The sequence below is a fragment of the Pseudomonas parakoreensis genome (genome assembly GCF_021602155.1).
Lineage (GTDB): Bacteria > Pseudomonadota > Gammaproteobacteria > Pseudomonadales > Pseudomonadaceae > Aquipseudomonas > Aquipseudomonas parakoreensis.
On record NZ_BQHY01000014.1, the window covers coordinates 1 to 56752 of the forward strand.

Annotated in this window: 55 protein-coding genes and 3 tRNA genes (1 of these 58 cut by a window edge); 37 read left to right on the forward strand and 21 right to left on the reverse strand. The window is 60.1% G+C overall.

Annotation, left to right across the window (positions count from 1 at the left end):
* Positions 1–1020 (forward strand): hypothetical protein (locus tag L6D63_RS20920; protein WP_236170382.1); only part of this gene is annotated, 1020 nt, incomplete at its 5' end.
* Between the two features lie 86 nt (positions 1021–1106).
* Here the strand turns inward: L6D63_RS20920 and L6D63_RS20925 are convergent.
* On the reverse strand, positions 1107–2432 hold the full coding sequence (locus L6D63_RS20925; RefSeq protein ID WP_121185728.1) for a sigma-54 dependent transcriptional regulator: 1326 nt from the start codon (positions 2430–2432) through the stop codon (positions 1107–1109).
* A gap of 345 nt (positions 2433–2777) precedes the next feature.
* On the opposite strand from L6D63_RS20925, the gene L6D63_RS20930 reads away from it, so the two are divergent.
* The 3 genes from L6D63_RS20930 to nhaB all read left to right on the forward strand — a co-directional run bounded on the left by L6D63_RS20930 (position 2778) and on the right by nhaB (position 6183).
* The gene (locus L6D63_RS20930) at positions 2778–3044 is read left to right on the forward strand and encodes a hypothetical protein (RefSeq protein ID WP_041064446.1); all 267 of its coding nucleotides are present in this window, start codon (positions 2778–2780) and stop codon (positions 3042–3044) included.
* Between the two features lie 278 nt (positions 3045–3322).
* Positions 3323–4612 carry an NHL repeat-containing protein gene (locus L6D63_RS20935; RefSeq protein ID WP_131671769.1) on the forward strand — a complete coding sequence of 430 codons (1290 nt, stop codon included), beginning with the start codon at positions 3323–3325 and terminating at the stop codon, positions 4610–4612.
* Between the two features lie 68 nt (positions 4613–4680).
* Positions 4681–6183 carry a sodium/proton antiporter NhaB gene (gene nhaB, locus L6D63_RS20940; RefSeq protein WP_131671768.1) on the forward strand — a complete coding sequence of 501 codons (1503 nt, stop codon included), beginning with the start codon at positions 4681–4683 and terminating at the stop codon, positions 6181–6183.
* 101 nt (positions 6184–6284) lie between these two features.
* Here the strand turns inward: nhaB and L6D63_RS20945 are convergent, their stop codons facing one another.
* From L6D63_RS20945 to gnd, 3 genes are read right to left on the reverse strand one after another with little or no spacing between them, the layout of a single operon-like run.
* Complete coding sequence (locus L6D63_RS20945) at positions 6285–7091, reverse strand: HAD family hydrolase (RefSeq protein WP_095669071.1); 807 nt, start codon at positions 7089–7091, stop codon at positions 6285–6287.
* Complete coding sequence (gene zwf / locus L6D63_RS20950) at positions 7088–8611, reverse strand: glucose-6-phosphate dehydrogenase (protein ID WP_041064450.1); 1524 nt, start codon at positions 8609–8611, stop codon at positions 7088–7090. Before zwf ends, L6D63_RS20945 begins: the two co-directional genes overlap by 4 nt.
* Positions 8608–9612, reverse strand: a complete 1005-nt coding sequence (gene gnd, locus L6D63_RS20955) for a phosphogluconate dehydrogenase (NAD(+)-dependent, decarboxylating) (protein WP_309295586.1) — start codon at positions 9610–9612, stop codon at positions 8608–8610. The genes zwf and gnd overlap by 4 nt, the downstream gene beginning before the upstream one ends.
* Before the next feature lie 249 nt (positions 9613–9861).
* Between gnd and L6D63_RS20960 the strand changes: the two genes are divergently transcribed.
* On the forward strand, positions 9862–10044 hold the full coding sequence (locus L6D63_RS20960; protein ID WP_041064455.1) for a DUF6026 family protein: 183 nt from the start codon (positions 9862–9864) through the stop codon (positions 10042–10044).
* Positions 10045–10243: 199 nt separating this feature from the next.
* Positions 10244–11992 carry a phosphoethanolamine transferase CptA gene (locus L6D63_RS20965; protein ID WP_131671765.1) on the forward strand — a complete coding sequence of 583 codons (1749 nt, stop codon included), beginning with the start codon at positions 10244–10246 and terminating at the stop codon, positions 11990–11992.
* A gap of 340 nt (positions 11993–12332) precedes the next feature.
* Here L6D63_RS20965 and galU read toward each other — a convergent pair whose 3' ends face one another.
* Complete coding sequence (gene galU, locus L6D63_RS20970) at positions 12333–13172, reverse strand: UTP--glucose-1-phosphate uridylyltransferase GalU (protein ID WP_007912230.1); 840 nt, start codon at positions 13170–13172, stop codon at positions 12333–12335.
* A 258-nt stretch (positions 13173–13430) separates the two neighbouring features.
* Between galU and L6D63_RS20975 the strand changes: the two genes are divergently transcribed.
* Both L6D63_RS20975 and L6D63_RS20980 read left to right on the forward strand, forming a co-directional pair.
* Positions 13431–13616, forward strand: coding sequence for a hypothetical protein (locus L6D63_RS20975; RefSeq protein ID WP_007964653.1), 186 nt, complete (start codon positions 13431–13433; stop codon positions 13614–13616).
* A 152-nt stretch (positions 13617–13768) separates the two neighbouring features.
* Positions 13769–14056 (forward strand): hypothetical protein, encoded by a 288-nt coding sequence (locus L6D63_RS20980; RefSeq protein WP_131671764.1) that lies wholly within the window; start codon positions 13769–13771, stop codon positions 14054–14056.
* Between the two features lie 3 nt (positions 14057–14059).
* On the opposite strand, the gene L6D63_RS20985 is transcribed toward L6D63_RS20980, so the two are convergent.
* Both L6D63_RS20985 and L6D63_RS20990 read right to left on the reverse strand, forming a co-directional pair.
* The gene (locus tag L6D63_RS20985) at positions 14060–14290 is read right to left on the reverse strand and encodes a hypothetical protein (protein WP_027612691.1); all 231 of its coding nucleotides are present in this window, start codon (positions 14288–14290) and stop codon (positions 14060–14062) included.
* A 72-nt stretch (positions 14291–14362) separates the two neighbouring features.
* Positions 14363–14719 (reverse strand): hypothetical protein, encoded by a 357-nt coding sequence (locus tag L6D63_RS20990; protein WP_003225393.1) that lies wholly within the window; start codon positions 14717–14719, stop codon positions 14363–14365.
* Positions 14720–14931: 212 nt separating this feature from the next.
* On the opposite strand from L6D63_RS20990, the gene L6D63_RS20995 reads away from it, so the two are divergent.
* The 5 genes from L6D63_RS20995 to ada all read left to right on the forward strand — a co-directional run bounded on the left by L6D63_RS20995 (position 14932) and on the right by ada (position 18063).
* On the forward strand, positions 14932–15234 hold the full coding sequence (locus L6D63_RS20995) for a DUF1883 domain-containing protein (protein WP_131671762.1): 303 nt from the start codon (positions 14932–14934) through the stop codon (positions 15232–15234).
* A 22-nt stretch (positions 15235–15256) separates the two neighbouring features.
* The gene (locus tag L6D63_RS21000; protein ID WP_155416817.1) at positions 15257–15433 is read left to right on the forward strand and encodes a hypothetical protein; all 177 of its coding nucleotides are present in this window, start codon (positions 15257–15259) and stop codon (positions 15431–15433) included.
* A 94-nt stretch (positions 15434–15527) separates the two neighbouring features.
* Complete coding sequence (locus L6D63_RS21005) at positions 15528–16238, forward strand: 2OG-Fe(II) oxygenase (protein ID WP_131671761.1); 711 nt, start codon at positions 15528–15530, stop codon at positions 16236–16238.
* 5 nt (positions 16239–16243) lie between these two features.
* Positions 16244–16909 (forward strand): DNA oxidative demethylase AlkB, encoded by a 666-nt coding sequence (alkB, locus tag L6D63_RS21010; RefSeq protein ID WP_131671781.1) that lies wholly within the window; start codon positions 16244–16246, stop codon positions 16907–16909.
* 86 nt (positions 16910–16995) lie between these two features.
* Entirely contained in the window at positions 16996–18063 is a 1068-nt protein-coding gene (ada, locus tag L6D63_RS21015) for a bifunctional DNA-binding transcriptional regulator/O6-methylguanine-DNA methyltransferase Ada (protein WP_131671759.1), read from the forward strand.
* Here ada and L6D63_RS21020 read toward each other — a convergent pair.
* A complete protein-coding gene (locus L6D63_RS21020; protein ID WP_131671757.1) occupies positions 18060–18518 on the reverse strand; it encodes a GyrI-like domain-containing protein in 459 nt (152 codons plus the stop codon). The genes ada and L6D63_RS21020 overlap by 4 nt on opposite strands.
* Positions 18519–18580: 62 nt before the next feature.
* The gene (acuI, locus tag L6D63_RS21025) at positions 18581–19564 is read right to left on the reverse strand and encodes an acrylyl-CoA reductase (NADPH) (RefSeq protein ID WP_095669066.1); all 984 of its coding nucleotides are present in this window, start codon (positions 19562–19564) and stop codon (positions 18581–18583) included.
* Between the two features lie 190 nt (positions 19565–19754).
* Here acuI and L6D63_RS21030 point away from each other — a divergent pair, with 190 nt between their 5' ends.
* The 11 genes from L6D63_RS21030 to L6D63_RS21080 all read left to right on the forward strand — a co-directional run bounded on the left by L6D63_RS21030 (position 19755) and on the right by L6D63_RS21080 (position 29432).
* A complete protein-coding gene (locus tag L6D63_RS21030) occupies positions 19755–22214 on the forward strand; it encodes an autotransporter (RefSeq protein ID WP_131671756.1) in 2460 nt (819 codons plus the stop codon).
* Between the two features lie 114 nt (positions 22215–22328).
* Entirely contained in the window at positions 22329–23393 is a 1065-nt protein-coding gene (locus tag L6D63_RS21035; RefSeq protein ID WP_047294757.1) for an NAD(P)H-dependent flavin oxidoreductase, read from the forward strand.
* A 166-nt stretch (positions 23394–23559) separates the two neighbouring features.
* Entirely contained in the window at positions 23560–24327 is a 768-nt protein-coding gene (modA, locus tag L6D63_RS21040) for a molybdate ABC transporter substrate-binding protein (RefSeq protein WP_131671755.1), read from the forward strand.
* Complete coding sequence (modB, locus tag L6D63_RS21045) at positions 24328–25008, forward strand: molybdate ABC transporter permease subunit (RefSeq protein WP_041064496.1); 681 nt, start codon at positions 24328–24330, stop codon at positions 25006–25008.
* Between the two features lie 3 nt (positions 25009–25011).
* Positions 25012–26091, forward strand: a complete 1080-nt coding sequence (modC, locus tag L6D63_RS21050; RefSeq protein WP_121185750.1) for a molybdenum ABC transporter ATP-binding protein — start codon at positions 25012–25014, stop codon at positions 26089–26091.
* Positions 26092–26160: 69 nt separating this feature from the next.
* Positions 26161–27189, forward strand: a complete 1029-nt coding sequence (locus L6D63_RS21055; RefSeq protein ID WP_047294763.1) for a DNA topoisomerase IB — start codon at positions 26161–26163, stop codon at positions 27187–27189.
* Between the two features lie 189 nt (positions 27190–27378).
* Entirely contained in the window at positions 27379–27609 is a 231-nt protein-coding gene (locus L6D63_RS21060; RefSeq protein ID WP_041064505.1) for a hypothetical protein, read from the forward strand.
* Between the two features lie 122 nt (positions 27610–27731).
* Positions 27732–27962, forward strand: coding sequence for a hypothetical protein (locus tag L6D63_RS21065; RefSeq protein ID WP_007964939.1), 231 nt, complete (start codon positions 27732–27734; stop codon positions 27960–27962).
* Between the two features lie 106 nt (positions 27963–28068).
* Positions 28069–28353 (forward strand): hypothetical protein, encoded by a 285-nt coding sequence (locus tag L6D63_RS21070; RefSeq protein WP_047294765.1) that lies wholly within the window; start codon positions 28069–28071, stop codon positions 28351–28353.
* A gap of 210 nt (positions 28354–28563) precedes the next feature.
* Positions 28564–29070: a peptide-methionine (S)-S-oxide reductase MsrA gene (msrA, locus tag L6D63_RS21075; protein WP_041064515.1), complete on the forward strand. Its 507-nt coding sequence runs from the start codon at positions 28564–28566 to the stop codon at positions 29068–29070.
* A gap of 200 nt (positions 29071–29270) precedes the next feature.
* The gene (locus tag L6D63_RS21080; RefSeq protein WP_182401375.1) at positions 29271–29432 is read left to right on the forward strand and encodes a hypothetical protein; all 162 of its coding nucleotides are present in this window, start codon (positions 29271–29273) and stop codon (positions 29430–29432) included.
* A 152-nt stretch (positions 29433–29584) separates the two neighbouring features.
* Here the strand turns inward: L6D63_RS21080 and L6D63_RS21085 are convergent, their stop codons facing one another.
* The 9 genes from L6D63_RS21085 to L6D63_RS21125 all read right to left on the reverse strand — a co-directional run bounded on the left by L6D63_RS21085 (position 29585) and on the right by L6D63_RS21125 (position 35293).
* A complete protein-coding gene (locus tag L6D63_RS21085) occupies positions 29585–30025 on the reverse strand; it encodes a hypothetical protein (protein ID WP_131671754.1) in 441 nt (146 codons plus the stop codon).
* Between the two features lie 341 nt (positions 30026–30366).
* Positions 30367–30453, reverse strand: a tRNA-Leu gene (locus tag L6D63_RS21090).
* A gap of 194 nt (positions 30454–30647) precedes the next feature.
* Positions 30648–30721 (reverse strand) — tRNA-Cys (locus L6D63_RS21095).
* 46 nt (positions 30722–30767) lie between these two features.
* Positions 30768–30843 (reverse strand) — tRNA-Gly (locus L6D63_RS21100).
* A 60-nt stretch (positions 30844–30903) separates the two neighbouring features.
* Positions 30904–31464 (reverse strand): CDP-diacylglycerol--glycerol-3-phosphate 3-phosphatidyltransferase, encoded by a 561-nt coding sequence (gene pgsA / locus L6D63_RS21105; RefSeq protein WP_003225417.1) that lies wholly within the window; start codon positions 31462–31464, stop codon positions 30904–30906.
* A gap of 32 nt (positions 31465–31496) precedes the next feature.
* Positions 31497–33320 carry an excinuclease ABC subunit UvrC gene (gene uvrC / locus L6D63_RS21110; RefSeq protein ID WP_041064521.1) on the reverse strand — a complete coding sequence of 608 codons (1824 nt, stop codon included), beginning with the start codon at positions 33318–33320 and terminating at the stop codon, positions 31497–31499.
* Positions 33321–33322: 2 nt separating this feature from the next.
* A complete protein-coding gene (gacA, locus tag L6D63_RS21115; RefSeq protein WP_024012761.1) occupies positions 33323–33964 on the reverse strand; it encodes a response regulator transcription factor GacA in 642 nt (213 codons plus the stop codon).
* A 127-nt stretch (positions 33965–34091) separates the two neighbouring features.
* Positions 34092–34535 carry a GNAT family N-acetyltransferase gene (locus L6D63_RS21120; RefSeq protein WP_131671752.1) on the reverse strand — a complete coding sequence of 148 codons (444 nt, stop codon included), beginning with the start codon at positions 34533–34535 and terminating at the stop codon, positions 34092–34094.
* Positions 34532–35293, reverse strand: coding sequence for a carbon-nitrogen hydrolase family protein (locus L6D63_RS21125; protein WP_131671750.1), 762 nt, complete (start codon positions 35291–35293; stop codon positions 34532–34534). Before L6D63_RS21125 ends, L6D63_RS21120 begins: the two co-directional genes overlap by 4 nt.
* 616 nt (positions 35294–35909) lie before the next feature.
* Here L6D63_RS21125 and L6D63_RS21130 point away from each other — a divergent pair.
* Positions 35910–36977 (forward strand): 3-deoxy-7-phosphoheptulonate synthase, encoded by a 1068-nt coding sequence (locus L6D63_RS21130; RefSeq protein ID WP_236170383.1) that lies wholly within the window; start codon positions 35910–35912, stop codon positions 36975–36977.
* A gap of 69 nt (positions 36978–37046) precedes the next feature.
* Here the strand turns inward: L6D63_RS21130 and L6D63_RS21135 are convergent, their stop codons facing one another.
* Positions 37047–38225, reverse strand: a complete 1179-nt coding sequence (locus tag L6D63_RS21135; RefSeq protein ID WP_131671748.1) for a hypothetical protein — start codon at positions 38223–38225, stop codon at positions 37047–37049.
* A 338-nt stretch (positions 38226–38563) separates the two neighbouring features.
* Between L6D63_RS21135 and L6D63_RS21140 the strand changes: the two genes are divergently transcribed.
* The 10 genes from L6D63_RS21140 (at position 38564) to L6D63_RS21185 (ending at position 51646) form a co-directional block, all read left to right on the forward strand.
* Positions 38564–39433, forward strand: a complete 870-nt coding sequence (locus L6D63_RS21140; RefSeq protein WP_047294775.1) for an esterase/lipase family protein — start codon at positions 38564–38566, stop codon at positions 39431–39433.
* 96 nt (positions 39434–39529) lie between these two features.
* Entirely contained in the window at positions 39530–39811 is a 282-nt protein-coding gene (locus L6D63_RS21145) for a peptidylprolyl isomerase (RefSeq protein WP_007912303.1), read from the forward strand.
* A 135-nt stretch (positions 39812–39946) separates the two neighbouring features.
* Complete coding sequence (locus tag L6D63_RS21150) at positions 39947–41815, forward strand: extracellular solute-binding protein (protein WP_131671747.1); 1869 nt, start codon at positions 39947–39949, stop codon at positions 41813–41815.
* Positions 41815–42876, forward strand: coding sequence for a microcin C ABC transporter permease YejB (locus L6D63_RS21155; protein WP_131671746.1), 1062 nt, complete (start codon positions 41815–41817; stop codon positions 42874–42876). The genes L6D63_RS21150 and L6D63_RS21155 overlap by 1 nt, the downstream gene beginning before the upstream one ends.
* The gene (locus L6D63_RS21160) at positions 42876–43898 is read left to right on the forward strand and encodes an ABC transporter permease (RefSeq protein ID WP_041064553.1); all 1023 of its coding nucleotides are present in this window, start codon (positions 42876–42878) and stop codon (positions 43896–43898) included. Before L6D63_RS21155 ends, L6D63_RS21160 begins: the two co-directional genes overlap by 1 nt.
* 9 nt (positions 43899–43907) lie before the next feature.
* Positions 43908–45482 (forward strand): ABC transporter ATP-binding protein, encoded by a 1575-nt coding sequence (locus tag L6D63_RS21165; RefSeq protein WP_131671745.1) that lies wholly within the window; start codon positions 43908–43910, stop codon positions 45480–45482.
* A 169-nt stretch (positions 45483–45651) separates the two neighbouring features.
* Positions 45652–47067, forward strand: coding sequence for a sigma-54 interaction domain-containing protein (locus tag L6D63_RS21170; protein WP_131671744.1), 1416 nt, complete (start codon positions 45652–45654; stop codon positions 47065–47067).
* A 283-nt stretch (positions 47068–47350) separates the two neighbouring features.
* The gene (locus L6D63_RS21175; RefSeq protein WP_095669055.1) at positions 47351–48742 is read left to right on the forward strand and encodes a GntP family permease; all 1392 of its coding nucleotides are present in this window, start codon (positions 47351–47353) and stop codon (positions 48740–48742) included.
* A 7-nt stretch (positions 48743–48749) separates the two neighbouring features.
* Positions 48750–49523 carry a 3-hydroxybutyrate dehydrogenase gene (gene hbdH / locus L6D63_RS21180; RefSeq protein WP_095669054.1) on the forward strand — a complete coding sequence of 258 codons (774 nt, stop codon included), beginning with the start codon at positions 48750–48752 and terminating at the stop codon, positions 49521–49523.
* A 167-nt stretch (positions 49524–49690) separates the two neighbouring features.
* Entirely contained in the window at positions 49691–51646 is a 1956-nt protein-coding gene (locus L6D63_RS21185; protein WP_131671743.1) for an acetoacetate--CoA ligase, read from the forward strand.
* 110 nt (positions 51647–51756) lie between these two features.
* Here the strand turns inward: L6D63_RS21185 and L6D63_RS21190 are convergent, their stop codons facing one another.
* Positions 51757–52869 (reverse strand): PilT/PilU family type 4a pilus ATPase, encoded by a 1113-nt coding sequence (locus L6D63_RS21190; RefSeq protein WP_131671780.1) that lies wholly within the window; start codon positions 52867–52869, stop codon positions 51757–51759.
* A 133-nt stretch (positions 52870–53002) separates the two neighbouring features.
* Between L6D63_RS21190 and L6D63_RS21195 the strand changes: the two genes are divergently transcribed.
* Entirely contained in the window at positions 53003–55552 is a 2550-nt protein-coding gene (locus L6D63_RS21195; protein ID WP_131671742.1) for a PAS domain-containing hybrid sensor histidine kinase/response regulator, read from the forward strand.
* Between the two features lie 39 nt (positions 55553–55591).
* Positions 55592–55867 carry a peptidylprolyl isomerase gene (locus L6D63_RS21200; protein ID WP_003225447.1) on the forward strand — a complete coding sequence of 92 codons (276 nt, stop codon included), beginning with the start codon at positions 55592–55594 and terminating at the stop codon, positions 55865–55867.
* Between the two features lie 115 nt (positions 55868–55982).
* Here L6D63_RS21200 and L6D63_RS21205 read toward each other — a convergent pair whose 3' ends face one another.
* Positions 55983–56752, reverse strand: the 3' portion of a protein-coding gene (locus tag L6D63_RS21205) for a sugar kinase (RefSeq protein WP_047294795.1). It continues 163 nt past the right edge of the window; the window shows 770 of its 933 coding nt (coding positions 164–933); the start codon falls outside the window, past its right edge; the stop codon is at positions 55983–55985.

Sequence of the window (56752 nt, forward strand, 5' to 3'; positions counted from 1 at the left end):
GGGGGCGCAGCGGGGGGCAGCGGGGCTTCTTATGGCCAGTCGCTGGCCGACGATTCGCAACCGGCACAGAGTGTGTCCAACCTCTACGACGAGGCCAGCGGCTTCTTCGGCGGCGGCAAATTCAGCTTTGAAACCGGTGTGACCTACTCGCGTTACGACACCCGGCAGCTGATCCTCAACGGCTTCCTCGCACTGGACTCGATCTTTCTCGGCAACATCAACCTCGACCGGATCAAGGCTGACACCTGGACGCTGGACCTGACCGGCCGCTACAACTTCGACAACCGCTGGCAGTTCGACGTCAACGTACCGGTGGTCTACCGCGAGTCGACCTACCAGTCCGGCGGCGGCAACGGTGGTGCATCGAACGTCACGACGGAACAGGATGTTTCGCGTGATCCAACCATCGGCGACGTCAACTTCGGTATCGCCTACAAGTTCCTCGACGAGTCGGTCAACACCCCGGACGCCGTGGTCACCCTGCGAGTCAAGGCGCCAACGGGCAAGGATCCGTTCGGGATCAAATTGCGCCAGACCGATGCCAACTCCAACCTGTTCGTGCCTGATACCTTGCCCACCGGTAACGGCGTCTGGTCGATCACTCCCGGGGTTTCGCTGGTCAAGACGTTCGACCCGGCGGTGTTGTTCGGCAGCCTGTCCTACACCCACAACCTGGAGGAGTCGTTTGACGACATCAGTGCCACCGTCAATCAGAAAACGCCAGGCAAGGTCAGCATTGGCGACAGCTTCCAGATCGGCGCCGGTATCGCGTTTGCACTCAACGAAAAGATGAGTATGTCGTTTTCGATGTCTGATCTGGTGCAACGCCGCAGCAAACTCAAACCCGATGGCGGGGATTGGCAATCGGTGGTGTCCAGTGACGCCAACGCGGGTTACTTCAACGTCGGCATGACCATTGCCGCCACGGATAACCTCACCATCGTACCCAACCTGTCGATCGGCATGACCCCGGATGCCCCGGACTTCTCCTTCAGCCTGAAATTCCCGTACTACTTCTAAAGCGAAAGATCGCAGCCTGCGGCAGCTCCTACAGGGATTACAACTGTAGGAGTCGTCGCAGGCTGCGATCTTTTGAGCTTTGGTTTCTAGCGAATCTGATGTTTGTGCAGCAGGCGATAAAACGTTGGCCGGGAGACCCCAAGCACTTTCGCTGCGACGCTGAGGTTGTCGCTGTGCCGGTTCAATACATCGCACAAGGCTTGGCGTTCGGCCCGGGTCTTGTAGTCTTCAAGCGTGCCCATCGGCGTGGAGACTGAGTGCTGACTGATCAACCCCAGATCCCGGGCTTCAATTTGCCGCCCCTCCGCCAGCACCAGCCCCCGTCGCACGCGGTTGGCCAACTCGCGCACATTACCCGGCCAGTCGTGCTTGCCCATGGCGATCAACGCATCCTCGCTGAAGCTGCGTGGACGGCGGCCGGTTTCATGGCTGTAGAAATGAGAAAAGTGGTTGGCCAGCATCGACAGATCACCGTGTCGCTCGCGTAATGGCGCGGTTACCACTTGCAGCACATTGAGGCGGTAATACAGGTCTTCGCGAAAGCGTTTTTTCTCGATGGCGGCTTCCAGGTCGACGTGGGTGGCCGCGAGGACGCGCACATCCACCGGAATCGGCTGGCTGCCACCGACACGCTCAATGTGTTTCTCCTGCAGGAAACGCAGCAGATTGGCCTGCAATTCCAGCGGCAAATCGCCGATTTCATCGAGAAACAGCGTGCCACCGTTGGCCGCTTCGATGCGCCCGACCTTGCGCTGATGGGCACCGGTAAAGGCACCTTTTTCGTGGCCAAACAGTTCGGACTGAATCAAGTGTTCGGGAATCGCCCCGCAATTGATCGCCACAAACGGCTTGCTGTGGCGCTGGGACTGGCGGTGCAGCGTGCGCGCGACCAGTTCTTTGCCGGTACCGCTTTCACCGCGGATCAATACCGGGGACTCGGTCGGCGCCAGTTTGCTCAACAGTTTTCGCAGCTCGCGGATCGGCTTGCTGTCGCCGAGCAACTCGTGTTCCGGCTGATCGACGTGAATCGTGCCTTGTCCACGCAAACGCGCCATGCCGAACGCACGCCCAAGGGTCACCTGGACCCGCGAGACATCGAACGGCAATGTATGGAAATCGAAAAACCATTCGCAGACGAAGTCGCCAACGTTCTGCAACCGCAGGACCTCCTGATTCAGCACCGCGATCCACTCGGTGCCGCTGCGGCTGATCAGTTCCTTGACGGCTTCCGGGCGCTCGAGGTGAAAGGGTTGCAATCTGAGCAGGCCGACGTCGCATGGCCGATCGGCGGCATTTTCCAGGGTACAGCTGTCGACATCCCAGCCCACCGCGCGCAATCCGGGTAACAGGCGGTGACAATCGTCACAGGGGTCGACTACCAATAAACGTCGTAACGCTGGCGCTTCGATCATGACTGTTCCTTGGCGCCAAATTTGAGGAAATTATTGTAAAAACAGTCATTTGGCAGACCCGACTGTAACATTAGCAAGAAATTGACAGGGGCTTGTATCGATTGCTTATAGGCGTACAAGCTAAAGAGTTATAAGAAGCCGGGTTATTAGTTAGCTATCGAGTTGCGCTCTTTCGCCAGGCTTTCAAAAACTGTCGAAATCCTGAGCATAAGCAATAAAGTTGAAATTTCTCCGTTTCGTGTGTGACCTGCTTCGGGGTTGCGTGCATCAGTACAAGTAACCAGCCGAACGGTAAGCCCAACCGACGGCACATCACTTGATTGGGCACGACAGAGAGAAGACCCCATGACCGCCCCGCTCCGTATCAACGAAGCTCTTTTGATTGCCAACCATGCATTTAAACCTTTCCAGTGCGTGGCCTGGGCCCCACAAGACGGCAACGGCGAACTGAACCTGACCGTCATCGACCGTACCAACTCGCATATCGGCCGCAAGCAGATTCCAAGCAGCGCTTACTCCGACCCGGCGCAACTGGAACAACTGCTGCAGCAGGCACGCGCCGAACTGAGCGAAGAAGGTTACCTGTTGCAATCGTGGTCGATGCCGCACTGATCAGAAGGTAATGCGGACGACTTCCAGTCGTCCGCCCTGCTCTTTTTATTTATCTGTTGCTGTTTATCTCCAGTACGTTTGTATAACTTTCTTTAAAGCGTCAGGCGACACTGCTTGGCAGGCTTTCATTTGGTTCAAAAAGACACTGTTCTGGCACAGTGCGACCCTCCACCTGTTAGTTATGTCAGTTGTACTTCGGCGTATTCAGGGATTGAATGTTTCGCTCATGCAGTTACCCGCCCGATCCGGGCCTGGTCAACTTGCAAGGAGAAGCATGCATGTCCCCCGAGAACGCCGTTGCGCTCCCGCCGTCAAAGACTCACGCCGGGCAACTCGACAGAGATTTTGCCCACTCCGGCATTGCCCAAGTGTATTTCGCCGGCAGCGTGTCGAGCATGACTCAAGGCCTGGCCCTTGATCCACAAGGCCGGGTGTTGGTGGCTGCCAAGATTGGCACTGCCGCAGGCAGCCGTTTCGGGTTGGCGCGAATGCTTCCCGACGGTTCTGCCGATCTCGGCTTCGGCGCTCAAGGCAGCGTGATCGGCGAATTCGCCCCCGGATTCGAAGCCATGGGTGCCAAGGTGCAAGTGTTGCCAGACGGACGCATTCTGCTGGCCGGCCTGCATTATGAGAACGCTCACCGTACCCTGCCCGCCTGCGCCCGATTCACGGCTGACGGCTTGCCTGACCCATCGTTTGGTGACAATGGTCGACAAGTCGTGCGCCTGCCGGGTGACCTGTCCGTCGGCTCTCGGGATAGCTGGCTTCCGCCCGGTGTGCCGGGGGCCGAAGCATGCGACTTCGCGGTGCAGGACGACGGGCACATTCTGCTGATTGCCAATCACCACTTCGAATTGGCCGACCATGCCGGCATGCTGATTCGTCTGACTCCAGACGGCACCCTCGATCCCGGCTTCAATGGCCGTGGTTTCGTGATGATCCGTCACCTGCTGCTCAACACCTGGCTCAACTGCCTGCTGCTGCAAGAGGATGGGCGCATCATCGTTGCCGGCGCCATCGACTTTCCTCAGGAAGGTCTGGTGGCACGTTATCTGCCCGACGGACGTCTGGATGAGCGCTTTGCGGTGGACGGTTTCCTCGCCTTCAAGGCCCACGGACAAAGCGCGATGGTCAGTCAGGTGCTGCATTCGATGGAGCATCTGCATTGCTTTGGCAGCAGCCGCGACCCGATCCGCTGCATGGCGCTGAGCCTGCACCCCAACGGTCGCCCGGAGTTGCGCAACCATGCCGGCCACCCGCATCTGCTGGAGATCGGCCCCAGTGGCTGCCAGTGGAGCGCGGCGCAGTGCATGACCGATGGCCGCATCATTGCGGTGGGCGCGACGATTGGCGGTATCGAGGCCGATTTCATCGTCGCGCGCTACCTGCCCGACGGCCAAATAGACCGCGAGTTCGGTAACGGCCACGGCTGGTTGCGCACGCGACTGGGACGCAGCCTGGATATCGCCAACTCACTGGCGGTGCAGGCCGATGGACACATTCTGGTCGGCGGCTATTCTCTGGACGGCAACTACCGGGCCATGATTGCCCGCTATCTGAATCAATAATCCCCCGAGACTTGAACTTGCCAGTCACTTGCGGCACTTTGCGCGCTTCTTAATACAAGGAGCAACCGATGTCCGGTTCACTGGCCCAGGCCTTCGCGCATAATTTCCTCGGGCACTCGCCCCGCTGGTACAAGGCGAGCATCGTCGGCTTCCTGATCCTCAATGCCGTGGTGCTATTTACCGTCGGCCCGGTCGCCGCTGGCTGGCTGCTGGTGATCGAATTCATTTTCACACTGGCCATGGCCCTCAAGTGCTATCCGTTGATGCCCGGCGGCTTGTTGTTGATTGAAGCCCTGCTGCTGAAGATGACCACGCCGCAGGCGCTATACGATGAGTTGGTGCACAACTTCCCGGTGATCCTGCTGCTGATGTTCATGGTCGCCGGCATTTACTTCATGAAGGATCTGCTGCTGTTTCTGTTCTCGCGGCTGCTGCTGGGCGTACGCTCCAAGGCGATTCTGGCGCTGATGTTCTGCTTCCTCTCGGCGTTTCTGTCGGCGTTTCTCGATGCCCTGAGCGTGACGGCGGTGATCATCAGCGCCGCCGTCGGCTTCTATTCGGTTTACCACCGTGTGGCCTCGGGCAACGATCCGCGTCAGGAAAGCGAGTTCAGCGACGACCGACACTTGCCGGTGCTGCACCATGACGACCTGGAACAGTTTCGGGCGTTTCTGCGCAGCCTGCTGATGCATGGCGCTGTGGGCACCGCACTCGGCGGCGTCTGCACCTTGGTGGGCGAACCGCAGAACCTGTTGATCGGCCATGAGATGGGTTGGCACTTCGCGGCGTTTTTCCAGAAAGTCGCGCCGGTCTCAATGCCGGTGCTGGTGGCTGGGCTGGCGACCTGCGTACTGCTGGAAAAACTGCGCTGGTTTGGCTATGGCACCCTGCTGCCGGACAACGTCCGCGCCGTGCTGGCCAATTACGCCGCCGAAGATGACGCCGACCGCACTCCACGTCAGCGTGCCGCGCTGCTGGTGCAAGGCACTGCTGCGTTGATTCTGATTGGCTGCCTGGCGTTTCACGTTGCCGAGGTTGGCTTGATCGGCCTGATGGTGATCGTGTTGATCACCGCGTTTACCGGCATCACCGACGAACACCGTCTGGGCAACGCATTCAAGGACGCCATGCCGTTCACCGCGTTGCTGGTGGTGTTTTTTGCCGTGGTGGCAGTGATTCATGATCAACAGCTGTTTGCCCCGTTGATCCAATGGGTGCTGGCACTGCCGGCGGAGCAACAGCCGGGCATGCTGTTCATTGCCAACGGTCTGCTCTCGGCGATCAGCGATAACGTGTTCGTCGCCACGATCTACATCACCGAAGTGAAACAGGCTTTCCTGTCCGGGCACATGAGCCGCGAGCATTTCGAGACGCTGGCCATCGCGATCAACACCGGCACCAACCTGCCGAGCGTGGCGACGCCAAACGGTCAGGCTGCGTTCCTGTTCCTGCTGACCTCGGCGATTGCCCCGCTGGTACGCCTGTCGTACGGGCGGATGGTGTGGATGGCATTGCCATACACCGTGGTGATGGGCTTGCTGGGCTGGTACGCCGTCAGCTACTGGCTCTGACAACTACCTCATGCAGGAGCTGCCGAAGGCTGCGATCTGTCGATCTTGCTGCATAAAAAACAAGATCAAAAGATCGCAGCCTGCGGCAGCTCCTACAAATGTTACTTGAGGATGTACTTCTCGATCGCCAGGGCTACGCCATCTTGGGTGTTTGGCGCAGTCACCACATCAGCCTGACGCTTCACTGCCTCTTCCGCCTGCCCCATGGCTATCGACAATCCCGCGCAATGGAACATCGCCGGGTCGTTACCGCCATCGCCAATCGCCGCCGTCTGCTCCAGCGCGATGCCCAGATGCTCAGCAATCGTCGACAACGCGGTGCCCTTGTTGGCCTCCAGCGCCGTCACATCCAGATAAACCGGTTGTGAACGCGAGACCTGAGCCATGCCGTTGACCTTGGGCAGCAGGCGCGCCTCAAGTTCAATCAGCAAATCCGTGTTGTTGCTGGTCGCGACGATCTTGTCGATGCGCTCCAGATACGGCTCGAAACTCTCGACCACCACCGGCGGATAACCGAGGCCGTGCTGTTCGCGCGGCACCATCGGCCCGTGTGGATCCTTGAGCAGCCAGTCGCCACCGCTGAACACCCAGATTTCCACTTCCGGCTGGTCGGCGAACAACGCCAAAGCAATCAACGCCGTCGGCACCGGCAAGTAATGCGCCACCAGCACGCTGCCGTCCGGATTGACGATGGTGCCGCCATTGAAGGCGGCGGTCGGCAGGTCGACCCCCAAGGCTTCGATCTGCTGCAACATGGCCTTGGGTGGGCGTCCGGTGGCCAGGCTGAACAACACACCCGCCTCGCGCAGCGAGCGCACTGCATCAATGGTGCGCTGACTCAGGCTGTGATCGGGCAGCAACAGCGTGCCGTCCATGTCACTCAATAAAAAACGGATCGACTCCCTCATCCCAGGCCATGCCAGACGCGACCATCGCGAGTCAGCAGATCGTTGGCAGCTTGTGGACCGTCTTCCCCGGCGGCGTATGTCTGCACGCTCGCGTCCTGCTGCCAGGCATCAAGGAACGGTTGCACTGCGCGCCAGCCGTTCTCGATGTTGTCGGCGCGCTGGAACAGCGTCTGGTCGCCGGTCAGGCAGTCGTAGATCAGCGTTTCGTAACCGGTGGATGGCTGCATTTCGAAGAAATCCTTGTACGCGAACCCCAGCTCGATGTTGGCCATGTTCAACGCCGGCCCCGGCCGTTTGGCCAGCAGGTCGAACCACATGCCTTCGTTGGGCTGGATCTGGATACGCAGATAAGTCGGCTGCAGTTCATCGACTTCGGTGTCGCGGAACTGCGCATACGGCGCCGGTTTGAAGCAGATGACGATTTCGGTGTCGCGCACGCTCATGCGTTTGCCGGTGCGCAGGTAGAACGGCACGCCAACCCAGCGCCAGTTGTCGATCATGACTTTCAACGCGACATAGGTTTCGGTGTTGCTGTCAGGCGACACGTTGGCTTCCTGGCGATAGCCATTCAACGCTTTGCCATCGACTTCGCCGGCGCTGTACTGACCGCGTACCGAATTGGCCCGCGCCTCTTCGACGCTCCACGGGCGGATCGCGCCGACCACTTTGGCCTTTTCACCGCGCACGGCGTCAGCGCCAAACGCAGCCGGCGGCTCCATGGCGACCATCGCCAGCAACTGGAACAGATGATTGGGCACCATGTCGCGCAGCGCACCGGTGTGTTCGTAAAAACTGCCACGGGTTTCAACGCCGACGGTTTCCGCGGCGGTGATTTGCACGTGGTCGATGTAATGGTTGTTCCAGAACGCTTCGAACAAGCTGTTGGAGAACCGGCTGACCAGAATGTTCTGCACGGTTTCCTTGCCCAGATAATGGTCGATCCGATAGATCTGTTTCTCGGACATGACCTTGAGCAGGCAGGCGTTCAAGGCTTCGGCAGTGTGCAGGTCGGAACCGAACGGTTTCTCGATCACCACCCTTCTGAACGCTTCGGGGGTTTCTTCGAGCAGTTTGGCGGCGCCGAGACGGCGTACCACTTCACTGAAAAAACGTGGCGCGGTGGCCAGGTAGAACACCGCGTTGCCCGTGCCGCTGTCGGCGATTTTTGCCGCCAGCGCGGAATAGGTGCTGTCGTCCAGGAAATCGCCCTGGACGTAGCTGATACCTTTGGCGAGCTTGGCCCACAAGGCCGGATCAAGCATCTGATCGCCCTTGCCGACCTTCGCCGCCACTTCGGTACGGATGAAGTCTTCGAGTTTTTGCGCGAAGGCCTCATCGGTAATGGCGTTGTGGTCAACGCCGACGATCCGCAGATTCTCGTCAAGCAAGCCGTCGCGACTGAGGTTATACAGCGCCGGCATCAGCAAGCGCTTGACCAGGTCGCCGTGGGCACCGAACAAAAACAGCGTGGTCGGTGGTGCGGGTTCTGCCTTGGATTTTCTGCGGATCGTATGGGTCATTTCTTCGGTGTCTCCACGTGGCCGCCGAAGCCGAAGCGCTGGGCCGAGAGGATCTTGTCGCCAAAGGTGCCCTGGCCACGCGAGCGGTAGCGCGAGAACAGCGAGTTCGACAGCACCGGAACCGGCACCGCTTGCTCCATGGCCGCTTCGATGGTCCATTGACCTTCGCCGCTGTCCGCCACCGAACCGGAGAATCCGTCGAGCTTCGGATCGCTGGCCAGCGCGTCGGCGGTCAGGTCGAGCAGCCAAGAGGATACGACGCTGCCACGACGCCAGACTTCAGCGATGTCGGCCACGTTCAGGTCGAAACGCTGATCTTCTGGCAGGCGCTCGCTGGATTTGGTCTTGAGGATGTCGAAGCCCTCGGCGAAGGCAGCCATCATGCCGTACTCGATGCCGTTGTGAATCATCTTCACGAAATGCCCGGCACCGGCGGGACCGGCGTGGATGTAGCCGTGTTCGGCGCGGTGATCCTCGGACTTGCGATCCTTTGTACGCGGAATCTCGCCCATGCCCGGCGCCAGAGCGGCGAAAAGCGGGTCGAGACGGTTCACGGCCTCGGCATCGCCGCCGATCATCATGCAGTAACCGCGCTCCAGGCCCCAGACGCCGCCGGAAGTGCCAACGTCGATGTAGTGCAGACCTTTTTCGGCGAGGGTCTTGGCCCGGCGAATATCATCCTTATAGTTGGTGTTGCCGCCATCGATGATGGTGTCGCCGGCTTCCAGCAAATCGCTCAGGGTGTTGATGGTGTCTTCGGTCGGCGCACCGGCCGGCAGCATGACCCACACGGCACGTGGCTTGGCCAGGCCGGCGACCAGCGCAGGCAGATCGGCAACGCCCGTGGCGCCCTCGGCGGCCAGGGTGTCGACAAAGGCGGTATTGCGGTCGTAAACAACGGTGGTGTGACCGTTGAGCATCAGACGCCGCGCAATATTGCCGCCCATGCGGCCCAGTCCAATAATCCCGAGTTGCATGTGCTGATGCTCCTTACTACAAATAAAAGTGTGTCATTGGTTATAGCCCAACGCGACTAATGGAGGTTAGTCCAGAGCGTCGGGCCGAAGTTTCCGGGCATTGTGCCCGATCCAGACTGATAACGCCCCGAATCCTGCCGAAGACACACCGACCATGAAAAATAAAAAAGTTCCATTCACGGGCAAAAGAAATCAAAATTGGCGCCGATAGCAGATCTGTAGCCCGGCACCGGGACAATCTGCAGTTGAGACACGCCATTTGCGAGGTGAGCAATGGGCACAGTACACACAGCAATGCCGCCACAAACCCTGTATGTCACGATCCGTCGCGATGAATTGCGCCAGTTGAAGGACGAGCGCGACCAGTTGAAGCAGGAGCTGGCGCAATTGCGCTCGCTGACCCAGGGCGCTCAGCCCAAACCTCTGCCGGTTGTCCAGCGTCAACCGCACGCCTGACCTGCCCCGCCAGCATCGGGAACGGCGCCTGTCGTTCCCGTCATGATCCGCTCCCGCCAGCAATCAGCAACTAACGAAGTTTTCACATTACGTTCGTGATACTCGCGCCCCATCTGGCCGTGCGTTTGCGCGCGGCTTCCGTTCGTCGGTTTGCTGTAGTGTTCCGGCGGTGGTTAGTGACGATGAGCTGGAGTGCTGAATGGCATTGTTCAAACGCAGCAAAACGACTGCGACAGGTTTCGATTGGGCCGGGGTTCTCTGGCTCTTTGCTTTTTTCTGGTACTTCTCGGGCATCACCCAACTGTTGATCCAACTGACCGGCACCTCCGGTTTCAGCGGTTTCCGTCAGGCCTTCGTGATGAGTGCGCTGTGGCTCGCCCCGATGCTGGCGTTTCCCAAACGCACCAAACTGCTGGCTGCGCTGATCGGTATCGTCCTGTGGGCCTGTTCCATGGCCAGCCTGGGCTACTTCTTCATCTATCAGCAGGAGTTCTCGCAAAGCGTCATCTTCATCATGTTCGAGTCGAACGTGTCGGAAGCCGGCGAGTACATGACCCAGTACTTTGCCTGGTGGATGATCCCGGCGTTCCTCGCGCATACCGCTTTCGCCTACTTTCTCTGGACACGCCTGCGCCCGGTGTACATGCCCCGTGGCCGCGCCTACGTTGCGGCGCTGGCAATCCTGATTGCCGTGGTCGGCTATCCGCTGATCAAGCAGACCCAGCGCACCGGCAGTTTCGCCGGCGGCTTCGAGAAGTTCGAAGACCGCATCGAGCCGGCGGTGCCTTGGCAAATGGCCGTGGCTTACCACCGATACCTCGACACTCTGGCCGGCATGCAGGACATGCTGCACAGTGCAAGCAAGGTCCCGCCGCTGCATAACCTCAAGGCTGCCGACGCGGATAAACCGTCGACGCTGGTGCTGGTGATCGGCGAATCGACCAACCGCCAGCGTATGAGCCTGTATGGCTATGGCCGCGAGACCACGCCGGAACTGGACAAACTCAAGGATCAGCTCGCGGTGTTCGACAACGTCATCACCCCGCGCCCGTATACCATTGAGGCGTTGCAGCAGGTGCTGACCTTCGCCGACGAAGAAAATCCGGACTTGTACCTGTCCACGCCGTCACTGGTCAGCATGATGAAACAGGCCGGCTACAAGACCTTCTGGATCACCAACCAGCAGACCATGACCAAGCGCAACACCATGCTCACGACCTTCTCCGAACAGGCCGACGAGCAGGTGTACCTGAACAACAACCGCAACCAGAACGCCGCGCAGTACGACGGTGACGTGATTGAGCCGTTCAACAAGGCCCTGAGTGACCCGGCGCAGCGCAAGTTGATCGTCGTGCATCTGCTCGGCACGCACATGAGCTATCAGTACCGCTATCCGCCGACCTTCGACAAGTTCCAGGACCGTGCCGGCGTGCCAGCCGGCGTGCGTGACGATCAGGTGCCGACCTACAACAGCTACGACAACGCCGTGTTGTATAACGATTTCGTGGTATCGAGCCTGATCAAGGACTACGCCAAGTCCGATCCGAATGGTTTCCTGCTGTACCTCTCCGACCACGGTGAAGATGTGTTTGACTCGGTCGGCCACAACACCCTCGGCCGTAACGAGAACAAACCGACGGCACCGATGTACACCATCCCGTTCATGGCCTGGGCATCGCCGAAATGGCGCGAGAACCATGACTGGAACTTTGCCGCCGACCTGAGCCGGCCGTACAGCAGCTCGCATCTGATCCACACTTGGGCAGACATGGCCGGTTTGAGTTTCGATGAACTGGACCGCAGCAAGAGCCTGGTCAGCGACAGCTTCAAACCGCGTCCGCTGATGATCGGCAACCCGTACGAACGCGAGCAGCGCGCCCTGATCGACTTCAGCCTGATGAAGCCGAAGAAGGTCGATCCCACCGCAGCGAATGTCGTGCAGCAGTAACCGCCTGGAAGGCGCCGGTTTCGAGAGATCGCAATCGGAGTAACGCATAAAGAAAAAGCTCCGTATCGCAAGATACGGAGCTTTTTTCGTTCTGGGCGGACGGGTTGCCCGTTTGCGCGGCCCTGCAGTGCCGCCTGAAGGGAATCGGGGCAGCGAGCAAGCATGCCCGCACCCTCCCCCGTTAAAAAGCAGCCAGCACGCTCAGAAGGCTTCAGCCAATCGCGCCGCCAGGCCCAAGGTTTTTTCCAGCACAAAAGCAAACGCCCCGAACAGGTCGGGGCGTTTGTGGGTGCATTCGCCTGGGTGCTTTCACACCCTTCGCGTTGCAGATCCGGCGTTATCAGTAAGCCTTGCCGGTCTTGTAGAAGTTCTCGAAGCAGAAGTTGGTCGCTTCGATGTAGCCTTCGGCGCCACCGCAGTCAAAACGCTTGCCCTTGAACTTGTAGGCCATGACGCAGCCGTTCTGGGCCTGCTTCATCAGGGCGTCGGTGATCTGGATTTCACCGCCCTTGCCTGGCTCGGTCTGCTCGATCAGGTCGAAGATGTCCGGCGTCAGGATGTAACGACCAATGATCGCCAGGTTCGACGGTGCGTCTTCCGGCTTTGGCTTCTCGACCATGCTGTGTACGCGGTAGATGTCGTCGCGGATCATCTCGCCGGCGATCACGCCGTACTTGCTGGTTTCCTGCGGGTCGACTTCCTGGATGGCGATGATCGAGCAGCGGAACTGCTTGTACAGCTTGACCATCTGGGTCAGTACGCCGTCGCCTTCGAGGTTGACGCACAGGTCGTCCGCCAGTACCACGGCGAAGGGTTCATCGCCGATCAGCGGGCGACCGGTGAGGATCGCATGGCCCAGACCTTTCATTTCGGTCTGACGGGTGTAGGAGAACGAGCACTCGTCGAGCAGCTTGCGGATGCCGACCAGGTATTTTTCCTTGTCGGTGCCCTTGATCTGGTTTTCCAGCTCATAGCTGATGTCGAAGTGGTCTTCCAGAGCGCGCTTGCCACGACCGGTCACGATCGAGATTTCAGTCAGGCCAGCGTCCAGAGCTTCTTCAACGCCGTACTGGATCAGTGGCTTGTTTACCACCGGCAGCATTTCTTTGGGCATGGCTTTAGTCGCTGGCAGGAAGCGAGTACCGTAACCGGCTGCTGGGAACAAGCATTTCTTGATCATATAAGTCCTTGAAAGGGCTGTGTGTACGAGTTTCGGCGCAGTCTAATCAGGCGGCGTGCACCTTACAATGCCCCGCACTGGCTAACCGATGCCAACATAGAGAAATATTCTCGCCGATAGTTCCGTTGGCAACTTCGACCCGCGAAAACAGAGTAGCTCAAACACGCAAATGCGCCGCATCACTCTACGCTGATCATCCCCCAATGTGAGGTTTTGTCGGTATCATGGCGCCTTTGAACCAGCGAACGAGACAGATAGATGGCCGCGGTAAAAATCATCAACGGGTATGTGATCGACAAGAAAGACGGCAAGTGGAACCTGACCACGACCAATGGCGAACACATCGCCGGGCCTTTCGACAGCGAGCAGCTGGCGACTGATGTGGCGTCGGTGTTCACTGACACCCCTGCGTCGTCCAAACGCCGTGGCAAAGATCAGGACTGACCGGTTGCGACACGCGCCGAGCCCTGCCCTTGCGCAGGGCTTTTTTGTGGCCGCTCGCAAACCCGATGAAAACAAGTGGCCAATCGCTATAACCTTTTCACTCCGGCGCTGTCAGAGCGTTTAGCCCCTCCCTCGCTGAAGACGACACACTTATGAACATGAACAAAATGCTGCCGCTGATCGCGGTATTGGCCCTGGGTGGCTGTGCCACCTCGCAAACCACCTACTTGAACAACGGCGAACAGGGTTTGAGTATCGACTGCTCCGGGGAAGCCAACTCCTGGGCCACCTGCTACGAAAAAGCCGATGCTTCCTGCGCGGGCACCGGTTATCGCATTGTCGGTACCGACGGCACACCGGCACCCAAGGAAAGCGACAAGACCCTGGGAGTCGATGTCGGCAACTATAAAAACCGCAGCGTGGTGGTGGTCTGCAAATAGACCCTACATGTGGATCTCAGCGAACTTGATCCCGAGCCCGCGCACGATCTCGATCAGATCGTCGAGCCGGGCGAAGGATTCGACTTCGTCGTTATCGTCGACCAGGAAATAGCTGCGACCGGCGCTCTTCTTGAAAAACACGATCCACTCACCCGAGTTCGCCGGATTCTGAATCACATGCGTGGCAGAGATAAGGCCCTCTGCATGCCGTTCCCGTACTTGCTCTCGCTTCATGCGCGACTCCAGAAATGAAAATGCCGCCACAGCATGACTGTGGCGGCACTGGTGCTGATGGCCGCTATTCTATCAGCCGGAAATGCAGGCATTGGCGGCGTTTTGCACGTCACGAGGACGAATCGGCACATTGGACATGCGTTCATGCAACTTGATGCTGCTGCCGCCGGAACGGTCGTCGATATCAAACACCGCTGCCGCGCCAGTGGAAAATTTCCCGGGAACAATCACCCGCACGCCATCCTTGTGCGGCTGCATCTGCAGTGCGCCGCGACTGTTAGCCAGCTTGTCCGCCAGGCACTGCGCATACTCATGGGGTTTCTTGCCGGAAATCACGCTCATGGTGGGCAAGGTTTCATTGATTTCGGAAACACTCGCGCAACCACCCATGACCAACATCAACGGCAGACACACCACACCCCACTTCATACAAATACCTCCCATAAAGACCCTCGGACAGCAGTAATGCCATTTTTCTCCGAGGCTTACTCCATTAAACCCGCAGCGAATCGCGAATAACCGTTTTTAATTGTCAAAGCAGCGCTCGACGGCGGGATAATAACCCGTTCGGGCTGATAAACTGCGCCAATCGCACATGCTATCGTTTTGATTTAGTAGAAAAAGCCCTTCTGGAGGCGCCCATGAAATTCATTCACCAGCGCGAGCACCTCAACGAAGACGACATTGTCGTCATCCAATGCTCGCAAACCTGCAACATCCGCTTGATGAACGACGCCAACTTCCGTGCGTTCAAGAACGGCGGCCGCCACACCTACCACGGCGGCGCTTTCGACACGTTTCCGGCGCGCATCACCGCGCCGAGCACCGGTTTCTGGAACATCACCATCGACACCGTCAGCCGGCGCGCCATCAGCGTCACGCGCAAACCGAACCTGACCCACTCGATCAAGATCATCCGCCGCTCCAGCTCCAAACTGAGCTGAGTCGCCCCAACGCAAGGTAAGCATGACCGTGGCCCAAACGACCAAATACGTCATCAAATACAAACTCAACGGCGAGCGCCGCTTCGAGTTCGCGCAACTGCAAAACGGCACCGTGGAAGAAGCCAGGGCTGCACTGGATGCCATCCACGGCCAGACCGAAGATGTGATCAGCGATATCGCCGTCAGCAAAGCCCTGTAACGCAACACCCCGGATTCGACCGCAAGCGGCAGAGTGTTCTGCCGCCGGGATTTGCCCAGACTGACAGCCTCGACCAAAGGGTTCAGGAGTCAGAATGTCAATGTCCCCGTCTCGGCTGGATGCGCTCGATTGGGCGAGCCTCGAACAGCATCTGGATCAATATGGCTATGCCATCGTCCGCTCACTGCTGTCGGCGCAAACCTGTGAGCGCTTGAGCGCCCTGTATTCGCAGACCGAACCGTTTCGTTCGCAGGTCATCATGGCTCGCCACGGTTTCGGTCGCGGGGAATACAAGTACTTCAGCTATCCCCTGCCGACAACCATCGAACGTCTGCGCACTGCGCTTTACTCGCGCCTGGTGCCGCTGGCCAACCGCTGGTACGAACGCATGCATGTGCCTGTACGCTTTCCCGCAACCCATGCCGGGTTTGTGCAGCGCTGTCACGCTGCCGGCCAACTGCGGCCGACACCCTTGCTGTTGCAATACGGCCCGCAGGACTACAACTGCCTGCATCAGGATCTGTACGGAGATCTAATTTTCCCACTGCAAGTGGCGATTCTTCTGTCGGAGCCCGGACAGGATTTTACCGGTGGAGAGTTCGTCCTGACCGAGCAGCGTCCACGCCTGCAGTCGCGACCACACGTCGTGGATCTGCAAAAGGGTGACGCCGTTATATTCGCGGTCAACCAGCGCCCGGTCAGCGGCACACGCGGCGATTATCGGGTGACCATGCGTCATGGCGTCAGTCGCCTGCACAGCGGAAACCGGCATACTCTGGGCATCATCTTCCACGACGCAGTATGAGCAGCATGCAACCGAGCCACTTCGACCTGTTCGCCGACCACGAACCCGAGCAACAACCCCGCGCCGAGCAAATCGGTGAACAATCGTGGGTTTTGCGCGGTTTCGCCCTGCCGATGATCGATCAACTGTTGCCGGCGCTGGAGGGCGTTCTCGCCGCAGCGCCATTGCGTCACATGATGACCCCGGGCGGTTTCAGCATGTCAGTGGGCACCAGCAGCTGCGGAGCGCTGGGCTGGATCACCGATCGCAGCGGTTATCGCTACAGCACCGTGGATCCGCTGAGCGGCAGGCCGTGGCCGGCAATGCCCCAAGTGTTGTTCGAACTGGCAGAGAGAGCGGCGCTGCGCGCAGGATTTGCCGGATTTCACGCCGATTCGTGCCTGATCAACCAATACGTCCCCGGCGCCAAGATGTCTTTGCACCAGGACAAGGACGAACATGACTACGCGGCGCCGATCGTTTCGTTGTCCTTGGGGTTGCCGGCAAAGTTCCTGTTCGGTGGTTTTGTCCGCAGCGACAAGAGCCAGCGCATTCCTCTGCTGCACGGCGACATGGTGGTCTGGGGCGGGGTCGATCGCCTGCGTTTTCACGGTGTGCTGCCGATCAAGCCCGGCCGGCATCCGCGTCTGGGCGAGCGGCGGATCAATCTGACCTTCCGGGTCGCCGGGTGATCTGAAAAGTTTGACCGCAAGGCCCGGAGTGCTACGCACATTGCTGCTGGTTAACCTGAATCAAACAGGTCAACGGACTACTCGTCATGAAAAAGCTTTCGCCGATCATCAATGTTGAAACCGATCCACGCTGGGCCGCCGTGATCGCGCGGGATCCGCGAGCCGACGGGCAGTTTGTCTATGCGGTAAAAACCACCGGCATCTATTGCCGCCCGAGCAGCCTTTCGCGTTTGCCCAAGCCGCAAAATGTCGAATTTTTCGACAGCGCCGAAGCAGCCGAGGCGGCGGGTTATCGTCCGAGCAAACGCACTCGCAAGGATCAGACCGACGTCGCCGCCCAACATGCCGCGACGGTGGCGCTGGCCTGCCGGCAGATCGAAACCTGCGAAACTGCGCCGGCGCTTAACCAGCTCGCCGCGACCGCCGGCCTCAGCCCCTTCCATTTTCATCGCGTATTCAAGGCCGCTACCGGTCTGACGCCAAAGGGTTACGCGGCGGCGCATCGCTCGCGCCGGGTGCGGGAACGGCTCGCGAATGGCGGTTCGGTGACCGATGCGCTGTACGACGCCGGCTTCAATTCCAACAGCCGCTTTTACGAATCGGCCGACAAGCTGCTGGGCATGAAGCCCGGTGACTATCGCGCTGCCGGGCGCAATAACGACATACACTTTGCCGTTGGCCAATGTTCGCTCGGGGCGATTCTGGTGGCGCAAAGCGAACGCGGGGTGTGCGCGATCCTGTTGGGCGACGATCCGCACCAACTGGTGTGTGATCTGCAGGATCAGTTCCGTCAGGCCAACCTGATTGGCGCCGACGCCGGGTTCGAACAGTTGATTGCCAAAGTGGTGGGCTTCATCGAAGCCCCGGCACTGGGCCTCGACTTGCCACTGGATGTGCGCGGCACCGCGTTTCAGGAGCGCGTCTGGCAGGCGTTGCGCGAAATCCCGGTGGGTCGCACCGCCAGTTACGCCGAAATCGCCCAACACATCGGCGCGCCGACTTCCATGCGCGCGGTGGCGCAAGCCTGCGGCGCCAACCGTCTGGCCGTGGCAATTCCTTGCCACCGCGTGGTGCGCAGCGATGGCAATCTCTCGGGGTATCGCTGGGGTGTGGAGCGCAAGCGCCAGTTGCTGGATCGCGAAACCCAGCCTTAGCGAATCCCGATGCAGACCGCCACGGACTCGGGGCCGGTATAGGCCTCGTAGTCGGTGGCATAGCGACGCTGAATCTGAGGGTTCTCCTCAAAGAAGGTCCAGATCCGTCTCCAAGTCGCAATGACCGCGTCAGGCAACGGCCCCTGCGCCTCGAACACCAGATATTCGCCGGCTTCGATCTGTACGGTCTCATAGCCTTTGGGTCGTGCATTGACCGCGACCCCCGCGGTGACATCGAATGCACCCGAGGCATCGGATTCATAGGCCGAATACACACCATAAATTGCAGAGCCCGGGATCTTGCCGGGAATACTCTCGGCCTGTTCTTCACTGAAAAACCGGCCCCACATCGGGCCGATCTTTGCGCTCTGGGGCTGGTGCTCTGCGGCGTTGGTCGTGCGCACACGCAGGCCGGCCACGGTGAAGGCGTCGATTTGCTGTCGTTTCAAATCCATCGAAAATGCCGCTCCCTGTCATAGAAGTGCGGCCACACAGGGCCGCAATGGCGCTTACTCTGTCAGCGATTGACGTCGACCACAACCCTGCCGCGCAGCTGTCCGGCGAGCAATTTGGGGGCCGCGTCGATGGCTTCGCTCAGGGCGATTTCGTGGCTGATCAAAGGCAACAAGGCGAAGTCCAGATCCTTGGCCAGACGTTTCCAGGCCTCGATCCGCCGGGCCTTGGGTTGGGTCACGCTGTTGATGCCCGCCAGGGTCACACCGCGCAGAATGAACGGCGCCACCGACGCAGGAAAATCCATACCCTGGGCCAGACCGCAGGCCGCCACCGTGCCTTCGGCGCGGGTGCTGGCACAGGCGTTGGCCAAGGTGTGGCTGCCGACCGAGTCGATCACGCCGGCCCAGCGTTCCCTGGCCAGCGGTTTGCCCGGTTCCGACAAGGTTGCGCGGTCGATGATCTCGCTGGCGCCCAGTTGCTTCAGGTACTCGTGCTCGGACACCCGGCCGGTGGATGCCACCACGCGATACCCGAGTTTGCTGAGCAAGGCGATGGCGAAACTGCCCACCCCTCCGTTGGCGCCGGTCACCAGCACTTCGCCCTGATCCGGCGTCACGCCGTTGCGCTCCAGCGCCAGAATGCACAGCATCGCCGTGTAGCCGGCGGTACCGATGGCCATCGCTTGCGCGGCGCTGAAGGCCTCGGGCAAGGGAATCAGCCAGTCGCCACGGAGCCGCGCCTTCTGTGCCAGGCCACCCCAGTGACTTTCGCCCACGCCCCAGCCATTGAGCAGCACCTGATCACCAACCTTGTAGTCAGGATGCGAGCTGACCTCGACCGTGCCCGCCAAGTCGATCCCAGGCACCATCGGAAACTGGCGTACCACCGGGCTGCTGCCGGTAATCGCCAGACCATCCTTGAAGTTCAGCGTGCTGTACGCCACCCGCACCGTTACGTCGCCTTCGGGCAACTGCGCTTCATCGATCTGCTGCAGGCTGGCGCGGTAACCGCTGTCGTCTTTGTCGATCAAAATGCCGTTGAACATGGCTGTCTCTCACTCAGTGGATTCAAATCCTCGCGCCTTGAAATAACACAAAGCAACACATTGCCCCACCCGACTTTGCGCCAATTCGCAAATCCGTCCAGTCATTCCAGAGCGGGCGACTATGCTTTTTCGACGGTCGTGCTTTCGCTGCCCCCCCTGCTGAAAGCGGCCTCTGTCGATGGAGCTGACAATGCCTTACCCGCGCTCATGGCTTGCAATCCTGATGCTGTGCCTGCTGACCGCCGGCAACCTGTGGGCCGCCCCGGCCACTGCCGACAAACCCGCGGCTGCCGACGCCGCCCCCGGCGCGCCGACGTGGCCGCAAGTGATCACCAGCGGCAAGGCCAGGCTGACCGTGTACCAGCCGCAACTCGACAGCTGGGATGGCTACACACTCAATGCCCGGGCGGCGGTCGAAGCCACCGGCGCCGACGGCAAACCCACTTACGGCATTGTCCAGTTCAGTGCGCACACGCTGGTCGACAAGGCCACGCGCTGGGTCGCACTGGATCAATACAAGATCATCAAGGCCGACTTCCCCGCCGATGCCAGCCAGGCGGATGTCTGGCTCGCGGCACTGCAAAAGGATGCCCAGAGCCGCAAGAAGACCATTTCCCTCGATCAACTCGAGGCCGCCGTCGGTGTGCTGTCGGCAGAGCAGAAAGCCGACAGCGCACCGCTGGAAAATACCCCGCCGGCGATCATCAGTTCCGACGTCCCCGCCCTGCTTGTCTATATTGATGGCGACGCGGCGTATCGCGCGGTCGAGGGCACCGGGTTGCAGCGGGTGATCAACACCCGCCCGTTATTGCTCAAGGACGCCGAGGGCAGGCACTACTTGCATGTGTTTGATGGCTGGATGGTCGCTGACAACCTCAGCGGCGAGTACACCCGCCTGACCGCACCGCCTGCCGATCTGGAGAAGGCCAAACAGGCGGCGATCCAGAGCCGCCAGGTCGATCTGCTGACCGGGCAGAGTGATCCGAAAGACAAGGTGCCAAATCTGGCCAAACCGCCGCAGCCGAAAATTTTCATCGCCACCACCCCCACCGAGCTGATCGTTACCGACGGGGCTGCGCAGTGGTCGCCGATCCAGGGCACCAGCCTGCTCTACGTGAGCAACACCACCGGACACATCTTCAAGGAAATCGGCGACCAGAACAGCTACGTGCTGATTTCCGGACGCTGGTTCCGGGCCGCCGACATGAACGGGCCGTGGACGTTTACCCCGGCGGACAAATTGCCTGCCGACTTCGCCAACATCCCCGACGACAGCCCGAAAGAGAACGTCAAGGCCTCCGTCGCCGGTACGCCGCAGGCCAAGGAAGCCGCGATTGCCGCCGCCATCCCGCAAACCTCGGCGATCAAGAAAAGTGCAGTGAAAATGACCGCGCCGCAGTTCGACGGCGAGCCGCAACTCAAACCGATCAACACCACGTCGCTGCAATATGTGGTCAACAGCGCGACGCCGATCATTCGTGTCGACGACGACAGCTGGTATGCCGTGGAGAACGGCATCTGGTTCACCGCAACGACAGTCAGCGGACCGTGGGTCGTCGCCAGTTCGGTACCGTCGGTGATCTATTCCATCCCGCCGAGTTCACCGATGCATTACCTCACTTACGTCAAAGTCTATGAGTCCAGCGGTGACACGGTGGTGGTTGGCTACACCCCGGGCTATCAAGGGTCGAACCTGGATCCGGCCACGGGTGTGGTGGTTTACGGCACCGGATATCCGTACACGCCGTGGGTCGGCAGTGTCTGGTATGGGCCGCCCGTGACCTACGGTTTCGGCGTCGCGATTCGCTACACACCCTGGACCGGCTGGACCTTCGGTTTCGGCTTCGGCTGGAGCTGGGGCGGCAACACCGTGGCAATGGGTTGGGGATGGGGCGCTTATCCGTGGTGGGGCAATTACGGCTGGGGTTATGCCTGGGGGCCGCGCCTGTATCCAGCGCCGCTGGCCTGGGGCGGCGCCGCTTACGGCTATCGCGGCGGTGCCGTGGCCTGGGGGCCCGGTGGCTGGGCCGGCACCACCGGCAACATTTATCGTCAGTGGGGCGACCGCGCGACCGTCAGCCGTTACGGCGCCGGCTACAACGCCTGGACCGGTAATCGCTGGGCCGGTCAGGTCGGCTCGTCCTATAACTCGCGCACCGGGATTGCCGCGGCGGGCCAGCGCGGTGCCGTACACAATGCCTACAACGGCAACTACGCGGCCGGACGCAGCGGTGAGGTGGTCGGGCCGAACGGTGGCGCCATCGCCGGCGGCCGAGTGACAGCGGGCAACGCACGCAACGGCACGCAAGTCACCGCCAACCGTGGCGCGGTGTACACCCCCAACACCGACAAGACCACGCAATATGCTGGCGTCAGGGGCCGCAACGGCGGCGCTGCACGGGTCGGCGACAACGTCTATGCCGGGCACGACGGTAACGTCTACAAGAAAACCGACAACGGTTGGCAATCAATGGTCAAGGGCAGCCCGACCCGCACGGCACCGGTCAACAACACGGCTCAACTGCAGAACCTCAATCGTGAATCTGCAGCGCGCAACTTCGGCAACCAGCGCACCAACAACTTTCACAACTCCTCGCAAGTCATGAACCGTTCATTTGGTGGCGGTGGCGGCGGTTTTCATCGACGCTGACGGCGCATGGCTGTCCGTGCGCGGAAAATTCGCGCTGGCCCTGAGTCCGGTTTTGCTGTTAAAAAACCGGCTCTGCCGTCCCTGCCCCGTTTCATCGTTCGGAGAACCGCTTCCATGAGCCAATGGCCTGACACTCGCATTCTTGACCTGCTCGGCATCGAGCTGCCGATCATCCAGGGCCCCATGGCCGGTGCCACGAATTCGGCCATGGTGATCGCCGTGTGCAACGCCGGCGGCCTGGGTTCGATGCCCGCCGCAATGCTGAGTATCGAGCAACTGCGCGAAGAACTGCAGACCATTCGCGAGCACACTCGCAAACCGTTCAACGTCAATTTCTTCTGCCATCAGCCACCGGCTGCCGATGAACAGCGCGCACGGGACTGGAAAAGCCTGCTGGAGCCGTACTACCGCGAACTGGGTGTCGATTTCGATGCACCGACGCCGGTGTCCAACCGGGCCCCCTTCGATGCGGCAGCGTGCGCCGTGCTGGAAGAGTTTCGTCCTGAAGTCGTGAGTTTTCACTTTGGCCTGCCGGAGAAATCCCTGCTGGATCGGGTCAAGGCCACGGGTGCGAAAATCCTCTCGTCTGCCACGACTGTCGATGAAGCAGTGTGGCTTGAACAAAACGGTTGCGACGCGATCATCGCCATGGGCTATGAGGCAGGTGGTCATCGCGGGATGTTTCTCAGCGATGACCTGAGCAGTCAGGTCGGTACCTTTGCCCTGGTGCCGCAGATTGTCGATGCGGTGAAAGTACCGGTGATCGCTGCCGGCGCCATTGCCGATGCGCGCGGGGTGGCCGCGGCATTGATGCTCGGAGCATCGGCAGCGCAGGTTGGCACCGCGTATCTGTTCACCCCGGAAGCGAAAGTCAGCGCCTCCCATCATCAAGCGCTGCGCACCGCCAAGGAAAGCGAAACCGCGATTACCAACCTGTTCACCGGCCGCCCGGCTCGCGGCATTCTCAATCGGGTGATGCGCGAAATCGGCCCGATGTCAGCGAAAGCCCCGGCCTTCCCGCTGGCCGGCGGAGCGCTGATGCCGTTGCGGGCAAAAAGCGAAGCGCAGTTCAGCAACCTCTGGGCCGGGCAGGCTTTTCCGTTGGGCAAGGAGCTGAGCAGCGCCGAACTGACCCGGGAACTGGCGCAAGGCGCACTGGCAAAACTGGTCCGACACTGATCCGATCCAGGATGAGGCGCGACACAGCCTCATCCTGTATACAACAGCACTTCCTGTTTAGCGGCATTTCGCTATATATTTCGCTATATAGCGTTTCACCCTACGCATCGGTGCAGTCCACCTCCAACAATAACTGCCCTCTGCACTCGCCAATAACGGAGCTGTTATGACCCTTCGTGCCTCACGTTTTGCCCCCGCTTGCCTGGCTTCTTTGCTGTCGGTTTTTGCCTTGGGCGCCGCTCACGCCGATGAAGTGCAGGTGGCGGTTGCAGCCAACTTCACCGCGCCGATCCAGGCCATTGCTGCCGACTTCGAAAAAGACACCGGGCACAAACTGGTCGCCGCCTACGGGGCCACCGGCCAGTTCTACACCCAGATCAAGAACGGCGCGCCGTTCGAAGTGTTCCTCTCGGCGGACGACACCACTCCGGAAAAACTGGAAAAAGAAGGCGATACCGTCAAGGGCTCGCGCTTCACCTACGCCATCGGCACTCTGGCGCTGTGGTCGGCGAAAGAAGGTTACGTCGATGGCAAAGGCGAAGTGCTGAAGAAAAATGAATACCAGCATCTGTCCATCGCCAATCCGAAAGCCGCACCGTACGGGCTGGCCGCCACTCAGGTGCTGGAAAAACTCAAGCTGACGGAAGCGACCAAAGCCAAAATCGTCGAAGGCCAGAACATCACCCAGGCTTACCAGTTCGTGTCCACCGGTAATGCGGAACTGGGCTTCGTAGCACTGTCGCAAATCTACAAGGACGGCAAGGTCACCAGCGGATCGGCGTGGGTCGTTCCAGCGAACATGCACGACCCGATCAAACAGGACGCGGTAATCCTCAACAAAGGCAAAGACAGCGCCGCCGCCAAAGCGCTGGTTGACTACCTCAAAGGCCCGAAAGCCGCTGCGGTGATCAAGTCCTACGGTTACCAGCTCTAAATGTCGCTCTCGAGTGCCGACTTCGCGGCGATCTGGCTGACCCTGAAACTGGCGTCCCTGACCACCGCGATCCTGCTGGTCGTCGGCACTCCGATTGCCCTGTGGCTGGCGCGCAGTCGTTCCTGGCTGCGCGGCCCCATTGGCGCAATCGTCGCCCTGCCCCTCGTGCTGCCGCCGACTGTGATCGGCTTCTATCTGCTGTTGGCAATGGGGCCCAATGGCTTTCTCGGCCACTTCACGCAATGGCTGGGCCTGGGCACGCTGACCTTCAGCTTTACCGGGCTGGTGATCGGTTCAGTGATCTATTCCATGCCGTTTGTGGTGCAACCGTTGCAGAACGCGTTCGCGGCCATCGGCACCCGCCCACTGGAAGTGGCCGCGACCTTGCGCGCCAATCCCTGGGACACTTTTTTCAGCGTGATCCTGCCGTTGGCCCGTCCCGGTTTCGTAACCGCGGCGATCCTCGGGTTCGCGCATACCGTCGGTGAATTCGGTGTAGTGCTGATGATCGGCGGCAACATTCCCGACAAGACCCGCGTGGTCTCGGTGCAGATCTACGACCATGTCGAGGCGATGGAATATGCTCAAGCCCATTGGCTGGCCGGGGCGATGCTGGTGTTTTCGTTTCTGGTGTTGCTGGCGCTCTACTCCAGCCGCAAGACCCGCGCGGGCTGGAGCTAATCGATGATTGATGCACGTCTGAAAATCGCTTATTCGGGTTTCAGCCTGGATATTGATCTGCATTTGCCGGGGCGTGGCGTGACTGCGCTGTACGGTCATTCCGGTTCGGGCAAAACCACCTGCCTGCGCTGTATCGCCGGGCTTGAGCGCGCCGAGCAAGGTTTCATACAGATCAACGACGAAGTCTGGCAGGACAGCGAACGGCGGATTTTTGTCCCGCCGCACAAACGTGCGCTGGGTTACGTGTTCCAGGAAGCCAGTCTGTTCCCGCACCTGTCAGTGCTGGCCAATCTGCAGTTCGGCCTCAAACGCATTGCCAAGGCCCAGCGCCGGGTCGACATGGCACAAGCCACCGAGCTACTGGGCATCGGCCATCTGCTGGAGCGCCATCCGCAGCATCTGTCCGGCGGCGAACGCCAGCGTGTCGGTATCGCCCGCGCGCTGTTGACCAGCCCGAAACTGCTGCTGATGGATGAGCCGTTGGCGGCCCTCGACAGCCAGCGAAAAAACGAAATCCTGCCGTACCTGCAACGCCTGCATGATGAACTGGACATTCCGGTGCTTTATGTCAGCCACGCGCAGGATGAGGTGGCGCGGCTGGCCGATCATCTGGTGTTGCTCAGCGACGGCAAGGCCCTGGCCAGCGGCCCGATTGGCGAGACCCTCGCCCGGCTCGACCTGCCAATGGCGCTGGGCGATGACGCCGGGGTGATCATCGAAGGCCAGGTCAGCGCCTACGATGCCGAGTACCAACTGCTGAGTCTGCAATTGCCGGCCACGGCCATGAACATCCGCGTGACGCACGCGCCGATGGCGGTCGGTCAGGCCTTGCGCTGCAAGGTGCACGCCCGAGACATCAGTCTGGCCCTGCACAACAGCGAAGCCAGCAGCATCCTCAATCGCTTGCCGGTGACCGTGGTCAGCGAGCTGGCGGCGGACAACGCCGCGCACGTGCTGATTCGTCTGGATGCCGGCGGCACACCGCTGCTGGCACGGATCACGCGGTTTTCCCGGGATCAGCTCGGCATCCACCCGGGCCAGCATTTGTGGGCGCAGATCAAGGCCGTCGCCGTGCTGGCCTGAATTGGTTGGCACGACGGCCACGGCCCGCGGTCAATCGCTGTAACAGAGCGATTCGCCAAGGACACCGCCATGCCCGACACCGCAATAGCCGACGTCTTACCGCCCGACCTGCATTACGTCGACGACACCCAACCCGGCATCCGCCGTAAAAAACTGCGTGGCAAATTCGCCTACTTCGATCCGGCCGGACAACGCATCAACGACCCCGATGAGATCAAGCGGATCAACGCGCTGGCAGTGCCGCCGGCCTACACCGACGTGTGGATCTGCGCCGATCCGCGTGGCCACTTGCAGGCCACTGGCCGCGATGCCCGGGGCCGCAAGCAGTATCGCTATCACCCGCGCTGGCGCGAGGTGCGCGACGCCGACAAGTACTCGCGCCTGCGGGAGTTCGGCCTGGCGCTGCCGAAGTTGCGCAAACAGCTCGAAACCCTGCTCGACGCACCAGGCTTCAGCCGCGACAAGGTCATGGCCACAGTCATCACGTTGCTCGACGCCACACTGATCCGCGTCGGCAACACCCAGTACGCGCGGGACAACCGCTCCTATGGCCTGACCACCCTGCGCAGCCGGCATGTCGAGGTCAACGGCAGCGCGATCCTGTTCCAGTTTCGCGGTAAAAGCGGCATTGAACACCAGATCACCGTCAAGGATCGTCGCCTGGCGCGCATCATCAAGCGCTGCCTGGAAATCCCGGGACAGAATCTGTTTCAGTATCTGGATGAAAATGGCGAGCGGCACACCGTCAGCTCCCACGACGTCAATAGCTACCTGCAAACCCTCACCGGTGCCGACTTCACCGCCAAGGATTACCGCACCTGGGCCGGCAGCGCGCTGGCCTTGGCGGTATTGCGCGAACTGCAATGGGAGTCCGAAGCCGAGGCGAAACGGCATGTGGTGGAGATGGTCAAGAGCGTGTCCAAACAGCTGGGCAACACCCCGGCGGTGTGCCGCAAATGCTACATCCATCCCGCCGTGGTCGAGCGCTTCCTGCTCGGTGCGCTGGCCGAACTGCCACGCCCGAGGGTGCGCAAAGGCCTGCGCGCTGAGGAAGTGGCGCTGGCGATGTTTCTCGAGCAAATGATCGACGCGTCTTGATCGCGCTGGTAGCCGAGCAATCAATCGCGGTTTCCCAGGTTCCAGAGTTTCTACAGGCGTTGAAGCCGACGCATCGCCTGGATTGGCGCGCCACCGAGTGGCTGCAACCGACGAACTGACTGGCTATTTTTTGCACGATTGGCCAAGGCTTCTATAGTTGATCTGACACCTATTTGCTGTGGTGACGCCATGGAAGACATCTTTGTCGTGAAGCGCTGCAACAAGATCATCATTCACGGCCGCCGCGCCGGGGAAAGTCAGCATGAACCTGCCGAATCCAGCAGCTGGTTTCGGATCAATGACACCCGAACCGGAGGCTTCATCGGTGACGGCTATGATCTTGAGGAAGATGCCCGGCGCGAATGCCAAAGGCTCAATGCGGCCAGCTCGCCGCGACCGGCGCGACAATCGGCCGGCTGATGCAATTGACAGGCGGGGTCTATACTCAAAGCAGCTGACGGACCAGCGCCCCAACGGCAGAGAGCTCGCAGCCCGCGGGCTTTTTGCTGCCTCTCAACGGTTTGTCTGAACGGAGGTGCTCCATGTCCGAAAAAGAGTCCATCACCACCCTCCTCACCCTGCTCGACTCCCGTCAGGCGCGCCTGGCTGCGGCCTGCAAGGAAATTGCCGACTGGGTCGATCATCAAGGCGGCCATCCGACCGCCCTGCGCATACGCGATCGCCTGAACGACATCGAAAAAGATACGCCGCTGATTCGCAGTACGCTGTCTTCGTTGCAACCCGTCGAGCGGCCTCTGCCTCGTTTCAGATGACCGGATGGCAATAACGACAGTCTCAACGCGTACCGCCTGGCCGATCCGGCGAACACCTGCAGTCGTGGCAGGTCATAACCTGTACACGTCACCAGGAGACTGATCCATGGTTATCCATTTCAAAGTAGACGGACACCTGGCTTGTGGTCACAAAGGCAATAACCTTGCCTCGAGCCAGGAACTCAATCGCGTTAAATGCCGCAGCTGCCGAAATACCGATGCCTACAAAAATGCGCGCAAAACCCAGCGCAATGCTGCTCGGCGCGCAGCGCGCCACACACAGGCTGATCATGGTGCATCGAACTGGCGCTCGGAATGGATCGCACGCTTGACCGCTCTGGCGGGTCCGCAACGCCTGCCACGGGGCTTTTTCGGGCAAGCGTTTGTGTAATCGCTTGATGTCTTGGTTTTCGTCCATCACTCAGCGCGAATTGCCACGAGTTCACCGCTCGAAACCATCAATGCCCTGACCTTATCGTCAGGGCATTTTATTGAAAACACCGTTTCGAGCAGCCCTTCACCCTGAGTCAAGCTTGCAAATAGCCAACGCGCCCTCATAACCAGAACCCGTATCCACCGTCACCGAGAGGAAAAAACGATCATGACCGGAAAAACCGAAACCGCGATTCTCGCCGGGGGCTGCTTCTGGGGCATGCAGGACCTGCTGCGACGCTATCCCGGGGTGCTGCAGACGCGAGTCGGCTACAGCGGTGGCGATGTGCCGAATGCGACCTACCGCAACCACGGCAACCACGCCGAGGCCATCGAAATCGTCTTCGACCCTGCCGTGATCAGTTACCGGCAAATCCTTGAGTTCTTCTTCCAGATCCACGATCCCAGCACACCCAACCGACAAGGCAACGATCTCGGCCCCAGTTATCGCTCGGCGATTTACTACCTTAACGAACAGCAACGCGACATTGCTGAAGACACCGCTGCCGACGTCGATGCATCCGGGCTGTGGCCGGGGCGCGTGGTCACTGAAATCGAACCGGCGGGCCCCTTCTGGGAAGCGGAACCCGAGCACCAGGACTATCTGGAGCGGATACCGAATGGTTACACCTGCCATTTCATCCGCCCGAACTGGAAACTGCCGAAACGCAGCTGAAAACACATCTGCGTAATCACTCCACGCACGGCGCTGGCCTCTGCTGAGGCCGGTGCCTGCGCACCTCTGGACTTGATCATTTTGGTGAGCCCTCCGTAGCACAGTTCAAGCGCCCGAGGATGAACATACGTTCATCGCAAGCATGGCTAGAAGCGTCTAGCCTGCGGGTTCCAACATAGTGCCTACAGGAGTACCCCACCATGTTCTCGCACGAAAGCCTCCCGCTGATTGCCATTTTCATCATCTTGCTGCTATGCGCAGGTGCGGCGTTTTTACACCCGGCTCATGCATTCTTCAGTTGGCTGCGCAGGCGCAAGGAACGATTAAACGCCCAGGCGGCAAAAGAGGTTGATTCGCGCTGAATGTATTCACTAAACCGGCCCGGGCATGCCTGGGCTTGTTGTTTTCTGACCCTACAGCAGATACAAAAAAGCCCAGCACGGGGCTGGGCCTGATTGTTCGTCAACGTTAAAACATGCAGGCTTTTCAGCCACAAGAGTAGAACTCAAGTGACTTACGCAAGAGCCCTTTCGTGCTCGCTTTCATGCACGTAAACCCATGAAATTCCGGATGGCGAGGTCTGGTCGAGGCGCATAAGCGCCGAATCGACTTTCTTTTTGGTGATGCCGTCTTTGACAAGATCGAAGACGGCCAGGAAGCAGTCCCCTGGAAGCGCTGTGATCGAGAGGTTGGTGATGTGCGATTCAGGGCTTCCAGCACGCTCGCCGTACAACCCCCAAAGTCGCTCCCAATAATCCGCTCGACTCATGATCTGTCCATCGGTGAGTACCACACGAAAGTCATTCGCCAACGCGTCGTACAGGGGTTTGATGGCGCCTTCCGACCGGGAAGACATACCGCGCGACCACGGAAAGAAGAGATTGTACCAGCGGTACACCTCGGCTTCGACGAGAGTGGTTTTATCGGTTGCTGCGTGCACTTGATTGATTGCCATCGGTGTTCTCCTTAACACGTTAAAAATGGCGGGTCTGGCGTGACAGACAGGCCGTCCAAATGCCCATCGCCTGAGCGATGCACCGCGCCTTGATCAAGATCCATCCTGATATCAACGCCATCGGGTCAAGCTCAACTGTTCACTCAATGACTGTTGATATCTTCGACCAAGCCAAAACCGTAGACGCTCGCAGGATTGATTGCATCAAGAAGTGACCAACGGTCTTTGCACACAGGAGGAAAAGGGAAACGGAAGAATTGGCGAGAAGCCATTTAAAAATGGCGATCTGAAAACAAACAAGGGCTTGCATCAGCTTTCGCCCGCAAACCCTTGATTTTAGATGGTGCCCGAAGCCGGAATCGAACCGGCACGCCCTTACGAGCGGGGGATTTTAAGTCCCATGCGTCTACCAGTTTCGCCATTCGGGCGGTAGCGCGGTGTAGTGCTCAAAGCAGTCGATCAGCAAACCCGACAGCGTTAAGCCTTGTAAAGCAGAGCGGGAAATATATACATCACGTCCCGGTGAAGCAAGTTCACAGTGGTTGATTTCAAGACTAAATCTTGCAGCGCACTGGAAATAAAAAAGCTCCGTAAATCATGGATCTACGGAGCTTGTTTAGAGTGGAGGCCGAGGTCGGAATCGAACCGGCGTAGGCGGATTTGCAATCCGCTGCATAACCATTTTGCTACTCGGCCTCAAACGATTGCTGTTTAGTAGCACCACAACAACCGCGTACAAACTTGGAGCGGGAAACGAGACTCGAACTCGCGACCCCGACCTTGGCAAGGTCGTGCTCTACCAACTGAGCTATTCCCGCTTGGTGTGGCGCATTCTATAGATTTCAGATGCCCCGTCAACCCTTTGATTCAAAAAAGTTTTATTTCTTTTCAACGTCGGTTTTCAGATGCGGCCAGGCGGCCCGCAAGTATTGAACCATCGACCACAACGTCAGGCCTGCCGAGATCATCAACAAGGCATAACCCAGCAAGACCCAGAAACTGAAGTCTCTTGGATTGGCCAGCAGGATCACCAGCGCCAGCATCTGCGCTGCGGTTTTCCACTTGCCGAGATTGGACACCGCTACATGAGCGCGGGCACCGAGTTCGGCCATCCATTCACGCAAGGCCGATACGACAATCTCACGGCCAATGATGACGGCTGCGGGAAGTGTCAGCCACAAGTTGCCGTGTTCCTGAACCAGCAGTACTAAAGCGACGGCCACCATCAGCTTGTCGGCAACCGGATCGAGAAAGGCTCCGAACGGCGTGCTTTGTTCCAGGCGACGAGCCAGATAGCCGTCGAGCCAGTCAGTGGCCGCCGCAAAGGCGAACACCGAGGCGGAGGCCATGTAGCTCCACTGATAAGGCAGGTAAAACAGCAAAATGAAGATCGGGATGAGCAGGACGCGTAGAACGGTAATCAGATTCGGGATATTCATCGGCACAACTGGCTACGAGGTGAGTTGGCATTCTACTCGCTATGCAGGTTTGCATAAATCGACTCTGCGAGCTTTTTACTGATCCCCGGTGCTTTGGCGATCTCTTCGATGCTTGCACGAGACAGCTCCTGCAATCCACCAAAATGTTTCAACAAGTCCCGACGCCGGGTCGGCCCTACACCTGCAACACCTTCCAGCGTCGACGTACGGCGGGTTTTGCCGCGCCGCGCACGGTGGCCAGTGATCGCGAACCGGTGTGCCTCGTCGCGAATCTGCTGGATCAGGTGCAACGCGGGTGAGTCGCCACGCAAAGTGAACTCATGGGCGGCATCATTAAGATACAAAGTTTCGAACCCTGCCTTGCGGGTTGCGCCCTTGGCCACACCCAGCAGGATCAGGTCCGGCACCGCCAATTCGTTGAGCACGTCGCGGGCCATCGACAATTGTCCCTTGCCGCCGTCCACCAGCAGAATATCCGGCAGTTTGCCCTCCCCGTCCTTCAGCTTGCTGAAGCGCCGGGTCAGGGCCTGATGCATGGCCGCATAGTCATCGCCCGCTGTGACGCCCTCGATGTTGTAACGACGATAGTCGGATTTGATCGCACCTTCCGGACCAAACACGACGCAAGAGGCGACAGTCGCCTCGCCACTGGAGTGGCTGATGTCATAGCATTCGAGGCGCTGCGGTGGTTCATCCAGGTTCAGTACTTCTGCCAGCGCGTCGAAGCGCGCAGCCGTGTGTTGACGGTTGGCCAGGCGCGCACCCAGCGCTTGCTCGGCATTGGTGACCGCCAACTGCTGCCAGCGCGCCCGCGTGCCACGCACCCGGTGGCTGATGCTCAGCTCGCGACCACGCAACTCGTGGATGGCGTCGATCAGGGCCGTGGCGTCTTCGGGCACGACGTTGACGATCAGTTCGCTCGGCAAGTCGCGTTCCGGGCTGCTGATATAGTACTGGCCGAGGAACGCCGCCATGACTTCGGCAACCTCCTCTTCAATACCCACCTGTGGAAAGAAGTTTTTGCTGCCCAGCACTCGCCCGCCGCGCACGCTGATCAAATGAACGCACGCACCGCCCGGGTTGACGAAGGCTGCGATGACATCGATGTCGCCGGTACCGCCTTCCATGCTTTGCTGATCCTGGACCCGGCGCAGCAAGGCAATCTGGTCACGCAACTCGGCGGCGCGTTCGAACTCGAGATTGATCGCCGCCTCTTCCATCGCCGTTGACAGCTCATTGGTCAGCGCGTGACTGCGCCCTTCAAGAAACATCACCGAGTGGCGCACATCCTCGGCATAAACTTCCGGCTCAACCAAACCGACACAAGGTGCCTTGCAGCGTTTGATCTGATACTGAAGACAAGGGCGCGTACGGTTCTTGTAGTAACTGTCCTCACACTGCCGGACGAAAAAGGTCTTTTGCAGCAGGCTGAGGCTTTCTCGAATGGCCCCGGCGCTCGGATACGGGCCGAAATACTTGCCCTTCGCCTTCTTCGCGCCACGATGGATGCTCAGCCGTGGGAACTGGCCGTCAGACAGAAATACATAGGGATAGGACTTATCGTCGCGCAACAGAATGTTGTACGGCGGCCGCCACTCCTTGATCAGCGTCTGCTCAAGCAGCAATGCCTCGGTTTCATTGGCGGTGATGGTCGTTTCGACCTGTGCGATACGCCCGACCAGCGCAGCGGTCTTCGGCGCCAGTCCGGTCTTGCGGAAATAGCTGGCCAGTCGCTTCTTGAGGTTCTTGGCCTTGCCGACATACAGCAGGCGTGCCTCGTTGTCGAACATGCGATAGACGCCGGGACGCCCGCTGACAGTCGCCAGGAAGGCGCCGGAATCGAATATTTCAGTCATGATCAGGCGCTGGCGTCAACCATGCCGTGGCGCACGGCCAGCAACGTCAACTCGACATCGCTGCTGATCGACAGTTTTTCGAAGATCCGGTAGCGATAGGTATTCACGGTTTTCGGCGACAGACAGAGCTTGTCGGAGATGATCTGCACCTTCTGGCAGCCGACAATCATCAACGCAATCTGGATTTCCCGTTCGGACAAGGCATCGAACGGTGAGTCATTGGTTGGCTGGAACGATTTGATCGCCAGTTGCTGGGCAATCTGCGGGCTGATGTAACGCTGGCCGGCAAACACCAAGCGGATAGCCTGAACCATTTCCGGCAGACCCGCGCCCTTGGTCAGGTAGCCGGCGGCACCTGCCTGCAACAGACGTGTAGGGAATGGATCCTCCTCACACACCGTGACAGCGACAACCTTGATGTCCGGATGGCTGCGCAACAGCTTGCGCGTGGCCTCGAGACCACCGATACCGGGCATTTTTACGTCCATCAGGACCACATCGGGTTTCAACTCACGGGCCTTGATCAGGGACTCTTCCCCGGACTCGGCCTGTCCAACCACCTGCAAGCCATCGATATCGGCCAGCATCCGTGTAATGCCTGTACGAACGAGATCATGGTCATCGACCACTAGCACCCTAATCAAGCAGACACCTCGCGATATGGTCTTATTGGGATGCCGGACACCTTAGCAAAAACTGCCAGACAGACCTAGCGGCAAGCGTCATTTAAAAAGTTTCAATTCATCATTGAAGGCTTGCCAGCCGTGGGTTTCAGAGCACAGGTGTACCGAAATCGAGCTGCATCCTCAGGAAACACTCGTCCTCGCCACACACATTCAAGCCTTTTCTCTTATACAGGCTTTGCGCAGGATTATTTTTGAATACGGTCAGACGCAGCGCCGGCAGTCCTTCAGCGCGGGCCATGGCGATAACCTGATCAATCGCCCAGGATCCAGCCCCCTGCCCGCGAAACGCCTCGACTATTTGCAGCTCGCGGATATACAACGCCCGGCGATCGCGACTGAGGCTGAAAAATCCCACAGGAATCTGGCCAAGAATGATCAGCCAATTGTCCCGTCCATCCCAGGCAACCTCGAACGCTTGGTCCTGCCACAGCAGATCGTGGCCAATGTAATAGCGCAGCATGTTCTGGCACGTCAGCTCTCGGGCAAATACCCGATCAGCCAGTTCGGCGCGACGCAATTGGTAGGTCATTGCCCCGCCACCACCGGAACTACCCGCCCCTGCCATGCGCCGGCATCACGTCGCGCAACGACCAACAGCTCACCAGGCCCTGGCGCGGCGGCAACCAGCGTGCCGTCTTCAGACCAGACGGCACTGCGACCCGCCGATTGCCATCCACCCGTGAGCCCGGCGTGATTGGCCATCAGAACCGCCATCGAGTGCTTATGGGCGTAGCCCTGCAATATCGCGCTATCCACGTCATAGCCTTTCTCGCCAATCAGCACGCCTGCTGCGTACAGGTCGGCGCCAGCAACGGCAGCCGCTGCCGCGTGGCTGGCGTGGGAAAAATCAGCGCAGACCGCCAGCGCGACGGTATCGTTGCCCATTCGCAAGGTCGAACCACCCAAACCCGGGGCGTAGAAAAGCTCTTCGCCACTGTGCAAATGTTGTTTGCTGTACACCTCGAGAGAACCATCCCTGCCTAACGTCAGCGCGCCGATCAATACCTTGGAGCTACCCTTCAGGCGAATCGGCATCCCGATCACCGCTATGAGACCCAGCTCGCGCGCGCAATCGCGCAAGGGTTGCAGCACCGAATCCTGCGGATCGATTGCCATGTCTGCAGCCATCTGGCCTTCGTAACCTGTCAGCGACAGCTCCGGAAACACCAGCAACTCGACGCCCTGCTCCGCTGCCACGGCCATGAAGCGCAAATGACGGGCGATGTTCGCCGCCAGATCACCGGCAACGGAGAACGATTGAGCTGCAGCGATGGTGAACGTTGACATTATTCATCCTTGGGATTGTGCCAAATACGCAGTGTGTCACAACGCCTGCGGCACTCAAGCAATAGGAAATGTCATGTAGGCGCGATAGCAATTTCTGATTGCTCAGGCGCATGGGCCTCGAGTAAGCTCGGCGCATCCATTGGAGACAAACCATGCTCAATGCCCTCTCACAGCTTCGTTCCGCCAGCGCCTTGCGCTCGGTTGCGGCTGCGCGGGTGAATGACGCTTGTGCTCCTGCCAGCTTTTATTTTGGGTATTGGTTTAGCCACTGGCGCGCCTGATACCCAAACGGCGCCCATGAACACGGGTCGCCCACCAGAGAATTCTCACCCCCGGTCGGCCTCCCGACCGGGGGTTTTGTTTTTTCAGGCCCCAAACTTTTCAGCAACACACCAGACACTTTGAGGAATCACGACATGAACTACGCCACTTATTACCGTTACGACACTTTTAGCGCCTGGCGATTTAGCAGCCTCCGCTCGGGACAGCCTGCCGCCTCCGATCGGTCACCCACAGGTGGCAAGCACACACACGCAGCCAATACGGCCAATTGTCGAACACCCAAGTAGGGCCGAGTGAGCGGGAAGCACCCGCCGCCAGCCCAGGAATCCTGAATATGAACTCGTCTGTTTCTGCTCTGCCACTGTCCACCCTCGACTCTGCCAACGAAACGCTGACTCTGCGTCTGCCCAGCGCGTTGCAACTCAAACAGCAATTGCCCCTGAGCAATGCCCTCGCCCAGCAAGTCGCAGCCCATCGCCAGGCGGTCCGCGCGATTCTCAATGGCGAAGACCATCGCCTGCTGGTCGTCGTCGGCCCTTGCTCGATTCATGACCCGCGCTCCGCACTCGAATACGCCGAAAAGCTTTCCCGCCTCGCACATCAAGTCAGCGACGAGATGCTGCTGGTGATGCGCGCCTACGTCGAAAAACCACGCACCACCGTCGGCTGGAAAGGTCTGGCCTACGACCCGCACCTGGATGGCAGCGATGACATGGCTGCCGGCCTGACCCTGTCGCGCGAATTGATGATCGAGATGATCCGCCTGGGCTTGCCTGTCGCTACCGAACTCCTGCAGCCCATGGCTGCCGGTTATTTCGACGACCTGCTCAGTTGGGTTGCGATCGGTGCACGCACCACCGAATCGCAGATCCACCGGGAAATGGCCAGTGGTCTGAACATGCCCGTCGGCTTCAAGAACGGCACTGACGGCGGCGTCGCTGTAGCCGTCGATGCCATGCGCTCAGCAGCCCACCCGCATCGACACTTTGGTGTCGACAGCCAGGGGCACCCGGCGATCATTCAGACCTCGGGCAACCCTGACACGCATATGGTGCTGCGTGGTGGCCATCACGGCCCGAACTACGGTCACGAAAGCATTGCCCAGGTCCGTGCCGACTTGAAACGCCTGAAGATTCCGGCGCGGATCATGGTTGACTGCAGTCACGCCAACAGCGGCAAGGATCCTCTGCGCCAGCCCGAGGTGTTCAATGCGGTGCTCGAACAGCGTCTGCAGGGGGATCGTTCCTTGATCGGGATGATGATTGAGTCCCACCTGTTCGAAGGCTGCCAGCCTCTAGGCCCCGCCCTGCGTTACGGCGTGTCGGTGACCGATGGTTGCCTTGGGTTCAGTGCGACAGAGCTGTTGCTGTCGAACGCAGCCGAACGTCTTCGAGCCTGTTGATCGGAACAGCCTTTGCGGGATTGTCAAAATCCCGCAAAGGCTGAGTCATCGCCAAGCTTTCATCACAGATTATGCCCGCACCCGGATACGGCTCACCTCGGAGGCCTGGCTGACATCATCCAGCCGTTCCACCGAATACGACACCTGCACCACAGTTTCCCGATGCTCTCGCCAGAAACGGTAAGGCACGATGAATACCACGGGCTGGCCTGCGGTTTCCCGGGTGATATCCCGATCATCGCGATGACTGAAATACTCACCATCACATTTCAAGTAAACCAGCTCCCCCTCCTCAGCCTGGGCATTGTCGATCACTACGGTAATGCCATCCTCGGCATCCACTACCTCCAGCTCGCCGTCTTGCGCCTCCAGTACCTGCGGAGCTGCAAGATCACCTCGCATCAAGGGTGCGATCAGAACGCGCAGGTTTGCAGACTGCCTTACCTGAGCCGAGCCTGACTCCACCCGGTAGCTGACGCTCACCTCGTGCATGCGATGTGGGGCGATGCAATGCGCGGGTATCCAGAAAGACAGCGCTTCGCCCACTGCAAACTGTTCTACGAGCAATGCATCATTGATCACCGGCAGTCCTTCGACACCTTGCCAGGACAGGATGACTCGGTCCCCGACAGCCATCCGGGCGTAAGGTCGCACGATCACGCCAGTCCCTTGCGGAACACGGTCCGGATCAAGCGTCCCACCCACCGTCTCTTCAAGGATCGGCGCCAGCAGATCGGGTTCCGGATCGCCCACATCCAGCTGCAAGCGCCTGGATGACAGCGGCTCCGGCAGCGCGACGCTGTACAGCGTCCAGAAAACCTCCAGTGAGCCACGCTCCAGCGCTGCTATGTGCAATCCCTTCACGACAAAGACAAGTTCCTGCCCCACCTGGCCTTCACTGACCGTGCGAGTGATTTCGTGGATGTAGGACAAGCCTTCGTCATCCAGCCCTTGCCAGTGCAGCACAAGTTTGTCGCCGCACACCATGTTCGGGTAAGGCGCAACCCTGACGAATGCCTGGTTCAGTGAGGGATCAAGCATTCCGCCCTCCATAACCTCAAGCATCGGTGCAGGCAGCCACGAGACTGGAGCGGGTGCCGGTGCAGACGCAGGTCGATAGCAGAACTCGAAGTTCTCGCCGTCCACCTTCAAACTCAGAAGACCGCGTCCACCGGAGTCATCCGCTACGGGAGAGGTATTTGACGCGGGCGCCACAGAGGCGTCGCCGTTGACTTCGTATATAGACATTCGTAGCTCCATTCCTTGGATAAAACGCCGCCATGAAGGCAGCGTCGAACGAACTCCATTGAACACCATCCAGCAATCGCCAGAAGTCAGCACAATGCCTCCCATCAGCAGGGTAAATGCACCGCATGACGTAGGCATACGAAGCAGAATCAAGCGATACCGCTCAAAAGATTGCCAAATGTTCCGACTACCCCCTCAAGCAGAAGCGAATATTCGTACCGCTTTTAGTCCAGTTTCCTTTCAGTACCGAGGAGCTTTCAGACATCGCCGACCCGCAGGCCTGTTTTACAGTGGCACGCACCAACCACTGACAAGCATCTGCAGAAAGAGGCAGAAACATGCAACGGAATGCGACAACCCGCTACCCCATCCTTTTGGTCCATGGCCTGTTCGGGTTTGACCGTATCGGCCATTTCGAGCTTTTTCATGATGTCAAGCAAGCGCTGAGGGAAGCAGGCGGCCAAGTGTTTGTGCCGCAGCTGTCTGCGACCCATGACAACGAAGTACGCGGCCAGCAATTGATGTTCCAGATCGAAAGCGTTCTGCGAGGAACAGGAGCCGGCAAGGTCAACCTGATCGGGCATAGCCAGGGCGCGCTGGCGTGCCGTTACGCCGCTGCGCTGGCACCGGAGAAAGTCGCCTCGGTCACGTCGGTAAGTGGCCCCAATCACGGTTCGGAACTGGCTGACGCCTTACGCCAGGCCCTGATACCGGGTGGCCTGCCGGAGCAGGTGGCGGAGCACGCTGCAACACAGTTTGCCCGCTTCCTCTCGCTGCTCAGCGGGCAACCGGGCCTGCCGCAGAACGCTGTCGCCGCACTCAATGCCCTGACGACCGCAGGTGTTGGGCAATTCAACAGAAAGTATCCGCAAGGTCTGCCTTCCAGCTGGGGCGGCCAGGGTGCGGAGCGGGTCAATGACGTTCACTACTATTCCTGGAGCGGCACGCTGCAGGACAACTTATTGCAGGCACTTGATCCGGTGCATATCGTCTGCCGGGGATTATCAGAGCATTTTGTCGCAGAGGCCGGGCAGAACGATGGCTTCGTGGGACGCTACAGTTCCCATCTGGGCCGGGTCATCCGTTCCGACTATCCTTTCAGCCACCTGGGCAGTCTGCGTCGCCCCGACGGAGTGAAAAAAACCGGCCAGGATCCGATCGCCCTCTACGTCGAGCATGCTGCTCGCCTGCGGGCTGCGCAGCTGTAAGCGTGCGCCAGCGCACCGAGCGGAACTTTGCCAAGAAATCGCTTACTGATTCCGGTAGGCTCCACACTTTACTGAAATAGATTGGAGATTTTCCCCATGGCTAAAGCCACTGCCCGCCACATCCTGGTTTCCAGCGAAGACAAGTGCAACGAACTCAAGGCCCAGATCGAAGGCGGTGCTGATTTCGCCGAAGTCGCCAAGGCCAACTCCACCTGCCCGTCCAGTCGTCAGGGCGGCGACCTGGGTTCTTTCGGTCCTGGCCAGATGGTCAAGGAGTTCGACACCGTGGTCTTCAGCGCGCCGATCAACGTCGTGCAAGGCCCGGTGAAGACCCAGTTCGGTTATCACTTGCTCGAAGTCACCAGCCGCCAGGACTGATCCGTCGCCTGATTGCTGCCCCAACGGCCCGCCTTCTGGTGGGCCGTTGTGTTTTGGTTACAGGATGCGGCTGGCGACTGACGCGCCGCTCGCGTACAAATTGCGCTTATCGATCACCCGGCTTTAAGGCTGACAATGCGACTGGCTTTCCCTTCTCTGCTGTTCACTGCCGTGGCCCTGTTATTGGGCGCCGCCGGTGTGGACGCCACCCCGCAACACGCGTTGACCGTCTATGGCGAACCGGCCAAATACCCGGCCGGTTTCAGCCACTTCGACTACACCAACCCGCAGGCGCCCAAGGGCGGCACCATGCGCCGCTCGGCGATAGAGATCGGGCATTTCGATCACATCCTGCCTTATATCGATAAGGGCATCGGCGTCACCCAGATTGACGGCATGCTCTATTCGCCGTTGGCCCAGCGTTCGATGGACGAGCCTTACACCGTCTATGGCCTGGTGGCACAAAAAATGGAACGCTCGGAGGACGGGCTGTCCCTGCGCTTTTTCATCAACCCCCAGGCGCGTTTCGCCGACGGCACGCCGATCACTGCCGAAGACGTGCGCTACACCTATGACTTGCTGATGACCCAGGGCAGCCTGCGCTATCGCACACAGTTCGCCGATGTCAAAGGTGTCGAAGTGGAAGCGCCGCTGACCGTGCGCTTCGACTTCAAGAGCAACGAGAACCGCACCTTGCCGCTGGACATCGCCACCCTGCCGGTGTTTCCCGAGCATTGGTGGAAAACCCGCGACTTCGCCGGTGGCGGCGGCTATGAACCCCCGCTGGGCAGCGGCCCGTATCGGGTGGGCAAGGTCGACTCCGGGCGCAGCATCACATTCGAGCGCAATCCCGACTGGTGGGGCAAGGACCTGCCGGTCAGTCGCGGCCTGTACAACTTCGATCACTTCAGCATCGAGTATTTCGGCGACACCGATGTCGCACGCCAGGTGCTGCGCGGCGGCGCCTATGATTACAATCGCGAGTTTTCCGCCACCGGCTATTCGATCGGTTACGACAGCCCGGCGCTGAGTGACGGCCGCTTGCAGAAAGCCCACCTGGCCACCGAGGCCCCGCAATCGGCACAGGGCTTCGTGTTTAACCTGCAGAAACCGATGTTCCAGGATCGTCGGGTGCGTCAGGCACTGGCGATGCTCTGGGATTTCGAGTGGAGCAACCGGCAGATGATGCGCAACATGTACATCCGCCAGCAGAGCTATTTCTCCAACACCGCCCTGGCCGCCCGCGAGCTGCCGGATGCGGCGGAGCTGAAAATCCTTGAGCCGCTGCGCGGGCAGGTTCCCGACGAGGTCTTCACCCAGGTCTTCGAGGCGCCGAAAACCGACGGTAGCGGCTTGATCCGCGATAAACAGTTGCAGGCTCTGGAGTTGCTCGAACAGGCAGGCTGGAAACCCGATGGCGACCAACTGGTCAACACCGAGGGCGAACCGCTGAGTTTCACCTTTCTGGTCAGCCAGAACGGCATGGATCGCCTGCTCCTGCCTTACAAACGCACGCTGAAACAGATCGGCATCGAGCTGAATATCCGCCGCATCGACTCCTCGCAATACGTCAATCGCCTGATGAGCCGCGACTACGACATGATCGTCACCGGCTACCCGGTCAGCACATCTCCGGGTGGCGAGTTGCTCAACTACTTCGGCTCGATTTCGGCCAACGACCCCGGCGCCAATAACTACATGGTGCTGAAGAATCCCGCGGTCGACACCTTGATCAACGGCCTGATCCGCGCCTCGACCCAGAGTGACATGCTGCACTACGTCCACGCCCTGGATCGGGTGTTGCAGTGGAACTACTACTGGATTCCCAACTATTACCCGCCGGGCACCTCCACCGTCTGGTGGAATCGGTTCGGCATGCCGGCGACACAAGCCAGCAATGACGAAGCCATCGAGAGCTGGTGGGAAATCAGCAGCACGCCGCTGACCAACCAGCAGATGACCGCCGAAAAAATCGGTCGTGGCAGACCCGGAGGACCGCACTGATGTGGGCTTACATTCTGCGGCGCTTGCTGCTGATCATTCCGACGCTGGTGATCATCCTGCTGGTGAATTTCGTGATCATCCAGGCGGCCCCCGGCGGCCCGGTCGAACAGGCCATCGCCCATCTGCAAGGCATCGGCGGAGCGAGCGTCGGCGGCAGTGCCAGCGAGACCATGAGCAGCACTTCGCGTGCCAGCCGTGGCCTCGACCCGCAACTGATCAAGGACATCGAAAAACAGTACGGTTTCGACAAGCCGGCGCATGAACGCTTGTGGCTGATGCTGAAGAACTACGCGCAGCTGGACTTCGGCAAAAGCTTTTTCCGCGGCGCCACCGTCACCGATCTGATTCTGGAAAAAATGCCGGTGACCATTTCCCTCGGCCTGTGGGCGACACTGATCACTTATCTGGTGTCGATCCCGCTGGGCATTCGCAAGGCCGTGCATCACGGCAGCCATTTCGATATCTGGAGCAGTACCGCGATCATCATCGGCTATGCGATGCCGGCGTTTCTGTTTGCGATGTTTCTGATCGTGGTGTTTGCCGGCGGCACCTCGCTGAACTGGTTTCCGGTGCGCGGACTGGTCTCGGACAACTTCGAATCGCTGTCGACCCTGGGCAAGATTGCCGATTACTTCTGGCACCTGGTGTTGCCGGTGACAGCGCTGGTGATCGGCGGTTTCGCCACGCTGACGATCCTCACCAAGAACTCGTTCCTCAATGAAATCACCCGCCAGTATGTGGTCACCGCCCGCGCCAAAGGCCTGAGCGAGCGCCGCGTGCTCTACGGTCACGTGTTTCGCAACGCGATGCTGCTGGTGGTCTCGGGGATTCCACAGGCGTTCATCAGTGTGTTCTTTGCCGGATCGCTGCTGATCGAAGTGATCTTCTCCCTCGACGGCCTCGGCCGCATGAGTTACGAAGCGGCGGTTTCCCGAGACTACCCGGTCGTATTCGGTTCGCTGTTCATCTTCACCCTGTTCGGACTCTTGATAAAACTGATCGGCGACCTGTGCTACACCCTGGTCGATCCGCGTATCGACTTCGCCGCGAGGAACGCCTGATGTTCAAGCTCTCGCCCCTGGGCCGACGCCGTTTCGCACGCTTCAAGAAAAACCGCCGAGGCTGGTGGTCGCTGTGGCTGTTCATCGGACTGTTCGTGGTAACGCTGGGCGGTGAACTGATCGCCAACGACAAACCGTTGGTGGTCAGCTATCAGGGCCAGCTCTACTTCCCGGTGTTCAAGCGTTACACCGAGCAGGAATTTGGCGGCCAGCTGCCGTTCCAGGCCGATTATCGCAGTGATTACGTGCAGAACCTGATCCGCAAGGACGGTGGCTGGCTGCTGTTTCCGCCGATTCCGTTCAGCGACGACACGCCCAACTACGACCTCAATCAACCTGCGCCGAGCCCGCCTTCTAAGGTCAACTGGCTGGGCACTGACGATCAAGCGCGCGATGTGTTGGCGCGGGTGATTTTCGGCGCCCGGGTGTCGATCCTGTTTGCCTTGATGCTCACCGCCATCAGTGCACTGATCGGGATTGCCGCCGGGGCCCTGCAAGGCTATTACGGCGGCTGGGTCGATTTGCTCGGGCAACGCCTGCTGGAAGTCTGGACCGGGTTACCGGTGTTGTATCTGCTGATTATCCTGTCGGGTTTCGTCGAGCCGAATTTCTGGTGGCTGCTGGGGATCATGGCGCTGTTTTCCTGGCTGGCGCTGGTGGATGTGGTGCGCGCCGAGTTCCTGCGCGGGCGCAACCTGGAATACGTCAAAGCCGCTCGCGCCCTGGGCCTGAGCGACCGCAAGGTGATTGTCCGGCACATCCTGCCCAATGCGATGAACGCAACGCTGAGTTACCTGCCGTTCATTCTGACCGGAGCGATTTCCACCCTCACCGCCCTCGACTTCCTTGGTTTCGGCATGCCCGCCGGCAGCGCTTCGCTGGGCGAACTGATCGGTCAGGGCAAACAGAACCTGCAAGCACCGTGGCTCGGGCTGACGGCGTTTTTCACCCTGGCGCTGATTCTTTCTTTACTGGTGTTCATCGGCGAAGCGTTACGTGACGCGTTCGACCCTCGATCCTGAAGTGTGACCATGACTGATAACCTGATCGAAATCCGTGACCTCAATGTCGCCTTCCATGGCCAGCCGGCAGTGCGCAACCTGTGCCTGGACATTCGCCCCGGCGAGTGCCTGGCACTGGTAGGTGAATCGGGCTCGGGCAAGTCGGTGACCGCACATTCGATTCTGCAATTGCTCCCCGAAAGTGTTGCGCAAACCACTGGCAGCATTCGCTATCGCGGCCAGGAACTGCTCGGTGCCGATCCGAAGGTGCTGCGGGAACTGCGCGGCAACCGCATCGCGATGATCTTTCAGGAACCGATGACCTCGCTCAACCCGCTGCACACCATTGAAAAACAGATCGGCGAAACGCTGCTGGTGCATCGCGGCCTGGGCGGTAAAGCAGCGCAACAACGCATTCTGGAACTGCTGGAACTGGTGGGTATTCAAAAACCCAAAGAGCGCCTCAAAGCCTATCCGCATCAGCTGTCCGGTGGTCAGCGGCAACGGGTGATGATCGCCATGGCCCTGGCCTGCGAGCCGGAACTGCTGATTGCCGACGAGCCAACCACGGCACTGGATGTGACGGTGCAGCGCAAGATCCTGCTGCTGCTCAAATCCTTGCAGCAGCGCTTGGGCATGTCGCTGCTGCTGATCAGTCACGACCTCAATCTGGTGCGCAGCATCGCGCAACGAGTGTGCGTGATGAAGGCGGGTGAAATCGTCGAGCAGGCGCCGTGCGAAACCCTGTTTACCGAGCCAAAGCATCCCTACAGCTGCGTGCTGCTCAACGCCGAGCCGGAAGGCGAAGCCCTGCCCCGGGACGAACGCGAGAACGTGCTGGAGGTGGATGATCTGCGCGTCGAGTTCGTCGTCGGTGGCGGGCTGTTCCAGCGCAAGCAATACCTGCGTGCAGTGGACGGCATCAGCCTGAATATCCAGCGCGGCAAGACCCTGGGCATTGTCGGCGAATCCGGCTCGGGGAAATCGACCCTGGGCCAGGCGATTCTGCGGCTGCTCGACTCCGAGGGCAGCATTCGCTTTCAGGGCACCGCCCTTGATGGCCTCGACCAGAAGCAGTTGCGGCCGTGGCGCCGACAGATGCAGGTGGTGTTCCAGGACCCGTTCGGCAGTCTCAGCCCACGGATGTCGGTGGCGCAGATCATCAGCGAGGGGCTGGAGGTGCATTGTCAGTCCAGCGCCGAAGAGTGCGATGCCCAGGTGATCCGCGTGCTCAAGGAAGTGGGTCTCGATCCGGAAAGTCGTCATCGCTATCCGCACGAATTTTCCGGCGGCCAGCGCCAGCGCATCGCTATCGCCCGGGCCCTGGTGCTGAAGCCGGCGCTGATCCTGCTCGATGAGCCGACCTCGGCGCTCGATCGGACCGTACAGAAGCAGGTGGTCGCCCTGCTCCGCGACCTTCAGGAAAAACACGGCCTGACCTACCTGTTCATCAGTCACGATCTGGCGGTGGTACGGGCGCTGGCGCACGACATGATCGTGATCAAGGACGGCAAGGTGGTCGAGCGCGGCGCCAGTCACGAAGTGTTCGACTCGCCGCAGCACCCTTACACCAAAGAGCTGTTGGCAGCGGCGCATCCGGGGTAGGCATAATCGGCGCTTGCCTTGATACCGGGTCGCGACCTTCGCTGGCAAGCCAGCTCCCACAGGGATTCGGGTTGTACCCAAATATGGGGTACCCCAGAGAAACCTGTGGGAGCTGGCTTGCCAGCGAAGAGGCCCGAACAGACAACCCAAACTCCGGATCAACTCACCCATGAACACCACCGAAAGCCTCAAGGACTACCAACGCGTGCGCACGCTGGCGATCCGCTCGCTGTTCGAGATCATCGAGCAGTCCAGCGAAGGCACGGTGATTGTCGATCGCGATGCCAATATCGTCTGGATGAACGAGCGCTATGCCCGGCGTTTTGGGCTGGAGTCGGCGAAAAAAGCCATCGGCAAACCCTGCGAAAGCGTGATCCCCGGCAGCCTGCTGCGTGAAGTGGTGCGTACCGGCCGCCCCATTCTGCTGGACATGCAGGACACGCCAAAAGAGCCGTTGGTGGTCATGCGTCTGCCGATCCACGACGACGCCGGCGCGGTGATTGGCGCTATCGGTTTTGCCCTGTTCGATGAGTTGCGCACGCTGTCGCCGATGCTCAAGCGCTACCTGAGCATGCAGGAAGAGCTGGCCTCGACCCGCTCGCTGCTGCGGGCCCGGCAGACCAAATACAACTTCGCCCATTTCATCGGCACCAGCAGCGCCAGCCTCGACGTCAAACGCCGCGCCCGGCGCAGTGCCAGCGCCGAATCCCCGGTGTTGCTGCTGGGTGAGACCGGCACTGGTAAAGAGCTGCTGGCCCAGGCGATTCACAGCGCCTCGCCCCGGGCGCACAAGGCGTTCGTCAGCATCAACAGCGCGGCGATTCCCGAAGCGCTGCTGGAAGCCGAGTTCTTCGGCACTGCACCTGGCGCGTTTACCGGCGCTGATCGCAAAGGGCGTACCGGCAAGTTGCAGATTGCTCAGGGCGGGACGCTGTTTCTCGACGAGATTGGCGACATGCCGTTACCGCTGCAAAGCAAACTGCTGCGGGTGTTGCAGGAAAAGGAATTCGAACCGGTTGGCTCCAACGACGTGATCCAGAGCGATGTGCGGGTGATCGCAGCGACGTCGACCGATCTGCAAGCGGCGATCAAGCGCGGTGAGTTCCGCGCCGACCTGTATTACCGCCTCAACGTGCTGCCGATCCATGTTCCGCCGCTGCGCGAGCGTCTCGATGACTTGCCGGCGCTCAGCGAAGCGATCCTTGAAGAGTTGCGCAGCCAGCATGAGCTGAGCCGTACAGCGCTGGATCTGCTCGGGCAACATGCGTGGCCGGGCAACATCCGCGAGTTGCGCAACGTGCTGGAACGCGCAGCGCTGCTCAGCGATGACCTGGTCCTCACCGACGAGGATATCCGCGCGGCCATTGGCACCTTTACCCCGGTGGAGCGCCCATCGGTGCCGACGCTGGAGCCGTTGGCGGAAGAGAGTTTTGCCCAGGCGCGGCAGCGGTTTGACCGGCAACTGATCCAGTCGGCGCTCGCGCAATGTGCGGGCAAGGTGCCGGAGGCGGCGGCTCGTCTGGGGCTGGGGCGGTCGACGCTGTACAAGAAGATGCTGGCCTTGGGCATCGCAGAGTCTCAATAAAGAGATGCAGTCTCGTTAGCGAGACATTCACTTCAAGATCAAAAGATCGCAGCCTTCGGCAGCTCCTACAGGGTTGATACGAAAATCCCATGTAGGAGCTGCCGAAGGCTGCGATCTTTTCGCCTCAAAAAAGTCTCACTATCGAGACATTGCCTCGAACAGCTGATCGAAAAACTCTATAAAAACCTTATATTTCAACAAGTTGAATATCTGGCACAGATCTCGCTACCGCCTCTCCTGCACCCGCAACACCCACAAAAATAACAATCCCTGGAGACACTCCATGAGTGTGATCATTGCCTTGGCAGCCCTCGCGCTGCTGATGCTCGCCGCCTACCGTGGCTACAGCGTCATTCTCTTCGCCCCGATTGCCGCCCTCGGCGCTGTCCTGCTGACCGACCCCTCCGCCGTCGCCCCTGCCTTCACCGGGGTATTCATGGAGAAAATGGTCGGTTTCATCAAACTGTATTTCCCGGTATTCCTGCTCGGCGCCGTGTTCGGCAAGTTGATCGAGTTGTCGGGGTTCTCCCGTTCGATCGTGGCCGCAGCGATTCGCTTGCTCGGCACCCGTCAGGCGATGCTGGTGATCGTGCTGGTCTGCGCCCTGCTCACCTACGGCGGCGTGTCGTTGTTCGTGGTGGTATTCGCGGTGTATCCGTTTGCCGCGGAAATGTTCCGCCAGAGCAACATCCCCAAGCGCCTGATCCCGGCGACCATCGCCCTCGGCGCGTTCTCGTTCACCATGGACGCCCTGCCCGGTACTCCGCAGATTCAGAACATCATCCCCAGCACGTTCTTCAACACCACCGCATGGGCCGCGCCGTGGCTGGGCGTGATCGGCACGATTTTCGTGTTCTGCGCCGGCATGCTGTTCCTGCAGCGCCAACGCAACAAAGCGCAGCGCGCCGGCGAAGGTTATGGCACCGAGCTGCGTAACGAGCCGGAAACCGCCGAAGACCTGAAGCTGCCGAACCCATGGCTCGCCCTGTCGCCGCTGCTGGCGGTGGGCATCATGAACCTGCTGTTCACCCAGTGGATTCCGCAGTGGTACGGCAAGACCCACAGCCTGGCGCTGCCGGGCATGACCGCGCCAGTGACCACGGAAATCGCCAAGCTCACGGCGATCTGGGCGGTGCAGGCGGCACTGCTGATCGGCATCCTGATGGTGCTGGTGTTCGGCTTCAAGGCGATCCGCAGCAAACTCGCCGAAGGCAGCAAAAGTGCGGTCAGCGGCGCATTGCTGGCGGCGATGAACACCGCCTCGGAATACGGTTTCGGTGCGGTAATCGCCTCGTTGCCGGGGTTCCTGGTGCTGGCCGACTGGCTCAAGCAAATCCCCAATCCGCTGGTCAACGAAGCGATCACCGTGACCCTGCTAGCGGGTATCACCGGTTCGGCATCGGGTGGCATGAGCATTGCGCTGGCGGCGATGTCCGAGCAGTTCATCGCCGCGGCGCACGCGGCGAACATTCCGCTGGAAGTGCTGCACCGCGTGGCCGCGATGGCCAGCGGCGGCATGGACACCTTGCCGCATAACGGCGCGGTGATCACCTTGCTGGCAGTCACTGGCCTGACCCACCGCGAAGCCTATAAAGACATTTTCTGTATTACGCTGATCAAGACCCTGGCGGTCTTCGTAGTGATCGGTACTTTCTACGCCACTGGCATTGTGTGAGGTATTCATGACGACTCTTTCGGGCAAGACCGCACTGGTTACCGGTTCTACCAGCGGCATCGGTCTGGGCATCGCCCTGAGCCTGGCCAAGGCTGGCGCCAACCTGATTCTCAACGGTTTCGGTGATGCCTCGAGCGTGATCGCCGAGGTCGGCCAGTTCGGCGGCAAGGTCGGTCACCACCCGGCGGATGTCAGCGATCCGGTGCAGATTGCCGACATGATCGCTTACGCCGAACGCGAATTCGGCGGCGTCGACATTCTGGTCAACAACGCCGGGATTCAGCATGTGGCGGCCGTGGAGGAGTTTCCGGTGGAGCGTTGGGATTCGATCATCGCGATCAACCTGTCCTCGGTGTTTCACAGCACCCGCCTGAGTCTGCCGGGCATGCGCGCCAAGGGTTGGGGGCGGATCGTCAACATTGCCTCGGTACACGGTCAGGTGGGTTCGACCGGTAAGGCTGCGTATGTGGCGGCCAAGCATGGGGTAATCGGTTTGACTAAAGTGGTCGGGTTGGAAACGGCCACCAGCAATGTGACCTGCAACGCGATCTGCCCGGGTTGGGTGTTGACGCCGCTGGTGCAGAAACAGATCGATGATCGCGCCGCCAAAGGCGTTGATCCGCAGCAGGCGCAGCATGATTTGCTGGCGGAAAAACAGCCGTCGCTGGAATTCGTCACACCGCAGCATCTGGGGGAACTGGTGTTGTTTCTGTGCAGTGAGGCTGGCAGTCAGGTGCGGGGGGCGGCGTGGAATATTGATGGGGGCTGGTTGGCGCAGTAAACAGCGCAAGCCCCCTGTGGCGAGGGAGCTTGCTCCCGCTGGGTGGCGAAGCCGCCCGCGGCAATTTACGACTGCTGCGCAGCCGATCGGGAGCAAGCTCCCTCGCCACAGAATTAAGTGCTGCACGCTGACCGGTGTGCTGGAACAACAAAACAAGAGGCAAACCAATGTCCGACCTCCTCTGGCAACCCGATGCCGAGCGTATCGCCCAATCGCGCATGGATCAGTTCCGCCGCGATATCAATCAGCGTCATGGCCTGGCGCTGAGCAGCTACACCGATCTGCACCGCTGGAGCGTGGATCAGCGCGAAGCGTTCTGGCAGGCGATCGTCGATTTCTTCGATATCCGCTTTCACACCCGACCCGACGCTATTCTGCGTGAAGGCGCGCAGATGCCCAGTGCCGAATGGTTTCCCGGCGCGACCCTGAACTTTGCCGAACACTTGCTGCGCCGTCGTGACGATGCAGTTGCGGTGATCGTCGTGGCGGAAAACGGTCAGCGCGAACAACTGACCTGGGCCGAACTCGCCGAGCACGTCGCCGGTTTTCAGGCCAGCCTGCAAGCCGCCGGTGTCAGCCTCGGCGACCGAGTGGCCGCGTGCATGCCCAACACCTGGCAGACCCTGGTGGCGATGCTCGCGACCACCAGCCTCGGGGCGATCTGGTCGTGCTCGTCGCCGGACTTCGGCACCCACGGCGTGATCGACCGCTTCGGCCAGATCGAACCCAAAGTGTTGATCACTTGCGCCGGCTACCGTTACGCCGGCAAAGACATTGATCAAACCACCAAGGTCAACGAAATCCTCGCGCAACTGCCATCGCTGCAGCAGTTAATCATCGTGCCCTACGCTCGCGCGCAGGCCCGTGCCGAGGATTTCCACACCCGTGCCAACGTGACGTTGTGGAACGACTTCTACCAACCCGGCGGCGAACCGCGGTTTGTCCCGGTGCCGTTCAATCACCCGCTGTACGTGCTGTATTCCAGCGGCACCACCGGCGTACCGAAATGCATCGTGCACAGCACCGGCGGCGTGCTGTTGCAGCATGCCAAGGAGCATGGCCTGCACGTCGATCTCGGCCCCGGTGACCGATTGTTCTACTACACCACTTGCGGCTGGATGATGTGGAACTGGCTGGTCTCGGCTCTCGCGGTCGGCAGCGCGGTAGTGTTGTATGACGGCTCGCCGTTTCACCCCGGCCATGAGCGACTGCTGGATCTGATCGACGACGAGCGCATCAGCGTGTTCGGCACCAGCCCCAAGTTTCTCGCGACACTGGAAAGCAGTGGTTTGAAGCCTGTGCAAAGCCATGATCTGAGTAGCCTGAAGACCTTGCTCTGCACGGGCTCCGCGCTGTCGCCGCAGAGCTATGACTTCGTCTACCGCGACTTCAAGCGCGACGTGTGCCTGGCGTCGATGTCCGGCGGCACCGATGTGGTCTCGTGCTTCGTCAACGGCAACCCGCTGTCGGCGGTGCGCCGCGGCGAAATCATGGGCAAGAGCCTGGGCATGGCGGTTGAAGTGTGGAACGACGCCGGCGTTGCAGTGGTCGGCGAAAAAGGTGAACTGGTCTGCACCCGGCACTTCCCGGCCATGCCCGTCGGTCTGTGGCACGACCCTGACGGCGAAAAGCTGCGCAAATCCTATTTCAGCCTGTTCCCCGGCGTCTGGGCCCAAGGCGATTACGCCGAACAATTGCCCCACGGCGGGATGCTGATCCACGGTCGCTCCGACGCCGTGCTCAACCCCGGCGGCGTGCGCATCGGTACGGCGGAAATTTATCGTCAGGTCGAGAAAGTCCCGCAGGTGCTGGACAGCGTGGCGATCGGGCAGCAATGGCAGGACGATGTGCGCGTGGTGCTGTTTGTGCGTGTGCAGGAGGGCGTGACGCTCGATGACAACCTGCAACAACAGATCCGCCAGGTGATCCGCGCCAATACCACACCGCGTCATGTGCCGGCGAAGATCGTCGCGGTGACCGATATTCCGCGCACCATCAGTGGCAAAGTGGTCGAACTTGCGGTGCGCAATGTGGTGCATGGCGAACCGGTGAAGAACACTGATGCGCTGGCCAATCCTGAAGCGCTGGAGCAGTTTCGCAATCGCCCGGAGCTGTCGGACTAAACGTTCCTCCTGTGGGAGCGAGCTTGCTCGCGAATGCCACCCGGCAGTCGATAGTAATGTGACTGATACACCGCTTTCGCGAGCAAGCTCGCTCCCACAGGGGTGAGGTGTTAATCCATCAAGCCCCAGTCGCCTGATGTGGTGGGCGCGGGCGCCGGGCCCGCTTCGGCATGCAGTTTCAAACGCAGGCGCAGATTGTTTTGTGAATCGGCATGCTTGAGCGCTTCGTCCTCATTGATCACGCCCTCCACCACCAGCGCATACAGCGCCGCGTCGAAGGTCTGCATGCCGACCTCGCCGGACTTCTCCATGATGCCTTTGAGTTCGCCCAATTCGTTGCGGCGGATCAGGTCGGCAATGGTCGGCGTGCCGAGCATCACTTCGACCGCGGCCCGCCGCTGACCGTCCAACGTGCGTACCAGCCGTTGCGAGACGAACGCCTTGAGATTGTTGCCCAGCGCATGCAGCAACTGCGGGCGGCGCTCTTCGGGGAACAGATTGACGATGCGGTCCAGCGCCTGATTGGCGTTGTGCGCATGCAGCGTCGACAGCACCAGGTGCCCGGTATCGGCGAACGTCAGCGCATGTTCCATGGTTTCGCGGTCACGGATTTCACCGATCAGCACCACGTCCGGGGCCTGGCGCAGGGTGTTTTTCAGCGCCGCATGGAAACTGCGGGTATCGACGCCGACTTCGCGTTGATTGATGATCGAGCGCTTGTGTCGATGGATATACTCCACCGGGTCTTCAATGGTGATGATGTGCCCGCTGCTGTGGCGATTGCGATGGTCGATCAACGCGGCCAGCGAGGTGGATTTACCGGAGTCGGTGGCACCAACGAACAGGATCAGCCCTTGTTTGAGCATTACCGTTTCCTGTAACACCGGCGGCAGCTTAAGGTCTTCGAAACGCGGAATATCGAGTTTGACGTTGCGGATCACGATTGACACATCGTTGCGTTGCTTGAAGATGTTCACCCGAAAACGGCCGATGCCCGTACGTGAAATCGCCAGGTTCATTTCCAGATCCCGATCGAACTCACGCCGCTGCTCGGCGTCCATCAGGGAGTTGGCGATGGCCTCGACCTCACCGAGTTTGAATGGCCGCTCGCTGAACGGCGTCAGCACGCCATCGATACGCGCACTGGGTGGCGCTCCCGTGGACAGAAACAGATCCGAGCCGTGCTGGCTCGACAGACGGAGCAACAGTGCATCGATTTCCATGGCAATAAGCACCCGCGAAGCATTCAATGAACAGAAATGACCCGCTGTCGTGACGTAACGGGTCATACAGCGTCTACCGCAAGTGCAAGAATAGTAGATGCCAACGCACTGACCGACGCTCAGGATAGATGTGATGAACGCAGCACCCACCCCCGATGACGCCCAAGCCCTGATCGCCCGTATCGACTGGAGCCGCACTCCGCTGGGCGCCGCCGGCACCTGGCCGCAAAGCCTGCGCACCGCGGTGGATATAGTGATTCACTCGCCGATGCCGATGCTGCTGTTGTGGGGGCCGCAGCTCACGCAGATCTACAACAACGGCTTCGCGATGCTCGCCGGCAGCAAGCATCCGCACGCTTTCGGACAGCCAGCGCACCTGATATGGCCAGAACTTCAGGACTTTACCGACCCGATTTATCGAGCCGTCCTACAAGGCCAGGTGCGCACCTACAGCGAACGGCGATTTACCCTGCAACGCGAAGGCAAGGAGTCCGACTTCTGGCTGGACCTGACTTACAGCCCCATCCGCGATGAAGATGCGCAAGTGGCGGGAATTCTGGTCACGGCCATCGAAACCAACGAGCGCCGGCGTATCGCCCTTGAACTGCAACGTCGTTCCGAAGAAAGCCTCAAGGCCCAGCGCGACACCGAGGAACGCCTGCAACTGGCGCTGGCCGCTACCGATGCCGTCGGCACCTGGGACTGGGACATCGGTGAAGACCGCTTCATCGCCGATGCCCATTTCGCCCAACTGCACGGCATTGATCCGGCGCTGGCCAGTCAACTGCCGATCAGCGATTACCTGCAAGGGGTGCACCCCGAAGACCGCGCGTTGATCGCCCGCAGCATCAAGCATTGCATTACCCACGGTACCGAATACGCCGAGGAATACAGGCTGCTCAAAGCCGACGGCGAACTGCGCTGGGTGTTTGCCCGTGGCCGCTGTTACAAGGACCACCACGGGCGACCCGTGCGTTTCCTCGGCGCCGCGCTGGACCTGACCGAGCGCAAACACACCGAGCAGGCGCTGCGTCAGAGCCAGACCGAATTGCAGCTGATCATCAACGCGATGCCGATCCTCATCAGTTACGTCGACCACGAAGAGCGCTTCCGCTTGAACAACGCCGCGTATCTGGACTGGTACGGCCTCACGCCTCAGGAATTGTATGGCCGCACCATTCGCGAAGTGATCGGCGAAGAAGCCTATTTCCTGCGCGCGCCGTACATCGCCGAGGCGCTCGCCGGGCGTCCCTGCTCGTTCAGCCTGTACACCCCGCACCATGACGGCAGCAGCCGTCATGCGCTGATGAATTACCTGCCGCGCCACGGCGCCGATGGCTCAGTCAACGGTTTCTATATTTTCGTGATCGACGAGAGTGAACGGAAAAAGACCGAAGAGGCACTGCGCAACCTCAATGAAACCCTTGAGGAACGAGTCAGCGCCCGTACCGAACAACTGGCCCAGGCCAATCAGCGCCTGCAGAACGAGATGTTCGAACGCGAGCGCGCCGAAGATGCGTTGCGCCATGCGCAGAAAATGGAAGCGGTCGGCCAGCTCACCGGCGGTATCGCCCACGACTTCAACAACATGCTCACCGGGATCATCGGCAGCCTCGACCTGATGCAGCGTTACATCGCCGACGGCCGCGCCGAGGAAATCGGCCGTTTCACCGAAGCGGCGGTGTCGTCGGCCAACCGTGCAGCCGCCCTGACCCATCGCCTGCTGGCGTTCTCCCGTCGGCAATCGCTGGATCGCAAGACCCTCAACGTCAACGAACTGATTCATTCGCTGGAAGATTTGATCCGCCGCACCAAGGGTGACCCGATCGAACTCACGCTGCGCCTGGCCGACGATGTGTGGCCGATCAGCACCGACGTCAGCCAACTGGAAAACGCCCTGCTCAACCTGGTGATCAATGCCCGCGACGCCATGCCCGACGGCGGCGAACTGCTGATCGAAACCGCCAACGTCTACCTCGACGGCAACGACATCACCACCCTCGAACCGGTCAAGGCCGGCGACTACCTGATGCTGGCGGTCAGCGACAACGGCACCGGCATGACGCCATCAGTGCGCGCCAAGGCCTTCGATCCGTTCTTCACCACCAAACCGATTGGTCAGGGTACGGGTCTCGGGCTGTCGATGATTTATGGCTTCGCCCAGCAATCGGGTGGCCATGTCAGCCTCGACAGTTTGCCGAATCAGGGCACCTGTGTGCGCCTGTACTTGCCGCGCCTGAACCTGCTGGAGCCCGAACGGCCAGTCGTGGAAACCCTCAGTGCAGCGCCGACGGCCACTTGCGGGGAAACCGTGGTCGTGGTCGAAGATGACCCGGCGGTGCGCATGCTGGTGCTCGACCTGCTCAAGGAGCTGGGTTACCTCGCCCACGAAGCGGCCGATGCCAGCGCCGCCCTGCCGCTGCTGGAATCGGAGTTGCGTGTGGACTTGCTGGTGACCGACGTTGGTCTGCCGGGGATGAACGGCCGGCAACTGGCGGAAATCGCCCGCCAGCATCGCCCGGGACTGAAGGTGCTGTTCATGACCGGTTATGCGCAGAAAGCCGCCGAGCGTCAGGGTTTTCTCGAGGACGGCATGGACATGGTGGCCAAGCCGTTTTCGATTGAAGTGCTGGCGAACAAGATCCGCGAGATGATCAACCAAACGCCGTCACTTGAGGCATAATCCCGCGCCCCGCCGTCACCCCGTTACAGGTATCGCACGATGAAAGCCCAAGCCCGCCACATTCTGGTGAAAACCGCCGAAGAGGCCGAACAGCTCAAACAACGCATTGCCAAGGGCGAAGCGTTTGATGTGCTGGCGAAGAAATACTCGACCTGCCCGTCCGGCAAGCGCGGCGGCGATCTGGGTGAAGTGCGGCCGGGCCAGATGGTCGGCGCGATTGATGCGGTGATTTTCAAGAAACCGTTGCGCACAGTGCACGGACCGATCAAGAGCAAGTTTGGCTATCACCTGGTGCAGGTGTTTTTCCGCGATTGAGTGCTTGGCCTCAGGGCCTCTTCGCGAGCAAGCTCGCTCCCACAGTTTGGAATGCGTACCCTGTGGGAGCGGGCTTGCCCGCGAACCGATTGCGCAGCAATCGGCCATTCGCCGATTATCTGGGGATCAGGGCTCCCGGCACCTGAATCACCCTACTCGCCAGCCAATGCCCAGCCTGCGCCGCTTCCACCGGACTGCCACCCAGCAAACGCCTGGCCAGATACGCCGCACTGAACGAATCCCCCGCCGCCGTAGTATCCACGACCTTCTCGACCTGCTGCGCCGGCACTTCGAACGCCTCGCCATCACAACGAATCAGGCACGCCTCGGCGCCACGTTTGAGCACCACTTCCGGCGTGCCGATCTGCGCGTACGCCTCAAACACCGTGTCGCAATCGGCAAAGTGGAACAGCGCCTGCTCGTCATCGACGGTCAGCAATGCCAGATCGACATGCGGCAACACACTGCGATAGGCCGCCCGCGCCTCTTCCTGTGACGCCCACAAACGTGGCCGATAGTTGTTATCGAAGACGATCCGCGCATCGCGCTGCCGGGCTTCGATGAGGGTCTGGATCAAACGCTCACGGCCATTGGCGCCAAGCACAGCGAGGGTGATGCCGCTGAAATACAGCACGTCGTAATCCGGCAGCGCTGCAAGAATCGGCTCCGCCGCCGGAGTGGTAAAGCAATCGCGCACCGCCGCCTCATTGCGCCAGTAGAGGAAACGTCGCTCGCCGTTGGCGTCGGTCTGAATGCAGTACAGGCCCGGCAAACGACCGGGCAGACGCTGCACGAGATCAAGGCCAATGCCTTCATCGGCCCAGCTCTGGCACATGGCGTCGCTGAAGCTGTCATCGCCCAGCGCAGTGACGTAATCGACCTGGG

Bases quoted from the DNA above. Each gene is read 5' to 3' on its own strand.
- L6D63_RS20925 (WP_121185728.1), bottom strand. From the start codon at position 2,432: ATGATCGAAGCGCCAGCGTTACGACGTTTATTGGTAGTCGACCCCTGT.
- L6D63_RS20930 (WP_041064446.1), top strand. From the start codon at position 2,778: ATGACCGCCCCGCTCCGTATCAACGAAGCTCTTTTGATTGCCAACCAT.
- L6D63_RS20935 (WP_131671769.1), top strand. From the start codon at position 3,323: ATGTCCCCCGAGAACGCCGTTGCGCTCCCGCCGTCAAAGACTCACGCC.
- nhaB (WP_131671768.1), top strand. From the start codon at position 4,681: ATGTCCGGTTCACTGGCCCAGGCCTTCGCGCATAATTTCCTCGGGCAC.
- L6D63_RS20945 (WP_095669071.1), bottom strand. From the start codon at position 7,091: ATGAGGGAGTCGATCCGTTTTTTATTGAGTGACATGGACGGCACGCTG.
- zwf (WP_041064450.1), bottom strand. From the start codon at position 8,611: ATGACCCATACGATCCGCAGAAAATCCAAGGCAGAACCCGCACCACCG.
- L6D63_RS20960 (WP_041064455.1), top strand. From the start codon at position 9,862: ATGGGCACAGTACACACAGCAATGCCGCCACAAACCCTGTATGTCACG.
- L6D63_RS20965 (WP_131671765.1), top strand. From the start codon at position 10,244: ATGGCATTGTTCAAACGCAGCAAAACGACTGCGACAGGTTTCGATTGG.
- galU (WP_007912230.1), bottom strand. From the start codon at position 13,172: ATGATCAAGAAATGCTTGTTCCCAGCAGCCGGTTACGGTACTCGCTTC.
- L6D63_RS20975 (WP_007964653.1), top strand. From the start codon at position 13,431: ATGGCCGCGGTAAAAATCATCAACGGGTATGTGATCGACAAGAAAGAC.
- L6D63_RS20980 (WP_131671764.1), top strand. From the start codon at position 13,769: ATGAACATGAACAAAATGCTGCCGCTGATCGCGGTATTGGCCCTGGGT.
- L6D63_RS20985 (WP_027612691.1), bottom strand. From the start codon at position 14,290: ATGAAGCGAGAGCAAGTACGGGAACGGCATGCAGAGGGCCTTATCTCT.
- L6D63_RS20990 (WP_003225393.1), bottom strand. From the start codon at position 14,719: ATGAAGTGGGGTGTGGTGTGTCTGCCGTTGATGTTGGTCATGGGTGGT.
- L6D63_RS20995 (WP_131671762.1), top strand. From the start codon at position 14,932: ATGAAATTCATTCACCAGCGCGAGCACCTCAACGAAGACGACATTGTC.
- L6D63_RS21000 (WP_155416817.1), top strand. From the start codon at position 15,257: ATGACCGTGGCCCAAACGACCAAATACGTCATCAAATACAAACTCAAC.
- L6D63_RS21005 (WP_131671761.1), top strand. From the start codon at position 15,528: ATGTCAATGTCCCCGTCTCGGCTGGATGCGCTCGATTGGGCGAGCCTC.
- alkB (WP_131671781.1), top strand. From the start codon at position 16,244: ATGCAACCGAGCCACTTCGACCTGTTCGCCGACCACGAACCCGAGCAA.
- ada (WP_131671759.1), top strand. From the start codon at position 16,996: ATGAAAAAGCTTTCGCCGATCATCAATGTTGAAACCGATCCACGCTGG.
- L6D63_RS21020 (WP_131671757.1), bottom strand. From the start codon at position 18,518: ATGGATTTGAAACGACAGCAAATCGACGCCTTCACCGTGGCCGGCCTG.
- acuI (WP_095669066.1), bottom strand. From the start codon at position 19,564: ATGTTCAACGGCATTTTGATCGACAAAGACGACAGCGGTTACCGCGCC.
- L6D63_RS21030 (WP_131671756.1), top strand. From the start codon at position 19,755: ATGCCTTACCCGCGCTCATGGCTTGCAATCCTGATGCTGTGCCTGCTG.
- L6D63_RS21035 (WP_047294757.1), top strand. From the start codon at position 22,329: ATGAGCCAATGGCCTGACACTCGCATTCTTGACCTGCTCGGCATCGAG.
- modA (WP_131671755.1), top strand. From the start codon at position 23,560: ATGACCCTTCGTGCCTCACGTTTTGCCCCCGCTTGCCTGGCTTCTTTG.
- modB (WP_041064496.1), top strand. From the start codon at position 24,328: ATGTCGCTCTCGAGTGCCGACTTCGCGGCGATCTGGCTGACCCTGAAA.
- modC (WP_121185750.1), top strand. From the start codon at position 25,012: ATGATTGATGCACGTCTGAAAATCGCTTATTCGGGTTTCAGCCTGGAT.
- L6D63_RS21055 (WP_047294763.1), top strand. From the start codon at position 26,161: ATGCCCGACACCGCAATAGCCGACGTCTTACCGCCCGACCTGCATTAC.
- L6D63_RS21060 (WP_041064505.1), top strand. From the start codon at position 27,379: ATGGAAGACATCTTTGTCGTGAAGCGCTGCAACAAGATCATCATTCAC.
- L6D63_RS21065 (WP_007964939.1), top strand. From the start codon at position 27,732: ATGTCCGAAAAAGAGTCCATCACCACCCTCCTCACCCTGCTCGACTCC.
- L6D63_RS21070 (WP_047294765.1), top strand. From the start codon at position 28,069: ATGGTTATCCATTTCAAAGTAGACGGACACCTGGCTTGTGGTCACAAA.
- msrA (WP_041064515.1), top strand. From the start codon at position 28,564: ATGACCGGAAAAACCGAAACCGCGATTCTCGCCGGGGGCTGCTTCTGG.
- L6D63_RS21080 (WP_182401375.1), top strand. From the start codon at position 29,271: ATGTTCTCGCACGAAAGCCTCCCGCTGATTGCCATTTTCATCATCTTG.
- L6D63_RS21085 (WP_131671754.1), bottom strand. From the start codon at position 30,025: ATGGCAATCAATCAAGTGCACGCAGCAACCGATAAAACCACTCTCGTC.
- pgsA (WP_003225417.1), bottom strand. From the start codon at position 31,464: ATGAATATCCCGAATCTGATTACCGTTCTACGCGTCCTGCTCATCCCG.
- uvrC (WP_041064521.1), bottom strand. From the start codon at position 33,320: ATGACTGAAATATTCGATTCCGGCGCCTTCCTGGCGACTGTCAGCGGG.
- L6D63_RS21120 (WP_131671752.1), bottom strand. From the start codon at position 34,535: ATGACCTACCAATTGCGTCGCGCCGAACTGGCTGATCGGGTATTTGCC.
- L6D63_RS21125 (WP_131671750.1), bottom strand. From the start codon at position 35,293: ATGTCAACGTTCACCATCGCTGCAGCTCAATCGTTCTCCGTTGCCGGT.
- L6D63_RS21130 (WP_236170383.1), top strand. From the start codon at position 35,910: ATGAACTCGTCTGTTTCTGCTCTGCCACTGTCCACCCTCGACTCTGCC.
- L6D63_RS21135 (WP_131671748.1), bottom strand. From the start codon at position 38,225: ATGTCTATATACGAAGTCAACGGCGACGCCTCTGTGGCGCCCGCGTCA.
- L6D63_RS21140 (WP_047294775.1), top strand. From the start codon at position 38,564: ATGCAACGGAATGCGACAACCCGCTACCCCATCCTTTTGGTCCATGGC.
- L6D63_RS21145 (WP_007912303.1), top strand. From the start codon at position 39,530: ATGGCTAAAGCCACTGCCCGCCACATCCTGGTTTCCAGCGAAGACAAG.
- L6D63_RS21150 (WP_131671747.1), top strand. From the start codon at position 39,947: ATGCGACTGGCTTTCCCTTCTCTGCTGTTCACTGCCGTGGCCCTGTTA.
- L6D63_RS21155 (WP_131671746.1), top strand. From the start codon at position 41,815: ATGTGGGCTTACATTCTGCGGCGCTTGCTGCTGATCATTCCGACGCTG.
- L6D63_RS21160 (WP_041064553.1), top strand. From the start codon at position 42,876: ATGTTCAAGCTCTCGCCCCTGGGCCGACGCCGTTTCGCACGCTTCAAG.
- L6D63_RS21165 (WP_131671745.1), top strand. From the start codon at position 43,908: ATGACTGATAACCTGATCGAAATCCGTGACCTCAATGTCGCCTTCCAT.
- L6D63_RS21170 (WP_131671744.1), top strand. From the start codon at position 45,652: ATGAACACCACCGAAAGCCTCAAGGACTACCAACGCGTGCGCACGCTG.
- L6D63_RS21175 (WP_095669055.1), top strand. From the start codon at position 47,351: ATGAGTGTGATCATTGCCTTGGCAGCCCTCGCGCTGCTGATGCTCGCC.
- hbdH (WP_095669054.1), top strand. From the start codon at position 48,750: ATGACGACTCTTTCGGGCAAGACCGCACTGGTTACCGGTTCTACCAGC.
- L6D63_RS21185 (WP_131671743.1), top strand. From the start codon at position 49,691: ATGTCCGACCTCCTCTGGCAACCCGATGCCGAGCGTATCGCCCAATCG.
- L6D63_RS21190 (WP_131671780.1), bottom strand. From the start codon at position 52,869: ATGGAAATCGATGCACTGTTGCTCCGTCTGTCGAGCCAGCACGGCTCG.
- L6D63_RS21195 (WP_131671742.1), top strand. From the start codon at position 53,003: ATGAACGCAGCACCCACCCCCGATGACGCCCAAGCCCTGATCGCCCGT.
- L6D63_RS21200 (WP_003225447.1), top strand. From the start codon at position 55,592: ATGAAAGCCCAAGCCCGCCACATTCTGGTGAAAACCGCCGAAGAGGCC.